Source organism: Pseudomonas sp. MNR3A, from assembly GCF_009650575.1.
In the GTDB taxonomy this organism is placed as follows: domain Bacteria; phylum Pseudomonadota; class Gammaproteobacteria; order Pseudomonadales; family Pseudomonadaceae; genus Aquipseudomonas; species Aquipseudomonas machongensis.
In genome coordinates this window covers 113586-168864 of record NZ_VZZS01000005.1, presented here as the reverse complement: position 1 = coordinate 168864, position 55279 = coordinate 113586, and the positions used below count along the sequence as shown (strand labels likewise).

Here is a 55279-nt window from a genome sequence, read left to right as displayed (position 1 = left end):
ACGTGTTACCGGTTTTCGTCGCGCCATGGCCGAGGCCGGGCTGGACGTGGCCGCGGATCGCGTGCTGCATAGCGACTTTACCAGCCCTGGTGGGCACGCAGCGGCTGCGCAGTTGCTCGAAGACAGGCCGCCGACGGCGATCTTTGCGGGCAACGACATGATCGGCTTCGGTGTGTTGCGTGCTGCGGCCGAGCGCAATATCGACGTCCCTGGCCAGCTATCGGTAATCGGTTTCGATGACATCGAGCTGAGCCGCTATGTGTATCCGCCGCTGACCACTGTCGGCCAGTCGATCCGCGAGCTGGGCGACAGCGCTGCGCAGTTGCTGCTGTCGCGCATCGCCACACCGCGCCGCGATACGGCGCAGCAACGTATCGTCGCGCCGCGTATCGTGCTGCGCGAATCCACCGGGCCGCGCCCGGACCTGTTCAATGATTACCGCTAAGGAAGACCCATGCATGCCAAGGTCGTAGTGGTCGGCAGCCTCAACATGGACCTGGTGGCCCGTGCCGAGCGTCTGCCGCGTGGCGGCGAAACCCTCGCCGGCGACAGTTTTTTCACCGTGCCCGGCGGCAAGGGTGCCAACCAGGCCGTCGCTGCCGCGCGCCTGGGGGCGAGCGTGGCCATGGTCGGCAATGTCGGCGATGACGCCTATGGCCAGCAGTTGCGCCAGGCCCTGGAGAGCGAAAATATCGATTGCCAGGCGGTGGGCGTCTGCGCGGGCGTGTCCAGTGGCGTGGCGTTGATCGTGGTGGATGCCGCCAGCCAGAACGCCATCGTCATCATCCCGGGCGGCAATGGCCTGTTGACCCCCGAGTCGGTGCAGCGCTTCGATGCGTTGCTGCAGAACGCCGAGGTGATCATCTGCCAGCTCGAGGTGCCACCTGCCACCGTGGCGTGGACTCTGGCTCGCGGTCGCGAGCTGGGCAAGACGGTCATTCTCAACCCGGCCCCAGCGACGGACCCGCTGCCCAGAGCGTGGTTCGCCCATATCGACTACCTCATCCCCAACGAGAGCGAGGCCGAGGCCTTGACCGGCCTGCCGGTGAACGATATCGACAGTGCTCGCTGTGCCGCCGAGCGCCTGCGCGAATGGGGCGCGGGCAAGGTGATCGTCACCCTGGGCGCTGAAGGTGCATTGTTCGTCAGCGAGCATGGCAGCCGTCATTTCCCGGCGACCAAGGTCAAGCCGCTGGACACCACGGCGGCAGGCGACACCTTCGTTGGTGGCTTCGCGGCGGGGCTTGCCTGTGGGCTGGAGGAGGGTGAGGCGATCGTGCGGGGGCAGCGTGCTGCAGCCATCTCGGTCACCCGTGCAGGGGCGCAGCCATCCATTCCCTTCCTCAAGGAGTTGGCGCCATGAAGAAGACCGCGCTGCTCAATATCGCCCTGTCGCGCACCATTGCCGGCTTGGGCCATGGCGACATCCTGGTGATCGGCGATGCCGGCCTGCCGGTGCCGCCAGGGGTGGAATTGATCGACCTGGCATTGACGCCGGGCATTCCGGATTTTGCCAGCGTGTTGCGCGTGGTGCTCAGCGAGATGCAGGTGGAGCGGCACGTGTTGGCCGACGAGATTTTCAGCGCCGCACCGCCCGGGCTGGTGGAGGTCGAGGAGCAGCATGCGCTGGGCTTGCTCGGTGAGCGTGAGCGCATGCCTCACGAGGCGTTCAAGGCCTTGAGCCAGCGGGCGCGGGCGGTGATCCGCACCGGGGAGTGCAAGCCCTACAGCAATATCGCGTTGATCGCGGGCGTCACGTTCTAGGTAGAGGGCGCCTTTACCGGCCCGCCCACCCGAAACAGACCAAACAACAAAAGCAAAGGAGTGAAGCGGGATGTTGATCAACAAAGCCAAACGTTTGCTACAAGGAGTCGTGCTCATGTCGACGATGGCCGCCGCCAGTGCATTCGCCGCCCCGCGGGACCTGATCATCGACACTGACCCCGGCGCCGACGATGTCGTGGCCTTGTTTCTGGCCATGGCCTCGCCCGAGGAGTTGAAGATCCGCGCCATCACCACCGTCGCCGGCAATGTGCGCCTCGACAAGACCTCCCGCAACGCACGCCTGGCACGCGAATGGGCCGGCCGTGAAGACATTCCAGTCTACGCCGGGGCAGGGCGCCCCCTGGTGCGCACGCCGATCTACGCCGCCGATGTCCATGGCGAGGAAGGCTTGACGGGTGTCGCGGTGCATGAGCCCAAGCAGCCTCTGGCCAAAGGCAATGCCGTGCAGTACCTGGTCGACACCCTCGATGCCGCCGAGCCCCACAGCATTACCATCGCCATGCTCGGCCCGCAGACCAACCTCGCTCTGGCGCTGATCCAGAAGCCGGAAATCGTCAAGGGCATCAAGGAAGTGGTGATCATGGGTGGCGCCCACTTCAATGGCGGCAACATCACCCCGGTGGCCGAGTTCAACCTCTACGCCGATCCGCATGCTGCCGAAGTGGTGTTGGCCAGTGGCGTCAAGCTGACTTACCTGCCGCTGGACGTGACCCACAAGATCATCACCAGCGACGCTCGCCTCAAGCAGCTCGCCGCTGTCGGCAACGACGCCAGCAAGAAGGTGGTGGACATTCTCAACGCCTACATCAAGTACGACATGGACAAGTACGGCATGAGCGGTGGCCCGGTGCACGACGCCACGGTCATCGCCTACCTGCTCAAGCCAGAGCTGTTCAGTGGCAAGCAGATCCACATGACGGTCGACAGCCGCGAAGGCCCGACCTTCGCCCAGACTGTCGCCGACTGGTACGGCGTGCTCAAGCAGCCGGCCAACGTGATGTGGATCGAGAACGGCGATGCCCAGGGCTTCTTCGACCTGCTCAGCGCTCGCCTGGCTCGATTGAAATAACGGCGTGCGGCGCGTAGCGCTCGAACACTTGTTCGATGAAGCTGCGCGCTGCTTCACTGCCCCGATCACGGACCAGCAGGTCGATGGCGATCAGCAGTAATTCTTCCGGAGTGCCCGGGCTGTAGGCGCTCTGGCCCTCGGCCCATTTGACCTTGATGTCGGCGTCTATGCTGTGGGTGTTCATGGGGGTACTCGCGACTGTGCCTGGTGCCTGGGGTCGAACACCGGCTCCTGGCGTTCGCGGGGGAGGCGAGACGCACTCCACGTCTGCCAAGTAAATCATGCCTTTGCCGCCGTTGCGCTGCGACTTAAGCATAAGCAGGCCGCCCGCCCTAACCAATCGCCACGATGCAAAATCCGGTCACGATTGCTTTTGGCCTGATCGGGCGAGATCAGGCAGACTTGAGCGGTTTTGCAACAAACTGTGAGCGGAGCGGTCGCATATGACAGTTCCCGAGATCGATTAGGAGGATTCATGTTTCGTACCCGCGCTTCCCTGGCGACCTTGCTGATGGCTGCCGTTCTGGCTGGTTGCAGCACCGGTGGCTCGTCTGATGGCGGCAGCGCCGCGCCGGCGGCCCCTGCTGGTGGCGATGGCCGTTGCAGCGCCGGTGGTGCCGATTTCGCTGTCGGCAAGCAGGGCACGCCCGAGCTGCTCGAGCAGGCCCGCAAGGCAACTGGCGCGCAGACCGCTCGCATCCTCAAGCCCCATGATGTCGTCACCCTGGAATACCGTTCCGATCGTTTGAACCTGAACGTCGACGAGCAGGGCAAGGTCATCCGCGCCAACTGCGGCTGATCGCCCGAGGGAGATGGTTGTCCGGATAAATCCGAATCCATAAAAAAACCCGCCGGTGAAGGCGGGTTTTTTTACTGCGGTATCCGAATTACTCCGGACGAACCTGAGCAGCCTGCATGCCCTTCTGGCCTTTTTCGGCAACGAAGGAAACAGTCTGGCCTTCTTTCAGGCTCTTGAAGCCGTCGGATTCGATGGCCTTGAAGTGTACGAACAGGTCGTCGCCGCCGCCTGCTGGGGTGATGAAGCCGTAGCCTTTCTCATCATTGAACCATTTGACGGTGCCTTGTTGGCGATTGGACATGAGGTGAATCTCCAGAACATTTAGTTTTTCAGTGGTGCAATGCGGCCGAGGCTACGGAGCACCGGCAACATCATAGTCTAATTCTGCTTATGTAGCGCTGTTTACCTTAGCCGGATACTGATCTGGCGCAAACAATGCGCGATCGGTGCGGCTCGGCGGGTCATCATTTAGGCTTGCAGGCGGCCTGTACCACGCTCTGGGCTTTCGCCATCAACTTGGCGTCGACGCCGTCCGTGCTGTCGAGGTCCTGGATCTCCTTATCGGTGAAATTCTTTTTGATGGCTTGGGCGCCGCAATCGCAGTGCTTCTTCGCCGTTGCCGCGTCCACGCCCTGGCCGGTCGCGACTTGCTGGCACTGGGTCATGTAGGCTGCCTCCTTGCCGGCGGGGAAGTTACCTGCGGTGGCGGCCAGTGGCAGCAGCAGGACGCTCGCGGCACACGCGGCCAGAAGAGACTGAACTCGCATAACCAGACACTCCTTGGGTTAGGTCTCATCAAGAGTAGGATGCTTCAGAGGGTCTGATAGGAATTTTTCCGTACAAGTTCACCGCTCCGGCGTAAATTCCAAATATTTCTGCGTCACGCGCAGGCCGCGTGCTAGCATGGTCGGCTTGCAGCTGTTCACGTCCAGCGCGCAAGTTTTCTTTCCAGTCACTCTGGTTCGCCCCTGACAGGCCGAAAGGCTTCTGCCGCTGTGAGGCAGGCTTTCCTCCGGGAAAGGCAGGTCGGATCTTGTACTGGCTCATCCCAACCCACGTGACCTTTGGTAGGGGTCACCACTAGGAGAGGAGGCGCCATGCCCACCATTACTCTTCCCGATGGCAGTCAACGTTCGTTCGACAAGGCCGTAACCGTAGCTGAAGTTGCCGCATCCATTGGTGCAGGCCTCGCCAAGGCCACCTTGGCCGGCAAGGTCGACGGCAAACTGGTCGATGCCTGCGACCTGATCGAACACGACGCTACCCTGCAGATCATCACCCCCAAAGATGAAGAGGGACTGGAGATCATCCGTCACTCGTGCGCCCACCTGATCGGCCACGCGGTGAAGCAGCTGTACCCGACCGCCAAGATGGTGATCGGCCCGGTGATCGACGAAGGCTTCTATTACGACATCGCCTACGAGCGTCCTTTCACCCCCGAGGACCTCGCTGCGATCGAACAGCGTATGCATCAGCTGATCGACAAGGACTACGACGTCGTCAAGAAGATGACCCCGCGCGCCGAAGTCATCGATGTGTTCAGCACCCGTGGCGAAGACTACAAGCTGCGTCTGGTCGAAGACATGCCGGACGAGCAGGCCATGGGCCTGTACTATCACGAAGAATACGTCGACATGTGCCGTGGCCCGCACGTGCCGAACACCCGTTTCCTCAAGGCGTTCAAGCTGACCAAGCTGTCCGGCGCCTACTGGCGCGGCGACGCCAAGAACGAGCAGTTGCAGCGCGTGTACGGTACCGCCTGGGCTGACAAGAAGCAGCTGGCGGCCTATATCCAGCGCATCGAAGAAGCCGAAAAGCGCGACCACCGCAAGATCGGCAAGCAGCTCGACCTCTTCCACCTTCAGGAAGAGGCCCCGGGCATGGTGTTCTGGCACGCCAACGGCTGGACCGTGTACCAGGTGCTCGAGCAGTACATGCGCCAGGTCCAGCGCGAGAACGGCTACCAGGAAATCAAGACCCCGCAGGTCGTCGACCGCATCCTCTGGGAGCGCTCCGGCCACTGGTCCAACTACGCCGAGAACATGTTCACCACTTCGTCGGAAAACCGCGACTACGCGGTAAAACCGATGAACTGCCCGTGCCACGTGCAGGTGTTCAACCAGGGCCTGAAGTCGTACCGCGATCTGCCGCTGCGCCTGGCCGAATTCGGTGCCTGCCACCGCAACGAACCGTCTGGTGCTTTGCACGGCATCATGCGCGTGCGTGGCTTCGTGCAGGACGACGCCCACATCTTCTGCACCGAAGAGCAGGTGAAGAAGGAAGCGGCCGACTTCATCAAGCTGACCCTGGACGTATACAAGGACTTCGGTTTCACCGACGTCGCCATGAAGCTGTCCACTCGTCCGGCCAAGCGTGTCGGTTCCGAAGAGCTGTGGGACCGCGCTGAAGGTGCGCTGGCCGACGCCTTGAACGAATCCGGTCTGGCCTGGGAATACCAGCCGGGCGAGGGCGCGTTCTATGGTCCGAAGATCGAGTTCACCCTGCGCGACTGCCTCGGTCGTAACTGGCAGTGCGGTACGCTGCAGTACGATCCGAATCTTCCGGAGCGTCTGGATGCCAGCTATATCGCCGAAGATAACGCCCGTAAGCGTCCTGTGATGCTGCACCGCGCCATCCTCGGCTCGTTCGAGCGTTTCATCGGTATGCTGATCGAGCACTACGCCGGTGTGTTCCCTGCGTGGCTGGCGCCGACCCAGGCAGTGATCATGAATATCACCGACAAGCAGGCCGATTTCGCCCTCGAGGTGGAAAAAACGCTGAATGGAAGCGGTTTCCGTGCCAAGTCCGACTTGAGAAATGAGAAGATCGGCTTTAAAATCCGCGAGCATACGTTGCTGAGGGTCCCGTACCTTTTGGTTATAGGGGACCGCGAAGTCGAAACGCAAACCGTCGCTGTGCGTACTCGCGAAGGCGCAGACCTGGGCTCCATGCCCGTCGCGCAGTTCGCTGAGCTTCTGTCGCATGCGGTTTCCCGGCGTGGTCGCCAAGAATCGGAGTAATGACTATTAAGCGTGAAATGAGAAACGATAAACGAACTGCACCTAAGGCACCGATCAACGAGAATATCTCGGCACGCGAGGTTCGGTTAATTGGCGCTGATGGCGAGCAGATTGGCATCGTCTCGATTGATGAAGCGCTTCGTATCGCTGATGAAGCGAAGCTGGATCTGGTGGAAATCTCCGCTGACGCTGTCCCGCCTGTTTGCAAGGTGATGGACTACGGCAAGCACCTCTTCGAGAAGAAGAAGCAGGCCAACGAAGCGAAGAAGAACCAGAAGCAGATCCAGATTAAAGAAATCAAGTTTCGTCCAGGGACGGAAGAAGGGGATTACCAGGTAAAACTACGCAACCTGGTACGTTTCCTTACCGATGGGGACAAGGCCAAGATCTCTCTGAGATTCCGCGGCCGTGAGATGGCCCACCAGGAGCTGGGTATGGAACTGTTGAAGCGGGTCGAAACCGACCTCGTCGAATACGGGACCGTCGAACAGCATCCTAAGATGGAAGGACGCCAGCTTATGATGGTCATCGCTCCCAAAAAGAAGAAGTAATCTCCCGGGCACGGCAGGCCTGATGATTATTGTGTAATTTTATCGAATGCGGAGTTCCAACATGCCAAAAATGAAAACCAAGAGCGGTGCTGCGAAGCGTTTCCTGAAAACAGCTTCCGGCTTCAAGCACAAGCACGCTTTCAAGAGCCACATCCTGACCAAAATGTCGACCAAGCGTAAGCGTCAACTGCGCGGTGCCAGCTTGCTGCACCCGTCTGACGTTGCAAAAGTCGAGCGCATGCTGCGCGTACGTTAATTTCGGTCAAAGATAGAGGAAGTTACTCATGGCTCGTGTAAAGCGTGGCGTCATCGCTCGTAAGCGTCACAAGAAAATTCTGAAACTGGCTAAAGGCTACTACGGTGCACGCTCGCGCGTATTCCGCGTTGCCAAGCAAGCGGTCATCAAGGCAGGCCAATACGCCTACCGCGACCGTCGCCAGAAGAAGCGTCAGTTCCGCGCTCTGTGGATCGCTCGTATCAACGCCGGTGCCCGCACCAACGGCCTGTCCTACAGCCGTCTGATTGCTGGCCTGAAAAAGGCGTCGATCGAAATCGACCGCAAGGTTCTGGCCGACCTGGCAGTGAACGAAAAAGCGGCGTTTGCTGCGATTGTCGAGAAAGCTAAAGCCGTCCTGGCTTAAGTACCCGCGACAATCATCCGCTGGCGCTCCGTGTCGGCGGGTGTAAAACGTCATCGATAGGGGAAGAGCCTTCAAAGCTCTTCCCCTATTTTCGTATCTGGAGTCTGTACATGGAAAACCTGGACGCGCTGGTCTCCCAAGCCCTCGAGGCCGTGGAGCGCGCTGAAGACATCAATACCCTGGAACAGATCCGGGTCCAATTTCTCGGCAAGAAGGGCGAGCTGACCCAGGTGATGAAGACCCTGGGCAACCTGCCAGCCGAAGAGCGCCCCAAGGTCGGTGCGCTGATCAACGACGCCAAGGAACGCGTCACTGACGTGCTCAACGCACGCAAGGCCGCCTTCGAAGAGGCTGAGCTGAACGCTCGCCTGGCTGCCGAATGCATTGATGTCACCCTGCCAGGCCGTGGCCAGGCCACCGGTGGCCTGCACCCGATCACCCGTACCCTCGAGCGCATCGAGCAGTTCTTCACCCACATCGGCTACGGCATCGCCGAAGGCCCTGAGGTCGAAGACGACTACCACAACTTCGAAGCGCTCAACATCCCCGGCCACCACCCGGCCCGGGCGATGCACGACACCTTCTACTTCAATGCCAACATGCTGCTGCGCACCCACACTTCGCCCGTTCAGGTGCGGACCATGGAAAGCACCCAGCCGCCGATCCGCATTGTCTGCCCGGGCCGCGTATACCGCTGCGACTCGGATATCACCCACTCGCCGATGTTCCACCAGATCGAAGGCCTGCTGGTCGACCGCGACATCAACTTCGCCGACCTCAAGGGCACCATCGAAGAGTTCCTGCGGGTGTTCTTCGAGAAAGAGCTGGCAGTGCGTTTCCGTCCGTCGTTCTTCCCTTTCACCGAGCCGTCCGCCGAAGTCGACATGGAGTGCGTGATGTGCTCCGGCAAAGGCTGCCGCGTGTGCAAGCAGACCGGCTGGCTGGAGGTGATGGGCTGCGGCATGGTCCACCCGAACGTGCTGCGCATGTCCGGCATCGACCCGGAAGAATTCTCCGGCTTCGCCTTCGGCATGGGTGTCGAGCGCTTGGCCATGCTGCGCTATGGCGTCAACGATTTGCGTCTGTTCTTCGACAACGACCTGCGGTTCCTGGCGCAATTCCGCTAGGCCACACCTCGACGCAATCTTCAGGAGAACAGCATGAAATTCAGTGAACAGTGGCTGCGCGGTTGGGTAAACCCGCAAGTCTCCCGTGACGAACTGGTCGCCCGCCTGTCCATGGCCGGCCTGGAAGTCGACAGCGTCACCCCGGCGGCTGGCCAGTTCAGCAGCATCGTGGTGGGTGAGATCCTCGCCACCGAGCAGCACCCGGACGCCGACAAACTGCGTGTCTGCCAGGTCAGCAACGGCCAGGAAACCTTCCAGGTGGTGTGCGGCGCCCCCAATGCGCGCCCCGGGATCAAGATCCCGTTCGCCATGATCGGCGCCGAGCTGCCTGGCGACTTCAAGATCAAGAAGGCCAAGCTGCGTGGCGTCGAATCCTTCGGCATGCTGTGCTCGGCCGCCGAGCTGCAGATCAGCGAAGAGAACGACGGCCTGCTGGAGCTGGCAGCCGACGCACCGGTGGGTGAAGACATCCGCCAGTACCTCAACCTGGACGACGCCAGCATCGAAATCGGCCTGACCCCCAACCGCGGCGACTGCCTGTCGGTGGCGGGCCTGGCGCGTGACGTCAGCGCCCTGTACGACGTCCCGGTTACCCGCCCGGTGGTCCCGGCCGTCGCACCTGCCCACGATGAAGTGCGCCCGGTGGACGTCAGCGCTCCCGCTGCCTGCCCACGCTACTTGGGACGCGTCATCCGCAACGTCGACCTGAGCAAGCCGACCCCGCTGTGGATGGTCGAGCGCCTGCGTCGCAGCGACGTACGCAGCATCGACGCAGCCGTCGATATCACCAACTATGTGATGCTCGAACTCGGCCAGCCGATGCATGCCTTCGACCTCGCCGAAATCAACGGCGGCATCCGTGTGCGCATGGCCGAGGAGGGTGAGAAGCTCGTCCTGCTCGACGGTCAGGAAGTTGCCCTGCGTAGCGACACCCTGGTCATCGCCGACCACACCCGCGCCCTGGCCATCGCCGGCGTCATGGGTGGCGAGCACAGTGGTGTCAACACCGAGAAGACCCGCGACCTGTTCCTGGAGAGCGCCTTCTTCGAGCCCGTTTCCGTTGCTGGCAAGGCCCGTTCCTACGGCCTGCACACCGATGCCTCGCACCGTTACGAGCGCGGTGTCGACTCGCAACTGGCCCGCGAAGCCATGGAGCGCGCTACCGCCCTGGTACTCGAGATCGTCGGCGGCGAAGCCGGCCCGATCGTCGAAGCCGTGAGCGAGCAGCACCTGCCCAAGGTTGCTCCGGTGACCCTACGCGCCGAACGCGTCAGCCAGATGCTCGGCATGGACATGGCCCCTGCCCAGATCGAACAATTGCTCAACGCCCTGGAGCTTAAAACCAGCGCCAATGGGGCAGGAGTGTGGACTGTCGAGATCCCGAGCCACCGCTTCGACATCAGCCTCGAAGTCGACCTGATCGAAGAGCTGGCGCGCCTGTACGGCTACAACAATCTGCCGGTTCGCTACCCGCAAGCCCGCCTGGCCCCCAAGGCTCGTTCGGAATCGCGCGGCGAACTGCCGATCCTGCGTCGCCTGCTGGTCGCCCGCGGCTACCAGGAAGCCATCACCTACAGCTTCATCGATCCCAAGCTGTTCGAGCTGTTCACCCCTGGCGTCGAGCCGCTGATGCTGGCCAACCCCATCTCCAGCGACATGGCCGCGATGCGCGCCTCGCTGTGGCCGGGCCTGGTCAAGGCGCTGCAGCACAACCTCAACCGCCAGCAAGACCGCGTGCGCCTGTTCGAAAGCGGCCTGCGCTTCGTCGGCCAGTTGGGCGACCTCAAGCAGCAACCGATGATCGCTGGCGTGATCACCGGCAGCCGCCTGCCGGAAGGCTGGGCCAACGGCCGTGACAGTGTCGATTTCTTCGACATGAAGGCCGACGTCGAAGCCCTGCTGGGCTACTCCGGCGCGCTCGCCGACTTCAGCTTCAGCGCAGGCAAGCACCCAGCCCTGCACCCTGGCCAGACCGCCCGCATCGAGCGCGACGGCAAGGAGGTGGGCTACCTGGGCGCCATCCACCCGGAACTGGCCAAGACCCTCGGCCTGGAGCGTCCGGTGTTCGTCTTCGAGCTGGTATTGGGTGATGTGGTCGAAGGCCGTCTGCCGAAATTCAGCGAACTGTCCAAGTTCCCTGAAACCCGTCGTGACCTGGCGTTGATCGCAGGACGTGATGTGGCGTCGAGCGCCGTGCTTGAAGTAATTCGTGACAATGCAGGGGAATGGCTCACAGACCTCAGGCTGTTTGATGTCTACCAGGGTAAAGGTATTGATCCTGATAGAAAAAGCCTCGCGGTCGGCTTGACCTGGCAGCATCCATCGCGCACTCTTAACGACGATGAGGTGAACACCACCCTGCAAAATATCCTCACCTCGCTCGAACAAAGGTTGAACACCACGTTAAGGAAATAACGGCATGGGTGCTCTGACGAAAGCTGAGATGGCCGAAAGGCTGTACGAGGAGCTGGGGCTTAACAAGCGCGAGGCCAAGGAGCTGGTCGAGTTGTTTTTCGAAGAAATTCGTCACGCGCTTGAGGAGAACGAGCAGGTCAAGTTGTCCGGATTCGGCAACTTTGACCTTCGCGACAAACGCCAGCGGCCGGGCCGCAACCCCAAGACAGGGGAAGAGATCCCGATCACCGCACGGCGCGTCGTCACCTTTCGTCCAGGGCAGAAACTGAAAGCCCGGGTTGAGGCCTATGCTGGAACCAAGCCATAACGACGAGCTGCCCCCTATTCCAGGCAAACGCTACTTCACCATCGGTGAGGTCAGTGAGCTCTGTGCGGTAAAACCGCACGTGCTGCGTTACTGGGAGCAGGAATTCCCGCAGCTCAACCCGGTCAAGCGCCGCGGAAACCGGCGGTATTATCAGCGCCAAGATGTGCTGATGATCCGCCAGATCCGCGCCTTGCTGTATGACCAGGGCTTCACCATCGGCGGTGCGCGCTTGCGCATGTCCAGTGATGAGGCCAAGGATGACACGACCCAGTACAAGCAGCTGATTCGGCAGATGATTGCCGAGTTGGAGGATGTGCTGGTGGTGTTGAAGAAGTGACCTGCTTGGCGATGAATGGTTTTTTTTGAAAAAAAGCTTCCATTAATCAAAAGGTTAGGGTACATTTCTTTTCGTTCTCAGCTGTATCGAGAACATGCTTCAAGCCCAGTCGGGGCGTAGCGCAGCCCGGTAGCGCACTTGCATGGGGTGCAAGGGGTCGAGTGTTCGAATCACTCCGTCCCGACCATTATTGAAACGAAAAAGCCCAGTCAGAGATGACTGGGCTTTTTCGTTATAGCGTCGAAGACGCTGGGCATCTATGCAAAAATTTATACCCGAAGAGAGGAGGTATGAAGGCCTATAGGGGTTCTATCTCTCTCAAATATTTTTCAGTAGATCGTTTCGTATTGCCCCGTCCATCCTGTAGTGAATTTCTCGGTGGCACGTAGGGCATACAGCAACAACGTAGCATGGATGGTCTAGCCCGCCGTCTGAGAGTCTATTTACATGATGCGGCTCCAAGTAGGGCGTGCCATCTTTTTTCACGAAGGGTGCTCGTTCTCCACAGCTCTCGCATTTACCTCTTGCGCGCATCATTACATAGTGCGCGACTTATGGCTGCGCTGGAAGAGCGTGCGCGGTGCAGATTTTTTCGGGTCCTCAATTGCGGGCTTGCATGCTGCTAGTGCGGCTAGTCGTGCCGTTGATAGTGAGTCTGCAAAATTAACAATACTCTCTTCATTATTCTCGCTTCGGGCAGGACCGACTGGCATCAACCGAAAAATTAGTGCTTTACGATCTTTGCCAGTGACGTCAGGTAAAGTTTTTTTAATTATGTCAGTACAGGAAAATTCACCCTCATATCTGTAGCCTCTACTTTTTCCGAGGGACTCAAAGAGATGCAAAGTACGGCCATCCAGTGCGTGCTCAGCAATAGCTTGATTGCCGCCTTTGAGTACCATATCGTCACGTGGTCCCTGGCCGGTATAAAAATATACGCCGCCATTCCAGCCATCGTCGTAACCGAACTGCTTACCACTTTCGCCAGAGAATATAAAAATCGTAGGGTGGGAGGCTGATACTGATATTCCGTTTTGCAGGCTGCCGCCGAATGGTCCGTTAATCTCGGTGGGGCGGTCGTAAACAGCACCTATCTTGAGCTGCAACGCAGGTGTGCGTCCCTCTGGCAACGATTCGATAATTGGCAAGCCTAGCTTCTGTAGAACCCTGTTAAGTGGATGACCGCCTCGAAGGTCGTTCACGGCAACGCCAGTCGCAAGAGAGATGATTTTCTTTACTGGATACAGTGTGCCGTTCACGTTGATGGCATAACGGTGAGTTGGGCCGTTTTGCCAGTTCATCCACTCGAGTGAGTTTTCCTTGAAGGAAGCGGCTTTTTCTTTGTGTGGCAAATATCAGGGTGAGCCAGGACGGCTGAACTGAATTTTCGGAAGCGTCCGACATACTCACGGGCACTGACTCCGTACGTTGCGAGCTTCACGCATCAGCGCGTTTGCGCAATCGGAACAGGATGTCCCATGAGCTCCCCAGATCTCAGTCAGCTAGGCGCCAAGCCTTCGAGCTACTTTTTACGGCAGCGCATTGAGAGTCTTGTCGATCTTCAGAAATTGTACGCCGCAATTGATCGTGATCCGGTGATTGTGGGCGCTGCTGTAGTGTATATCGACATTGACTACAATAGACTAACTCTACGTGAGTTCCTTCCACTCTGTAGGACGTCTCCTTTAAAGGTCGTGCTTCAAGAACAGAGTGCTCTCATCACCGCCGAAGCCTACGTCGAACAAACTTACGAGAGCGGGCGGCCATCGGAAGTGTTGACCGAAGCTCTGAACATGGGGTTAGCGTGTTCAACTGTAATCATCAGTGGGTTTGTTTTCATCTTGGGTGGTTCTCTGACCCCCTTCTCTGGCGGAACGTCAATGTTTCTCGCGTCCATTGGAGCCGCTGGGGTCATGGCTAGCGTAGGTCAGTGTGGTTTCGGTGTGGCTCGGACCTATTGGGAGGTAACGGAACCGTCGAAGAATGACACCCTTGATGATCAACTTTGGTTTACGCTGCTCGGGCAGTTGCTGGATGTTGTGTCGTTGCTATCCGTTGTGGGCTCGTCATTTAATACGATCAAGATCATTTTGGTCAGAAAGGCCGCTACGGGGGTGTCATGGTATCGGTTGCTTAGCCCACTCAGCAGGCAGCAGCGACGCTCGTTGACTATTGAGATTCTTAAGCTTCGGCATCCATCGTTATCAGCCAAGCAGCTAAAGCTTAAACAAAGAAACGGACAAGTTCGAAAGCGGTATACACCTCGTGAGCTCAATCAAGCCACTAAAGCCATGTTGCTTGAAACGTTGGGCGGTGTTTTGGGCATAGCAGGGAGCGGGTCGGTTCGGGCGCTCGCGGTCAGTGTAATCCAGGCGGGTGAGGACTAATGTTTCCAAAATGGCGATTGACTTATCCACGACGGTACTTGCCCTGCTTCTTGTGTGTGGCTGTCTTTGCGGAGATGGCATATGCGACGGCAGTGGTCCAGCTTGAGGTGCTGATATCTCGTGTGGCTACAGTAGATATCGGGGCTGTCGTGGCTGCGATTATGGTGGCTTCAGGCCTTTTGGGAGGCTTCATTGTGGGCCTTTCTTATGGACGCATTTCCGCGCTTCGTTATTTGGTCGGTGGCCTAATGATTTGTTTAGCTATCGCTTGTATAACCTTGATGACCAGTCAGCATAGGCTTCCGGATCTGATTGCCTCCTTTCCTGTCCTTATGTCCCTTTACCTAATTAACACTTATCGGTTTCAAGGGTTTTGTCGGAAAATGATGGTTTTTCGAATTCATCGTGCACACGAGACTCGTGTGCATTCTATATCGGCGAAGCGAGAGTCGCGGCGCATACGAAATAGCGAGCGACGGTAGTTTGAGGGCTTGAGGGGTAGTGGTATTTCGTTAGATTCGACTATTCCGGCAATTTTCTTTCAGCCTTGTTAGCGCGGTGACCGTGATCCGCATCATGCCGCCGCTCAAGTAGTGCCGCTCGCTTGACGACCACCCCGCACGCCTTTAATGTCCCGGCGCGCCTATCCGGACTAACCTCAAAAGGAGTTGTAATGAACACGATTACACTGTGCACCGGCGCCTTGCTCGGGCTTTCCATGGTCGGTTGCGCGGTGCAGGACAAGCTCGACACCAGTCGCCTGACCCGTTTCGATGAGTACCACGCCAACCTTGAGGCCAATGGTGCGCGCTATACCCTCGATGCCTACATCATTCCGTTCTACCAGCCGTTCTTCATCACCGTCGAACGTGACGATGGCAAGCCAATGGACCTCGCCGAAGCGGCTGCGGTCGCCCAGCCGTATATCGTACCGCGCGGCTGTACCCAGCCTGCCGTGCGGCGCCCTGATCTGGACCGCAGCAATGCGGCCAAGACCCAATGGATCGTTGGCATCGAATGCTAACGCCAGTGGCAGCGCCACTTCCGAAGCGGCGCACCAAATGGTCAAAGCCTTGCTGATACTAGAGTGCTCCAGGCTTTCATCCCGCGATCCAGACTTCGGGTAGCTATGTTTACGACTGTCCGCGTTGCTGTGCCTGAGGATGCGAGCCGCTTACTCTCAATCGAGCGTTCTGCCGTGCAAGCCTTCCGTGCATCTGAAGGGTTAAGCTGGCTCGCTGATTCTCCTCCTATGCCGGTTGAACGGCATCTTGAGCTCATCGAGCGCTCGACGTGCTGGGTGGCCATTGATGCTGAAAATCGCCCGCAAGGATTTCTCAGTGCCGATATCTACGGTAGAGACCTTCATATCCATGAACTTTCCGTTCGACACACCCTGCAAGGGCAGGGCATAGGGCGACAGCTCGTTCAAACGGCGCAGGCTTATGTTGAGCTCAATGAGCTGCATGCGCTGACTCTCACAACCTTCAAAGACGTACCGTGGAATGCTCCGTTCTACGCTCGTCTCGATTTTCAGATTGAATCCGACCAATACGTCAATGAAAGGCTGTCAACACTGTTGAATGAAGAGTATGAACACGGATTTCCCGTGGGAAGCAGGTGTGCGATGGTCTGGAGAGCGGGGGAACAATTTTGACGAGCGGCACTGGGAGCAGTGATGCCTCGAAGGCTCAGTCCACCCACCGCCACAACGGCTCATCCAGCAACCCGACCCCGCGCAACTGCGTCTGCCCCTGATCCTTCTCAAGCTCCAGCACATTGCACCCTTCACACGCCGTCAGCGCCTCGATCAACGGCCTGCTGTGCGACACCACCCACACCTGGCTACGCTGCGACGCGCGGATGATCAAGCGCGCCAGCGCCGGCAGCAGGTCGGTATGCAGGCTGGTTTCTGGTTCGTTGAGCACCATCAGTGACGGCGGGCGTGGCGTCAGCAGGGCGGCCATCAGCAACAGATAACGCAAGGTGCCGTCCGACAGTTCCGTCCCGCCCAGCGGCCGCAACACCCCGTGCTGGTAAAGCCTTACGCTGAACAGCCCGCCAGGTGGTGCATCGATCTCCAGGCGGCTGCCGGGAAATGCGTCATCCAGCGCGGCAACCAGGTCTTCGACGTCACCAATCTCGATGATGGTCTGCAGTGCCGAGGCGAGGGTGCGGCCGTCGTGGTGCAGCAGGGGTGAACGGATGCCCAATTGCGGTTGGCGGCAGGGGGCGTCACGGTCGATGCGGAAGTGAGGGGCGATTGTCACCGATGCTGGGTGGGGTTGCCAGCCGCCGGGTGCTCGGGGTTGGTTGGTGATGTGAGTCCGTCTGTATCGGTGATGGGGATGGCACCGGCTTTGCCGGTGATCGCGGGACGAGCCCGCTCCTACAGACATCGTGCATCTGAGGAAGCGGGCAACGCCTGTGCCATTCGTCTCAAGCGCCTGGTTCGTGCGCCAGACGTTTGAGCAACGCGTGCGCCGCCGCCTCGGACGACGCCGGATTCTGGCCGGTAATCAGGTTGCCATCCTCGACCACGTAGCTCGCCCAATCGGCTGCCTTGGAGTACTCACCGCCGTTGACCTTGAGCATGTCCTCCACCAGAAACGGCACCACATCGGTCAACCTGACAGCCTCTTCCTCGCTGTTTGTGAAACCGGTGACGCGCTTGCCTTTCACAACCGGCTGGCCATCGGCTGCCTTTACGTGCTTGAACACCCCCGGTGCATGGCAAACCGCACCAATGGGTTTGTTCGAGGCGTACAGGGATTCGAGCAGGGTGATCGAATCCTTGTCCTCGGCCAGGTCCCACAACGGCCCATGACCACCTGGATAGAACACGGCGTCGAAGTCGTAAGGGTCGATCTCTCCCAACGGAATCGTGTCGGCCAGGGCCGTCTGTGCTTTGGTGTCTTGCTGGAAGCGGCGGGTGGCGTCGGTCTGGGCGTCGGGCTCGTCGCTCTTCGGGTCCAGCGGTGGCTGGCCGCCCTTGGGGGAGGCGAGGGTGATCCGCGCGCCAGCGTCGATGAACACGTAGTAAGGGGCGGCAAATTCCTCTAGCCAGAAGCCGGTTTTCTTGCCGGTGTTACCGAGCTGGTCGTGGGATGTCAGCACCATCAGGATCTTTTTCATACAGGACAAGCCTCCGGATCTTCATGGGCAGCGCGCCTTTCGCCCTGCGTTAGTGTGGGAGGCCTAAGACCGACAGATGTTCCATCGGGTGATTTCACAACGTTTCACAGGCGCGATCCGCCCAATGATCACGGGCGTGCAGCTGCGAAAAGCGGCTGATCGCCAGCACGGCTGTCATCGTTCAGTCATCTCGCTGCTTTTCCCTGCACTCACACACTTCGGGCCCGCCAACCCGGCAGCCACCTTCAGGGAGAACGCGCATGTCAGCTCCGGTCACCAACGCCCCCGATATCAAGACGCTCACCAAAAAGGACGCCAGTGCCGAGTGGGGCGATGCGGTCGATCGTGCCAAGGCCAAGGACGCCGGCATCGAATGGCAGCGCCCGAAGGACGACAACCGTTCGGCCCAGGAAATCATCGACGATAGTCCGCTGTTGAAGAACCTCGGTAACCAGAGCGGTGTGAAGGACAAGCTGCGCGAGCGGGTCGGAGATTTCGAGCACGACGCCGATGCGGCCTACCGCGCCACCCAGGTACTGGACCACATCGAGCGCTTCGACGAGGGCGGCTCGCGGCTGGTCGGAGGTGATATCGACAACGGCAAGGTCGATGGTTTCACCAAGGGCGGTGATGCCAAGCACGGCACCGAGGCCGGGCGCCTGCAGGACTTTGGCAAGTACGGTTGGGAAAACCTCAAGGGTGAGCTCAAGCACATCGAGGCGGCCAACGACGACCCCGAGGCACGCAGCAAGGCCGAGGCGGCGGGTATCCGTTGGGAGCGCCCCGAAGGCGACGAGCGTTCGGCGCAGCAGGTCATCGACGACAGCCCACTGCTCAAGAACCTGGGTAACCAGAGCGGGGTCAAGGACATGCTCAAGGAGCAGGTCGGCGACTTCGAGCACGATGCCGATGCGGCCTACCGCGCGACCCAGGTGCTGGACCACGTGGTGCGCTACGACGAGAACGGCGAGCGCCTGGCCGGCAAGGATGTCGACAACACCAGCATCGACGGCTTCACCAAGGGCGGCGATGCCAGGCATGGCACCGAAGCCGGGCGCCTGCAGGATTTCGGCAAGTTCGGGTTCGAGAGCCTCAAGGGCGAGCTGCAGCATGTCGATGACGTGGGCAAGGATGACAAGCGTCGCGAGGCGGCGGAAAAGGCCGGCATCGTCTGGGAGCTGCCCAAGGACGACAAGCGTTCGGCGCAGGACATCATCGATGACAACCCGCTGCTCAAGAACCTTGGCAACCAGAGCGGGGTGAAGGATGCGCTGAAGGAGCAGGTCGGCGATTTCGACAAGGATCCCAACGCCGCCTTCCGTGCCAGCCAGGTGCTCGACCGGGTGGTGGGCTATGACGAGGACGGCAAGGCGCTCACCGGCAAGGATGTGGCCAACAGCAGTGTCGATGGCTTCACCAAGAGCGGCGAGGCGCGTCACGGCACCGAGGCCGGGCGCCTGCAGGACTTCGGCAAGTTCGGCTTCGAGTCGCTGGCCAAACCGCCGGCCAACGATGAGATCGGCAGCTACAAGGCGTTCCTCAAGACCAACCCGGACGCTGACGCGGGCTCCAGGCAGATCGCCCAATATGGCGCGATCTTCGATGCCAAGTACGACTCGATCCGCGGCAAGACTGGCGCCGACGGTGCGGTCACCGCAGACAACATCAAGGACTACCTCAAGCAGAATCCGCAACTGAGCAAGCAGGAGCAAGAAGCGCTGAACTTCTTCGCCCAGCCAGGTGCGTTCCGCAAGGTCGATACCGCCAGCAACAACATCGGCGACAAGCCTGACGGCAAGGTCAGTCGCGAGGACGTGCAGAACTGGCTGAAGAGCGGCTCACCCACCGATGCCCAAGGGCTGGCCAGCCTGATCACCGATGTCGCCGCCGGCAATGTCACCGGCAAGGTCGACACCCGCAAGCTGGGCGAGGATGTCTTCGCGCATCCGGAAAACTACAGCGCCGAGGAAAAGGCCGCCGTACTGCTGGATCTGCAGGAGGCGCAGAAACTGGTGGTCGATGGCGCCAATGCCGGGGTGTGGAACAGCGACTACGGCAAGGTCGCCATCGCCAACCGTTCCGGTGCGATCTGGGAGCCGCAAAAGCTGCTGGAAGACATCAACGACCACATGGCCATCCTGCATAACGACAAGGAAACCGCCGACTATCTCAAGAGCGCGGGCGATGAGGCGGTGAAGACGCTGTTCGAGGAAAACCCGGGGCTCAAGGACGCCGTCAGCAAGACCTACGAAGACGAGGTCAAGTCTGGCAAGGCGCTGGACGCTGCCTGGGACGCCAACACCAAGGATGGCAAGACCGACCAGCACACTGCGCTGGCCAGCTTCTATGCCACCGCCACCAGCCTGCAGTCGATCCTCGGTATCGACGACGCCAAGGCGATCCAGGGCGCGGTCGGCAAGTCGTCGCACAATGAAGATTTCAAGACCTTCTACAAGGATCAGCTGGCCACTGGCGGACGCATGCGCGAACTGCTCAAGGACAACTCGCCCGAGCAGGCCGCCTCGGAGTTCAGCCTTGAGGTGGCGCTCTACAACTCGGCACTCGACCCGCAGTTCACCGCCGAGTATGACAAGCAGCTCAACGACAACTTCTCGACCATCACCCAGGAGAATTTGTTCAAGGACGCCAGCTTCGACGACCTCAAGACTGCGTTCGGCAAGGACGGTGGCGAAGAGCTGGACGAGGACAAGGTGCGCAAGCTGATCGACCAGATGCGCGACGAAAGCCCCGAGCTGTTGCTCAACCAGGACGGCACCGTGGCCACCACCGACCAGGTGCTGGCGGGCTTCCGTGGCAATTGGGACCTGTTCCGCCAGGGCACCAAGGCTCTGGACAAGATGGGCAAGCTGTCGGACTTCGACCCCAACGGCAACGCCAAGGGTGCTTACGGCAGCGGCGTACTGCACGGGGTGAGCGGGCTGTTCCTGGCCGGCGTCACCATCGCCCGTGGCGCGCAGAGCGGCGGCAAGCTCACCGATCGCAACATCGTCGATATCACCACCGGGTCGGTGCAGACCACCACGGTCCTGATCGAGGGCGGTTCCAAGGGGTATCAGGAGCACCTGGGCGAGGCGATCAAGAAGGGTGAAAAGATCGATACCAGTGGCCTCACGCCTGAGCAGGTGGAAAAGATCCAGGACAACATCAAGGACGGCAAGCACGCCAAGACCGTGGCGAAGAACTTCGAGGAGGCGGCCAAGGGTATTGGTGGCCTGGCCAACATCGTTGCGGGCGCCTACGGGATCTTCGACGGCGTCAACGCTCTGCGCCGTGGCGATAAGCTTGCGGGTGGTTTCGGCATCACTGCCGGCTCGCTGGGCGTGCTGGCGGGCAGTGCCTCGGCGGTCGAGGGCGGCCTCGGCCTGCTCGGCGCCAACCTGCCACGCTTCCTTCCGGGCCTGGCGGCCACGGCCGGGGTGCTGGGTTTCCTCGGCGCGGGCGTGGCGGTGCTGGCGGCGATCATCCCGGGCCTGGTCAAGGAAGGGCAGGAGCAGGTCAAGTCGGACAAGTTCGGCTCGCTGCTGGGCGATTCGATCGAGCGCTACGGCATCGACGGGATCAAGGATGGCACCTTGGCCGATATCCCCACCGAAGACTGGCCGGGTGGTGAGGAGTGGACTTCCTGATGACGCGCCGTGGTCGGCACATGCCTGCGGGTTGCGACCGACCACGCGCCGTGGTCGGCACATGCCTGCGGGTTGCGACCGACCTAGGGGCTATTTCGCGAACCTTCCTAATACGTCGTAGGGCATTTCTGGGGATACCATTTCCCCGGGTTTTGCCGTTGTGTGGCGCCGTCCGTGCTTCTACTCTCCCGGGGCCGGTCGCACATCGTCACCGCGTTTTCAGCCGACGGGCAGAGACACACGCCAGGTTCGCGTGGGTCGGGCTGGAACACGGGCGAGGGTGTGCGACGGGCGCTTTTCAACCAACGCTGGGGGAGCCATGGACAACGACGACCAATCGAATGAGCGCGGGAGCCTGAAACTGGTCAGCGCACCCGCACGTATCCGCCGCGAGCCACGCATGGCCTGGGTCCAGGCGATACCCGGGCTGCCGCCGAAGGAAACGCTGATGGAAATTTCCACGCTGCTCGGCTGCGTGACCGAACTCACCCGACGAGCCATCGACAAGCCACAGGATGCCGAACCGCTCATGCGCGCCACCCATTACCTGTGCGGCATGAGCAAGGCGATGATCGACGGCCAACTGACCATCGTACGCGGTGAGGCGCCGGTCGAGGAGGGGTCCTAGCGATACCGCAAGCCCTTGATGCAGGACGCATCGGCAAGCAGACACCGGGATTCACGCGGGCAAGCGTGATAGATTCCCGGGCCTCGTAGTTGCAGACCATGGACAGGCCTCGAAATGAGCAGGACCTCGCAATCCGCTACACCCCGGGTGCGCCGCGTGCGCCCGACCTTCGCCCAGGTGTTTCGCAAGAACCTCAAGCGGGTGCTGACGCACTGGACGCCGTTCACCGTGACGCTGGTGTTCCTCGGGACCTTCCTCGGCAGCGTGAGCCTGTACATCTACACCCGGGCCATCGGTCGCGCCGACCTGTTCATGTCGGCGCTGGATTCCAAGTCGTCACTCGCCGCCTGGATGTTCGTGGTCGTCGCGGTGATGTTCTCGCACCTGATCATCCTGATGGGCTCGTCGTGGCTCTACGGCACGGCGGTATCGCTGTTCGGCAGGGTGCGCTGGCTCACCCGCCATGTAGCGCTGTGGCTGGTGATTCCGTTGGCAGTGGGCTACGCCGCCTTCATCGTCCTGGGCTTCTTCTACCACCGAATGCTCAGCCCCGGCGTTGCCATGCTGTTGATCTCGGCAGCCACCTTGCTGGCGTTTGCCGCGTTGTTCTTCTCCCGGTCGTTCAGGTCGTTGTTCGTTCTCGCGGCGCCGAAGAACAAGGGCAAGGCCGATCGCTGGTTTCTTGGGATATTCCTGTCGTTCACCCTGGTGTTCGCCGTCATCGCCAGCTCGTTGTCGATGCTGTTGATCATCGACACTTACGTCGGGCGGGATAACGAGGCGGCGGTATCGTTCGTGGCAGGCTTTTCACTGTTCACGCTGCTGATGAGCCTGCTGCCTTCGATGTTGTACTTCGTGTTCAAAGGCGATATCTACCGCAAAGTCGCCGCGGGCATCGGCGGCGCCTTGCTGTTCTTCGTGATCTTCCTCACCACCGCCAAGGGCGCGATGTCGAGCATCACCTATTCGGTGGCCGGCAGCCTGGAAGTGCGCCAGGGCTTCTCCCAGCGCTACGTGTTCGATCGCCAGGTGACACTGGCCGATATCGATCCGCTGCTCTGGCACAGCCGTCTGCGTCACGATGGCAAGGTGCAGGTCAGGGCCTACCAGTTGTTCGCGTTCGGCGACCTGCTGCTGTTGTGCCCACACAGCCTGCTCGGGGCCAAGCTCCACCAACTGCCTGACTACACCCGCCTGTGCATCTTCACCCGCAGCAGCCAGGTGGAGCGCTTGCCGCCGCTGCTGTTGCCAATCGTGCAGCGCGAGCCGCAACGGGCGCAATGGCAAGAGGCGGCGGACCGGCAAATGGGCTGGGAGCAAATACGTGGGCAAATGTTGCAGGACAAGCGCTAGGCATGCGGCCTTTATCGGCCTGTCGCCTGTTCACCCGTTGCCTCGCCAATGCCCTGAGTCATCACCTCCATCTGCGCAGGCGGTTTGGCGACGTTGCGGTTCGCCACCCCGAACGGCACATGCACCATCGGCAGGTTGCCCGCCGCCGAGCTCAGGTGGCTGCGCTGGTCATCGAAGAACATGTGTGGCTTGAGAATGGACAACACTCGGTCCTTCTCCATCCCACCCAGAAAGAACGATTCATCCGGCGAAACGCCCCAGTCTTTCAAGGTGGTCACCACGCGCTCATGGGATGGTGCGTTGCGCGCTGTGACGATGGCAATGCGCAGGATGCGCTTGTAGTCAGGGTCTTGCGCAAGCTTCTGGTCTTCGAGGGTGCGGATGTGCGAGAGCTTGCGGTACAGGTCCGCCAGCGGCCCCGGCTGATGCGGGATGGCTTTGCGCGCGAACTCGTGGGCCTGGAAGTCGTGGAGGTTGTTGTGCTGCTTGTAGACCGTCTCGGCTTCGTCGTCGGCGATCACGCCGTCGAAGTCGAAGGCCACGCGCAGCTCGGTGTCGATCTCGTCGTCGTAGATGCGTGTGGGCAGCACCAGGCCGGCGGGATAGTCGGCGTCGATGGCGCGCTGCACGTCTTCTTCGTTGGCGCTGAGGAACAGCGAAGCATTGAAGGCCGGGATGTATTCGTAGGGCGAGCGGCCAGACATGAAGGCCGCGCGGGTGATGTCCAGGCCGTAATGCGTGATGGAGCGAAACACCCGCAGCCCGGTTTCCGGCGAGTTGCGCGACAGCAGCACCACTTCAACCGGCAGTTGCCCGGGGAAGGCCTTGTTGATGCTCAGGAAGCGGCGGATGAACGGAAAGGCCACGCCCCTGGGGAACGGATTGTCGAGGTTCGCTTCATGATGCTGGCGATAGGCTTCGACGCCTTCACTTTGATAGATGTCGTCGGATTCAGCGAGGTCGAACAGCGCACTGGAGGCAACGCCGACGACAAGTTTCTGTTCGATGGGGTAGGGCATTGAGAAGTCCTGAACCGATAGGCATCACCGAGACTTGGCGCGGTGCGGCCATGATTGTACTGCCATAAAAGGATAGCTGTGATGTTCAAGGTGTTCGTCAGCGCAAAGCGCTGGAAATCCCCCGGCGCGCAGGCGCAAGTCCGCCACCCAAAGGTGCACGCGTGCATCAAAATGAGATATAAAGCCCACAAATTTTCACCGTGATCAGTAATTTGTGTGCGCATTGCACATTAATGGATATCGTTAAAGCCCAATTCCCAGTCTGAACATCGTCTACTCTGGATCCGGCCCACTTATTGCTCCGCCAGCGCCACCCCCCCAACACTGGAACACTATAAAAATGAGCTCACCCGGCGAATTCCCCCTGACCGAAGCCCCCCGGCACGCCCGCAAGGGCCTGCTGCCGATTGCCATGGTCCTGTTCAGCTTCACCTTTTTCACCGGCACCATGTTCGCTGGCGGCAAGCTGGGCATGGCCTTCAACTTCGTCGACATGCTGTGGATCGCCACCATTGGCAACACCTTGCTGGCGATCTATGCGGCAACGCTCGCGTTCATCGCCTCGCGCAGTGGCCTGAACACGGTGCTGATGGGGCGTTTCTGTTTTGGTGAGTCGGGCAGCCGGCTCTCCGATTTTCTGCTGGGTTTCGCTGAGCTGGGCTGGTACGCCTGGGGCACGGCGACAGTGGCGATCGTGCTGGTCAAGCTGCTGGGGCTGGCCGAGGGCCTGACCATTCCGCTGATGGTGTTGTTCGGATTGGGCTTCAGCATCACCGCGATCATTGGCTTCAAGGGGCTGGATTGGCTGTCGCGGCTGTCGGTGCCCCTGATGTTCGTGCTGCTGGTGATTTCGATGGTCATCGCCACCCGGCACGTGGGTGGTTTCGAAGGGCTGATGGCCGTGGTGCCGCACGAGGCGATGAGCTTCTCGGCAGCGGTGACCATGGTCTTCGGCACCTTCGCCAGCGGCGCGACCCAGGCCACCAACTGGACACGCCTGTCGCGCAGTGGCCGGGTGGCGGTCACGGCCAGCGTCGTGGCGTTCCTGGTGGGCAACGGCCTGATGGTGGTGGCCGGCGCCTGGTGCGCGATGGTCTACCAGCAAGCCGACATCGTCGAAGTGATGATGCTGCAGGGCCTGTCGTTCGCCGCCGTGGTGATGCTGTGCCTGAACCTCTGGACCATTCAGGGCCCGACCATCTACAACGTCGCGGCGGCAACCTGCCACCTGGTGCGCAGCGAGCGTCGTCGTACCGCGACGCTGGTGGCGGCCGGCGTGGGTATCGTGCTGGCGATCGGTGGCATGTATGAATGGCTGATTCCATTCCTGGTGCTGCTGGGTTCGATCATTCCGCCGGTCGGCGGAGTGATCATGGCCGACTTCTGGTACCGCCACCGTGGCAAGTATCCGACCCTGGCTTCGGTCAGCCTGCCGCGCTACAACCGCGCCGGCCTGTTCGCCTACGCAGTGGGGGCGGTGCTGGCCTACAGCTCGCCGTGGGTCGCCCCGTTGGTGGGTATCGGTGCTTCGGCGCTGTGCTACATCGTCCTGCTTGAAGTCGTTGCGCGCGTGCGCCCCGTGGCACAGGCCAAGCCGTGAGCCTGGCACTCGATGAGCTGCTGGGGCTGCACGGTCTTGAAGAAATGACCGTGCGGGCCGGTGCACGCAACCTGCAACGGCGGGTGCGCTGGCCTTACGTGGCGGAGAACGAAGGCATTGCCGAATGGGTGATGGGCGGCGAACTGGTGTTCGTCACCGGTATCAACCATCCGCGTGGCGAGGCCAACCTGCTGAGCCTGGTGGAGGATGGCGATGCTGTCGGTATTGCCGGCATGGTGATCCTCACCGGCGGCACCTTCATCCAGCACATCCCGGCGGCGGTGGTCGAGCGTGCCGAACAGTTGGGGCTGCCGCTGATCGAGCAGCCCTACGCCTTGAAGATGGTGGTGGTCACCCACCTGATCGGCACGGCGCTGGTGCAGATGGGCCAGGTGCGGCGCTCGCGTGACGACATTCTCGGCCAGCTGTTGACCGGCGACTACCCAAGCCTGGCCATTGCCCGCCAGCGCGCTGCACACCTGCAGTTGGCGCTGGACGAGCCCCGCCGTGTGGTCGCGCTGCGGCTGTCGGCGGTCGATGGCCTGTTCGAGCGGCATCGACCGGAGCAGGCCGAACGCCTGTGGCAGAACACCCGCCAGGCGCTCGAAGAGCAACTGGAGACCTGGTGCCGCACGGTTGCGGGGGCGGTCATGGCGCAATTGCCGGGTGACCTCTTCGTGCTGCTGCTGCCCGACGCACCGGACTTGCGCCCAGCGCTCGCAGCCTTGTATCGGCAACTGGCCGAGGTGACCGGCGAGATGGCGTTGTTCATGGGCCTGTCGTGCCTGGCCGAAGACTGCGCCCACTACCGTCAGGCCCTGTGCGAGGCGCGCCAGGCTCTCGAAGTGGCACAGAACATGCGCCCGGCTACTGGCCTGTGCGATTTCAGCGAGCTGGGTGTGTTGCGCCTGCTGCAGGGGATTGCCGACCGTTCGCTGATCGACAACTTCGTCGCCCAGACCCTCGGCCCGCTGATCGAGGCCGGGCGCAAGCATCCCTACGCCCTGGTGCACACCCTCGATGTACTGCTCAAGGAAAACGGCAACGGCGCCCAGGCGGCGCAACGCCTGGGCGTACACCGCAACACCATCATCCAGCGTATTCAACGCATCGAGCAGTTGAGCGGACAGTCGCTCGATGACTCGCTTTTCCGCATGAACGCTTCCGTCGCGCTGCTGATCTGGCGCATGAGCGAAAGCCAAGGCAAGGAGTAACCCCATGAATATCATCAACGCCCGCCTGCGCGGCAAGACCGGCCTGTTCCGGATCGAGCTCGATGGCGATCGCATTGCCGCCATCGAACCCCAGGACGCGGCGGTTGCACTGAGCAACGCTGCGGACATCGACGCTGCGCAGAACCTGGTGATCCCGCCCTTCATCGAGCCGCACATCCACCTCGACGCCACCCTGACCGCCGGCGAGCCGCGCTGGAACATGAGCGGCACGCTGTTCGAGGGCATCGAGTGCTGGGCCGAGCGCAAGGCCATCACCACCCACGAAGACATCAAGGCCCGTGCCAAGAAGACCATCGGCGCATTGGTCGACCACGGCATCCAGCACGTGCGCACCCACGTCGATGTCACCGACCCGACCCTGGTCGCCCTCAAGGCGATGGTCGAGGTGCGCGAAGAGGTCCGCCACCTGGTCGACCTGCAGATCGTCGCCTTCCCCCAGGAGGGGATCGAGTCGTACGCCAACGGTCGCGAACTGATGACCGAAGCGGTCGCCCTGGGCGCCGATGTGGTCGGCGGCATTCCGCACTTCGAAAACACCCGTGACCAGGGCGTTTCGTCGGTGAAGTTCCTGATGGACCTGGCCGAGCGCACCGGTTGCCTGGTGGATGTGCACTGCGACGAAACCGATGACCCGCAGTCGCGCTTTCTCGAAGTACTCGCCGAAGAGGCGCGGGTGCGCAACATGGGCGAGCGCGTCACTGCCAGCCATACCGTGGCCATGGGTTCCTACGACAATGCCTACTGCTACAAGCTGTTCCGCCTGCTGAAGATGTCTGGCATCAACTTCGTATCCTGCCCGACCGAGAGCATTCACCTGCAAGGGCGTTTCGACAACTTCCCGAAACGCCGCGGCGTGACTCGGGTGGCTGAGCTCGACCGCGCCGGCATGAACGTGTGCTTCGGTCAGGATTCGATCGTCGATCCGTGGTACCCGCTGGGTAACGGCAACATCCTGCGCATCCTCGAAGCGGGCCTGCATATCTGCCACATGCTCGGCTATGAAGACCTGCAGCGCGCGCTGGACCTGATCACCGACAACAGTGCGCGCACCCTGAACCTGGGCGAGCGCTACGGCATTGAAGTGGGGCGCCCGGCGAACCTGCTGGTGCTGTCGGCGCCGGATGACTACGAGATGATCCGTAGCCAGGGATATGCGCTGGTCTCGGTGCGTGGCGGCAAGGTGCTGATGCGCCGTACCCCGGCGCAGATCGAGCGCTTCGCCTGAGGCGCTGTGTGGGGGCAACTGCTTGCCCCCAACACATCACTGTTCACCCACCGCTTGCGGCAGGTGCCCGAGCGGCAATCCTGTCTGTTCCTTCACCGTGGTGATCGCAAAATTGCTACGGATGTCCGTCACCCCCGGCACCTTGAGCAGCGCCTCCATCAGGAACCGCTCATAGGCCCGCAGGTCCGGCACCACCACCTGCAGCAGAAAATCCGACTCGCCCGACACCAGGTGGCATGAGACCACTTCGCTCAACGCCGAGACCGCCTGGCGAAAGGCGGCGGACGATGCCTCGGTGTGCCGCTCCACCTTAATCCCAACGAATACCGTCAACCCCAGCCCCACGCCATCGCGGTCGATCTGTGCCTGATAGCCACGGATGATTCCGGCCTCTTCCAGCAGGCGTACGCGGCGCAGACAAGGGGAGGGTGACAGGCCAACTTCCTCGGCCAGTTGCACATTGGTCAGGCGTGCGTCGCGCTGCAAGGCGGCAAGAATCCGGCGGTCAAGGTTGTCGAGTTTCATTTTTGGCATTTATCCGTTTCTTTGAAATCGTGATTGGCACGATATGCCAATAATCCTCTCGCGTGTAGTGAACTACGCAACGCACGCCGGCGCGCTGCTCGTTAAGCTTTCAAGCCAATGATCCCTTGCAGGCAGGAGAGGCGAAGATGGCGAATCTGGAGCTGTTCATTGGCGCGCTGGTCGCGGTGTGCCTGGTCCCGGGGGCGGACATGGTGCTGGTGCTGCACACCTCGAGTACCCAGGGCCGCGCTTATGCAGTAGCAACCGCAGTAGGCCTTGCGATTGCGCGAGCGGTACACGTGACCCTGGCTGCATTGGGGCTGGCGGTACTGCTCAAGACGGTCGGTTGGGCCTTCGAGCTGGTACGCGTGGTGGGCGTGGTGTACCTGATCTGGCTGGGGCTGCGCATCGCTCGTGCGCCCAGCCTGGTGCCTGATCTCAACGATGCACACATGCCAGTGGCCCGACGCGCCTACGGCACGGCGGTGTGGCGTGGGCTGCTGACCAATATCAGCAATCCCAAGGCGTTGTTGTTCTGTTCGGTCCTGCTACCGCAGTTCATCGATGCCAGTGTCGGCGAGGTCGGTGGGCAGTTCTTGCTGCTGGGTGTGGTGCTGGTGATCGTCGGGCTGTTGTTCGATCTGTTCTACGCCATGATCGGCGCTGCGCTGGGCTACTGGATGGCGCGCAATCCGAAGGTCGAGGTGGTGCAGCGTTGGACCTTCGCCAGCCTGTTGATCGGCTTTGGCCTGCGCCTGGCGTTGATCGGCCGCCCGCAGTGAGTGCAGCTTGGTCTAGAATGCCGCTTTCCTTCGCTCTACGGACTGGCCATGGACCCGCTCTACCTCATCGCTCTGGGCGCTTGTGTCGCCGGTTTCGTCCAGGGGCTTTCCGGTTTTGCCTTCGGCATGGTCGCCATGTCGTTCTGGGCTTGGGGCCTGGAGCCACGCCTGGCGGCGTCGCTCACGGTGTTCGGCAGCCTCACCGGGCAGTTGATTGCGGTGTTCACCGTTCGTCGCGGTTTCAGTTGGCGGTTGCTCTGGCCCTTCGTGTTGGGTGGGCTTGCGGGCATCCCGCTGGGTGTGTGGGTACTGCCCTACCTGGACATGCTCTGGTTCAAGGCAGTGTTCGGCACCCTGCTGGTGCTGTGGTGCCCACTGATGCTGCTGGCGCCGCGCCTGCCCAGGGTGCCGGGCAATCGCCTGGCGGACGGTGCGGTGGGTATGGTTGGCGGTGTGCTCGGTGGCATCGGTGGTTTCACCGGCACCGTACCGACCTTGTGGTGCACGGTGCGCGGCTTTGACCGCGACACCCAGCGCGCGGTCATTCAGAACTTCAACCTGTCGATGCTGGCGGTGACCATGCTCACTTACCTGGGCACCGGTGTGGTGACTTCGGCGATGCTGCCCTGGTTCGGCGTGGTGGCCCTGGCCATGCTGATCCCTACGGTACTGGGCACACGGGTCTACCTGGGCATCAGCGAAGCGGCGTTTCGCCGGCTGGTGCTCGGGCTGCTGACCTTGTCGGGGATAGCCATGCTGGTGGCGTCGGTGCCGGTGTTGCTGGGGCGCTGAACGCTTGCCTATGGGCGGTTTACTTGGCACGCTTGGCCCCGGTCTGCAAACGCACATGCCGCGATACAAGGAACCGCCAAGGTGAGCTGGGAAAAAGTCGGGAAAGCCCTCGCGGGCCTGCTGGTCATCGTCGTCGCCGGCGCCGCGCTTTATGCGTCGCTCAAGGACGATCGTGGCCTGAAGGCCTATGTCGCCTACGAGGCCCTGACCTACCCCAGCCAGTTCAACGAGCGCATCGGCCAGGCCCGCGAGCAACTCAAGTACGAGCGGCTGTTCGCAGGTGTCGAGGCGCTGGCCAAGGGTGCATTGAGCCGCGATCAGGTCGAGGCCCTGGTGGCCCAGGCGCAGACGCCCTACATGCAACTATTCGCCAAGCCCTTCGAGGCGGGGCTGGTGGACCATCGCACCGGGTTGTTCATCACCTTGCGCAATACGCGTGACGAACCACTCAAACAAGTGCACATCCGCCTGCCAGCCAAGGGCCTGGTGCAGGTGCGCGATGACGCCGGGGACGACAGCATTCCCGAGAACGCCACCAACATCATCGAGATCCCATCCATCGAGGCCGGCGGGGTGTGTCGGGTGTGGGTGTACTTCGATGCCGACATCTCGCAGATCACCCAGGGTGGTATCAGCATCGTGCATGCCGAGGGGCCGGCAGATATCCAGGTGATACGCCAGGTCAGCGGTTTCCAGGCGCTGATGGCCCGTTATGGCCAGGTGCTGATCGGCCTGGTGGTGGCGCTGGGCTCTCTGGTGCTGGGGCTGACCTGGGTCATGCTGCGTCAGCGCCATCGCTTGCGGCAGCTGCGCAACTGCTGACGACGGGGCAACCTTCATTTGCCCCTGGTGGGGCTGGCCATGGCTGATGTCTCAATCGGGGAGTGCCTCGTCTACCAGTTCGATCCAGTGCCGCACCGGTGTTCGCCCGGCACTGGCCAAGTGGTTCTGGCAACCGATGTTGGCGGTGACGATCACCTCGGGATTGCCGCTTTCCAGGGCGCTCAGGCGGTTATCGCGCAGTTGCTGCGCCAGTACAGGTTGGGTCAGTGAATAGGTGCCCGCCGAGCCGCAGCACAGATGGCCGTCGGGCACGGGTGTCAGGTTGAAGCCCAGGCGCTCGAGCACAGCCTCCACGACACCCCCCAGCTTCTGTGCATGCTGCAACGTGCAGGGGCAATGGAAGGCCAGACGCTGGTCGGCTCGAATACCCAGGCGCTCCAGCGGCGCATCGCGCAATACCTCCACCAGGTCCCGGGCCAGTGCGCTGACCCGCGCGGCCTTGGCGGCGTAGGCCAGGTCCGCCGCCAGCAGGTGCCCGTAGTCGCGCACGAAGGCGCCGCAGCCACTGGCGGTCTGCACGATGGCTTCGGCACCGGCTTCGATGGCTGGCCACCAGGCGTCGATGTTGCGTCGAGCGCGATCGAGGCCGGCGGCCTGCGCGTCGAGATGATAGTCCACAGCGCCGCAACAACCGGCCTCACGGGCCGCTATCACCGAGATTCCCAAGCGATCCAGCACCCGCGCTGCCGCCGCGTTGGTGTTGGGCGACAGCGCCGGTTGCACGCATCCTTCGAGCATCAGCACCCGACGCGCGTGCTGGACCTTGGGACGCGGCTTGAGTGCAGGCTCATGGCGCGGCAGCTTGGCCTGCACCGGCTTCGGCAGCAGTGGCCGAAAGGCCCTGGCTGTGCGGGTCAGGGCCTTGAACAACGCAGGCCTGGGGACAAACAGGCGCAATCCGTGGCGTAGCAGGCGCTCGCCCAGCTGCCGCGGCACCTGCGCGTCGACCACGGCACGACCGATGTCCAGCAGGTTGTGATACTCCACCCCGGACGGGCAGGTGGTCTCGCAGTTGCGACAGTTCAGGCAGCGGTCCAGGTGAGTCTGGATGCTGGCGGTGGCCGGTTGCCCTTCGAGTAGCAGCTTGATCAGGTAGATGCGCCCACGCGGCCCATCCAGCTCATCGCCCAGCAGTTGATAGGTCGGACAGGTGGCGGTGCAGAAGCCACAGTGCACGCAACTGCGCAGGATACGCTCGGCCTCGTCGGCCCGTGGCAGGCGCTTGGCCTGTTCGCTCAGGTTGGTCTGCATGGCTGGCCCTCATATGTCGGCATACAGGCGGCCGGGGTTGAAGATGCCGCGAGGATCGAGTTGTCGCTTGAGGTTGCGCTGGTAACGCAGCAATGGCTCGGGCAGCGGATGGAGCCCGGCGCTGTGGCAGGCATGCAGCGTGGCATGGCCGCCAAGACCTGCGACCGCTTCGCGGATGACGCTGGGCGAGGCGGCGGATTTCAGCCAGCGTTGGGCGCCACCCCAGTCGAGTAACTGGCGGCCGGGCAGGCTGAGCGGCGGGCTGTTATGCGGCAGTGACAGGCGCCACAGGGGCTCGTCAGCGGCGAAGAAGGCCAGGCGTTGTTCACGCAGGTCATGCCAATAGCGGTTGTCCAGCACCGCGCCGCCCAGGCGCTCGGCGGCAGAGGCCACCGAGCCTTCCCCGCCTTCCAGGCGCAGGTACAGGGCGTCGCCGTCATGGCAGGCGGCTGTGATCGGCAGCGCTTGCTGACCCCAGGCTGCCAGCTCGCCCAGGGCTTGCCGAAGATCCATCGACAGGCGCAGGCTCTGGCAAATGCGCGGTCGCGGCAGCACCTTCAGCGATACCTCGGTCAATACCCCCAGGCAGCCGAAACTGCCGGCCAACAGGCGCGACAGGTCGTAGCCCGCGACGTTCTTCATCACCTCGCCACCGAAGCGCAACAGCTTGCCGTGCCCGGTGATGACTCGGGTGCCGAGCACATGGTCGCGTACCGAGCCTGCCCAGGGCCGACGTGGCCCTGCCAGCCCGGCCGCGACCATCCCGCCCAGCGTGGCGCCGTCGCCTAGGTGTGGTGGTTCGAACGGCAGCATCTGCCCGGCCTCGTACAGCACAGCCTCGATCTCGCGCAGCGGCGTCCCGGCGCGTGCCGTGAGCACCAGCTCGGTGGGGTCGTAGCTGACGATGCCGCGATGGCTGCGGGTGTCGAGGGGCTGGCCGTCGACCGGACGACCGAGCATGGCTTTGCTGTCGCTGCCCTGGATACGCAATGGCGTACGCTGCTCGAGGGCCTGGCGCACCTGCTCCAGCAGGTCGGCGCTGGCATCGTGATCCTGATCCATCAGAAACGCTCCAGGTCGGGGAAGGGTAACTGGCCGTGGTGCACGTGCATCGCGCCGAATTCGGCGCAGCGCTGCAGGGTCGGGATGTTCTTGCCAGGGTTGAGCAAGCCCAGCGGGTCGAAGGCGTGCTTGAGCGCATGGAACAGCGTCAGCTCGTCGGCGTTGAATTGCGCGCACATCTGGTTGATCTTCTCGCGTCCCACGCCGTGCTCGCCGGTGATGCTGCCGCCCACCGCCACGCACAGTTCCAGGATCTTGCCGCCGAGGGCCTCGGCACGCTCCAGCTCGCCGGGCTGGTTGGCGTCGAACAGGATCAAGGGGTGCATGTTGCCGTCGCCGGCATGGAACACGTTGGCCACGCGCAGGCCATGCTCGCGCGACAGCTCACCGATGCCGTGCAGCACCCCCGGCAGTGCCCGGCGCGGGATGGTGCCGTCCATGCAGTAGTAGTCGGGGGAAATGCGCCCTACCGCCGGAAAAGCGTTCTTGCGGCCTGCCCAGAAGCGCACGCGCTCAGCCTCGTCACGCGCCAGGCGTACCTCGCTGGCGCCGGCTGTCTTGAGCACGGCCTCGACGCGCAGGCAGTCGTCCTGCACGTCAGCCTCCACGCCGTCGAGCTCGCACAGCAGGATGGCGGCGGCCTCGACCGGATAGCCTGCGTGGATGAAGTCTTCGGCGGCCCGCAGCGACAGGTTGTCCATCATCTCAAGGCCTGCGGGAATGATGCCTGCGCCAATGATGTCGGCCACTGCACGAGCGGCCTTTTCCACACCGTCGAAACTGGCCAGCAACACCCGCGCCACCTGTGGCTTGGGCAACAGCTTGACGGTGACTTCGGTGACGATGCCCAGCAAGCCTTCGGAGCCGGTGAACAGCGCCAGCAGGTCGAAGCCCGGAGCATCCAGGGCATCGCTGCCCAGCGTCAGGCATTCGCCCTCGATGGTGAGGACTTCGACCTTGAGCAGGTTGTGCACGGTCAGGCCGTACTTCAGGCAATGCACGCCCCCGGCGTTTTCCGCGACATTGCCGCCGATCGAGCAGGCGATCTGTGACGAGGGATCGGGCGCGTAGTAAAGACCGTGTGGCGCCGCTGCCTGGGAGATCGCGAGGTTGCGCACACCCGGTTGGACACGGGCGAAGCGACCTGCTGGATTGATTTCAAGGATGCGATTGAAGCGCGCCATCACCAGCAGAATCCCCTGCGCCAGCGGCAGAGCTCCGCCCGACAGGCCGGTACCGGCTCCCCGGGCCACCACCGGCACCTGGTGCGCGTGGCAGATCTTCAGCAGCGCCTGAACCTGTTCCAGGCGTTGTGGCAGCACCACCAGCAATGGCACCACGCGGTAGGCGCTGAGGCCGTCGCATTCGTAGGGGCGCAAGTCTTGCTCGGTGTGCAGGATGTCGAGGTCGGGCAGGGCGCTGCGCAGGGTGTCCAGCAGCGCGGCCTTGTCGACCGTGGGCAGTGCGCCGTCCAGGCGCTCGTCGTACAGGATGTTCATGGGGCGGACTACCAGGCACTTGTCGTTGTTGTGCGGGGAAGGATAGCTACCCCTCGGCCTGGTGCACCCTTCAGTGGGCGTTCTGGGTGAGGCGAATGATCTGCCGGGCCAGATACGCACCGGTCAGGATCACCCCGAACAGGCGCAGCGTCTGCATTGCCAGGACCATGCCGACATCGGCGTGGGTTTCCACTGCGATGATCGCCATCGCATCCAGGCCGCCGGGGCTGGTAGCCAGGTACATGGACAGGAAGTCGGTGCCGGCGAGCCGTGCCAGCAGCCAGGCACAGCCCGCGCAGAGCAGGATCAGCACCACGGCGCCGGCGATCATGGTCGGCAGGCGCTTCCACACATAGCGCACGGTCTGGCGGTCGAAGCGCAGGCCGATGTAGCAGCCGATGGCGCCGTAGGCGATGGCCAGCACTTCGCTGGGCAGACTGACGTGCAACACCCCTGTGAGTTGCAGCACTGCGCCAAGCATCAACGGCATCAGCAGGGCGCCGGCGGGCATCTTCGAACCGGCGGCAACGCCCACCAGCACCACGCCAAGACCAAGCAGCAGGTTGCCCAGTTGCATGCTGTCGGCGACCACCGCGGCCTGGGCCGCGTCGCCAGCAACGCTGGTGGCGCCCAGTAGGTGACTGACCAGCGAGCCGATCATCACCACACACACCACACGCACATACTGCATGGTGGCCACCACGCGTCCGTCGGCGCCGTTGTCTTCGGCCATCGACACCATCGCCGAGGCTGCGCCCGGCGCAGTACCCCAGGCAGCGGTGCTGCCGGGAATGCCGCCGAAGCGCACGGTACCGAGGCCGACCAGGGCGCTGAGCACCACCGTGACGAAGGTGGCGAACAGCATCAGCGGCCAGGCGTCGGCCAGCGAGGCGAGCACCGACCAGGTCACCGAGTGCGCCACCAGCAGCCCGACACAGCCCTGGCCGAAGCGGAACACTTGGCGATGCAGGCGCAGTTGCGCGCCGGATACACCGAAGACGATGGCCATCAGCATAGGGCCGAGAAACAGCCCGGCCGGCACGGCGAGGGCGTGGAGGATCTGCCCGGCGGCGCCAGCACAGAAGATCAGCGCGAGCCATCGCAAAATCAGGGTGGGGGACGCGTTCTTTGCTGCTTGGGGGGGTAGGGCGGTGGGCAAGTCGATCTCCCTGTACGGCGAGAGCCAGAGGTGGCTGACAGAGAAAATTATCGACCTGTGGATTGATCAAGTCTATTTTCTACTTTCTATGAATCCATAACTGAAATTCATCGATCATGGACCTACGTGACCTGACTTACTTCGCCACCATTGCCGAACTCGGCCACCTGGGGCGCGCCGCACAGCAACTCAACCGCAGCCAACCGGCGCTGAGCAAAAGCATCCAGCGCCTGGAAGAGTCGTTGGGCGCGCGGCTGTTCCAGCGTGATGGCCGGCGTATCAAATTGACCGATGCTGGCGCGTTGTTGCTGGCGCGCGGCAAGCAGTTGCAGGTGAGCATCGCCGAGACCGAGCGTGAAGTGCGCGACTTTGCCAGCGGTTTGGTGGGCAACATCCGTTTGGGATGTGCCGCGAGCATGGCCGAGCACCTGCTGCCGCAACTGACCGCTTCGCTGCTGGAGCGGGCGCCGCAACTGACCTTGAAACTGTCGATCGGCCAGGACGACATGCTCAAGGACTCGCTGCGCTCAGGGCGGCTGGACGCGATCATCTGCGGCTTGATCGTCGATGACCCGCAGTTTAGCTCCTATCCGATCCTGCAGGACGAAGCGGTGGTGGTGGCCAGCGCCGATCACCCGGTGTTCTCGGGTGATGTGCAGTTGAAGGACCTGTGCAACTACCGTTGGGTGCTGGCAGCTCCCACGGTGACGGCGCGACGCTGGATCGACAATGTGTTCAGCAGCCACCAGTTGCCGCTGCCCGAGGTGCAGATCGAGACCAACTCGATCTCGCTGCTGCCCCGGTTGATCGCCAAGACCCGTCTGCTGAGCTTTGCCGCACGCGAGACGCTGGAGCATGGCCTGGGCATGTCGTGGCTGCGCGAAGTGCCGCTGGAGGCCACTACCATGCGCCGCACGGTCGGGGTGACGGTACGCGCCGAAGGCTACCTGCCGCCAGCGGCGGGGGCGATGGTGGAGTTGTTGAGAAATGCCGGGGATGGGTTCTTTCGCGGGGATTGATGGCGCCGCAGCTTGAGGCTTGTGACGGCTTGCGCAGGAACGGGCTCGATGGGCCGCGCGGCGGCCCTGGCGATCTCAGCCTTGAACTTGCTGCTCCAGTCCCTCAAGCAAGGATTCGACCAGCGCTTTGCAGGCATCGAGCCCGTGATCGTTGTTCAGCAGCAGGTCCCGACAGGTGCCGGTGGCCAGTTCCATGGCGGTCTGGTTTGCTGCTGAAGCGCCCTTGAGCAGAGTGGACAAGTGCACCAGCGCGTCTTCGGCGGCGATACCGGCACAGACGGCAAACAGTGCACGATGACTACCGTCGCAGCTACCGAAATGCGCGGGTGCGGTGGTGGGGGTTGGAGGGTCGGGCAGGCCTTTCGTCATTGTGTCGCTCCTTGATTCAATGGAGTCGCCACCGTTCGCTACCAAACGAAAGGGTGGCGGCTGTACGCAGGTTGGTAGACCGGGAATCAAGGAAACCGGCGCGCACGAAGGCGCCCTGCGCACAGCCGCCGTCGAACGCAACAGCAGGTACAAAAACCAACTGAAGCGTAGAGCGGGCGCTTGTGCGCCTTGATTGATCGCGGGCTACCAAACCCGACTGCTGGACTTACAGCAGCGCGCAGAGGTTACCGGTCCGAGGGAAGCGTTTCAAGGCGGCGCCACCTCCAGATACATTTCAGGGCGCTCACTCACATGGGCAGCAACCGATCCTGGATCACTTCCTTCATCACCAATGTCGAGCTCAGCCGTTTCACATTGGGAATGCTCGTCAGGATTTCGTCATACAGCTTCTGGAACGCCGGCAGGTCCTTGGCCACCACATGCAGCAGGTAATCCGGGTCGCCGAACAAGCGCTGCGCCTCGACGATCTGCGGCACCTCGGTCACCGCCGCTTCGAAGTCGGCCACTGGCTGGCGGGTCACCTCGCGCAGGGTGACGAACACCAGCGCCGCAAAGTTCAGGCCCACCGCCGAAGGCGCCAGGCGTGCGTGGTAACCGAGGATCGCCCCGGACGCTTCCAGCGCCTTGAGCCGACGATGGCAGGGCGAGAGGCTCAGGCCAACGCGGTCGGCCAACTCGGTGACCGACAGGCGACCGTCCTTTTGCAGTTCGGCAAGGATTTTTCGATCAGTGCGATCCATGGGGGAGAATCTTCCAAGGTGTTCAAGGTTGTCGGCAATATACGAAAGATAATCCCCGCGCGGAATCCGTAATCTTCCTTTCAACCAGACCTCTGAAAGGAACACCCGAAATGACCCTCAGTGTATTGGCCGCGTTCTGGGCCGTGTCGTTGCTGTTCGTCATTACCCCCGGCGCCGACTGGGCTTACGCGATCTCGGCCGGGATGCGCGGCCGTTGGGTGATGCCGGCAGTGGCCGGGATGTTGTCTGGGCATTTCATGGCCACCCTGGTGGTGGCGGCCGGGGTCGGTAGCCTGATCGCAGGGCACCCGCTGGCACTGACGCTGCTGACCCTTGCCGGTTGTCTTTACCTGCTGTGGCTGGGGGGCAACCTGTTGCTCAAGCCGGCGGCGCCGCAGGCGGGAGTGGTTCAGGCGGGGGAGACCGGTTCGCGCTGGGCGCTGCGCGGATTTTGTATCAGCGGGCTCAACCCGAAGGTGTTCCTGCTGTTCCTGGCCTTGTTGCCGCAATTCACCGACCCCACCTCCAACTGGCCGCTGCCGCTGCAGATCCTGCTGCTGGGGCTGGTGCACCTGTGCAGTTCGCTGGTGATCTACCTGATGGTCGGCTACGGCGCCAAGGCCGTGCTGCGCACCCGGCCACAGGCGGCGCAGATCGTCGGGCGGGTGTCGGGCGCGGTGATGATCACGATCGCGCTGGGGCTGATAGTCGGGCAGTTCGGTTGAATGCCCGGATTTGCAGGGGCAGCCGTTCCACGATGGCCTCGACACCGGATACACTTCGCGCTCCCCTCGCACGCCAAGGATGCGCCCGATGCCTGAGTTCTCCCACCTGCTGGCTTTTGCCCTGATCGCACTGGGCATGGTCCTGACCCCCGGCCCGAACATGGTCTACCTGATCTCCCGATCGATCTGCCAGGGGCGGGTTGCCGGGTTGATCTCGCTGGGCGGCGTGGCCATGGGCTTCGTCTTCTACATGCTCTGCGCCGCGCTGGGCATCACCGCACTGGTGATGGCCGTGCCCTACGCCTATGACGCACTGCGCATCGGTGGCGCGCTGTACCTGCTGTACCTGGCCTGGCAGGCGCTCAAGCCAGGCGGGCGTTCGCCGTTCCAGGTCCGCGACCTGCCGGCCGACAGCCCGCGGCGGCTGTTCATGATGGGTTTTCTGACCAACCTGCTGAACCCCAAGATCGCGGTGATGTACCTGTCGCTGATGCCGCAGTTCATCGAGCCGGGCCATGGCAGCGTACTGCTGCAATCGCTGGTGCTGGGCTCCACGCAGATCGTCATCAGCGTCACGGTCAATGCGATCATCGCCCTGATGGCCGGCTCCATTGCCGTTTTTCTCGCGGGGCGGCCACTGTGGCAGCAGGCTCAGCGCTGGTTGATGGGGACGGTATTGGCCGCGCTGGCGGTGCGCATGCTGGCTGAAGGGCGTCGCTGAACGCGCTGATGCGAAGACGGATGGAACGTCTGCGCTGTGCTGATTTCATATCCTCAGATACTCAATACAGTGCCCGGAAACACTGATGGTCTGCATGACATGAAATCACTACAGGACGGTGATACCGAACACGCCCGGCCCCTGGCGCCCGCCTTTCTGATCAACGGCGGCACGGTCGGCTCGCTGTTGCAGAGCCTGGAATGGACCGAGTCGCCGCTTGGCGCTCCAGGCACATGGTCATTCAGCCTGCAGACGCTCATGGCGACTATCCTCCCGGCCAAGGCCCAGATCGTGCTGTTCTGGGGGCCGGAGTACGTGGCGCTCTACAACGATGCCTACGCCCCGACCATCGGTGCCAAGCATCCGCGTGCGCTCGGGCGGCCTGCCCGCGAGCACTGGAGCGAGTTGTGGGACGATCTCGAACCGTTGCTACGCAATGTGCGTGACACCGGCGAGACCTTCTCGGCGCGCGACCGTCCGTTCTATATCGAGCGCCGGGGCCTGGGCGAGACAGCCTATTTCGATGTTTCCTATTCGGCGGTACGCGAGGCCGATGGCAGCGTGGGTGGGGTGCTGTGCATCGTCACCGAAACCACCGAGCGCGTTCAGTTCGAGCGGCGCCAGGCGTTCCTGCTGGCGTTGGGCCGGGCGCTTCCGGAGATGGACGAACCCGAGGCGATCGAGACCTTTGCCACGCGCCTGCTCGGTGAGGAGCTGGGCGCCTCCCGGGTGTGCTTTGCCGAGGATCTGGGCGATGACGAGCGCTATGTCGTCGCCCGTGACTGGGTCGATGGGGTGGCGTCGCAAACAGGGGAGCACTTGTGGCGCGGACATGACGGGTTGTTGCGCGAGCAACTTCAGGCGGGGCATGGGGTTCATGACGACTATCCGGCTGGCGCCTCCAGAGACCTGTGCGCCAGCCTGAAGGTGCCGCTGCTGCGCAGCGGTGTGCTCGATGCCATGCTGTGTGTCTACTTCAATCGCCCTCATGCGTTCGTCGACGATGAATGTCAGCTGGTGGAAGAGACGGCCAAGCTGGCCTGGTCTGCGATCATCCATGCCCGCTCGGAGCGAGCGTTGCGCGCCAGCTCCGCGCACCTGGAGGCAACGCTGGCCGAGCTGATGACGCTCAACGCCACGCTGGAGGAGCGGGTTGCCAGCATGCTGGCCGAGCGTGAGTCCGACCTCATGCAGTTGCATGAGGCACGCAAGATGGAGGCCGTCGGCCAACTGACCGGCGGCATTGCCCATGACTTCAACAATATGCTCACCCCGATCATTGCCTCACTGGAGCTGATCGCCCGGCGGCCGGACGACGCGGCGCGTTCGACGCGTCTGATCGAAGGCGCCCTGCAGGCGGCGGAGCGGGCACGCAGCCTGGTCGGCCGTCTGCTCAGCTTTGCCCGGCGCCAGACCCTCAAGCCTGAGCCCGTCTGCCTGGCTGCACGGATCGGTGACATGCACGAATTGATCATGCGCTCGCTGGGGCCGACCATCGAGGTACAGGTCGATGTCGACCCGGCGCTGCCGGCAGCAGTGGTGGACCCGCATCAACTGGAGCTTGCGCTGATCAACCTGGTACTCAACGCGCGCGATGCTATGCCAGGCGGTGGCAGGTTGAGGATTCGTGCGGGGCTGGACGCCGCACGGGCGGATCGGCCTGCAGGGCCTGGGCAAGGGGCGATGGTATGGCTGGAGGTGGCCGATAGCGGCTGCGGTATGAGCGATGAGGTGCTGGCGCGCTGCTGCGAGCCATTCTATTCCACCAAGGGTGCGGGCAAGGGCACCGGGCTTGGCCTGCCGATGGTGCAGGGGCTTGCACTGCAGTCTGGCGGCGGGTTTGCCATTCGTTCGCAGCCGGGGCAGGGGTCGACAGCGACATTGTGGCTGCCGACCACTGACGCCGAAACCCTGTGTCGCGATGACCCGGTGGACGAAGTGTCCAGGCCGACGCGTCCGGTCAGGGTATTACTGGTGGATGACGAAGCCATCGTGCTCCATGCCACGGCAATGCAGCTGCGTGACTTGGGGTATGAAGTGAAAGCGGTCTTGAGTGCGGCCGAAGCCGAGCAGGTGCTGGAGCAGGGATTCGCCGTGGAAGTGCTGGTGACCGACCAGATGATGCCCGAGCGGACCGGCGCCGAGTTCGCCCAGGCGCTGCGGCGGCGTATGCCGGCGCTGCCGGTGTTGATCATTACCGGCTATGCCAACCTCACGCCGCGTGAGCTCTGTGGCTTCGAGGTATTGCGCAAGCCGTTCCGCCGTGCGGAGTTGGCGCAGAGCCTGGCGCGCTTGCTGCCGCTGGTTTACGCGCAATCCGAGGGCTGACGTCGTTTTTTGTGGGGGCGGACCCTGCAGACTCCAGTTGCAAAGACCCTGCGCCCACCGATCCCATCGCACAAATAATGTGCAAGGCCGTTGCAGCTATTGCGTGAGCACCTGGTCCAGCAACTGGCATACCTGCTCGGCCGAATACGGCTTGGCCAGGAAGGCGAAGCCCTGGTGCCCCCCTTCGGCAATGGCATCGCTGTAGCCGGAGGTGAGGATCACCGGCAGTTGCGGCCTGGTGCGGCGCAGTTCCCGGGCCAGAGCCAGGCCGCCCATACCGGGCATTACCACGTCGGAGAACACCACATCGAAGCCCTGCGGTGTCATGTGCAACTGCGCCAGTGCATCCTCGGCACTGGTCGCCCAGCTGATCTGGTAGCCATGATCCTTGAGTATCTGCGCGGTAAAGCTGCCGACGTCGCGGTTATCCTCCACCACCAGGATGCGCCGCGGCCGGCTGTCGACCGGGGCATTTGCAGCGCTGGCGAGGCTCTGTTCGGTTTCCGGGGGCGAGACCTGAGGCAGGTACAGGGTGAAGGTAGTGCCCTGGCCCGGCACGCTGGTGACCTGCACGTCGCCGCCGGACTGCTTGACGAAGCCGAACACCTGCGACAGGCCCAGGCCGGTGCCGTGGCCCGAGGCCTTGGTGGTGAAGAACGGGTCGAAGATGCGCTCCAGCAATTCATGGGCAATCCCGACGCCACTGTCGATCACCGAGATCGCGGCGAACACTCCAGGCTGCCCCGCTTGTCCACGTTGCGCCGGCATCAGCTGATCTGGCTGCAGGTGCAGGCGCAGCGTGCCTTCGCCATTCATGGCGTCGCGGCCGTTGATCATCAGATTGATCACCGCCGTTTCCAGCTGGCCCAGGTCGGCGCGGATATGGCAGGGCGTCTCGGGCAGATCCAGTTTGACCTGGATCCGTGCGCCGGTAGCGGTGTCGAGCATGTCGGCCATGGCTTCCAGTCGCGGGCCCACTTCGAACACTTGGGGGCTCAGGGCCTGGCGGCGGGCGAAAGCGAGCAGTTGGCCGGTGAGCTTGGCGCCGCGATCGACGGTGTCTGACACGGTCTTGAGGTAGCGCTGGCGGCGACTGTCATCCAGTTCCGGGCGCTGCAGGAAATGCAGCGACGAGCGGATGATGGTCAGCAGGTTGTTGAAGTCGTGGGCGACACCACCGGTGAGCTGGCCGATGGCTTCGAGCTTCTGGGTCTGGCGCAGTACGGCCTCGGTGTGCAGCAACTGTGCGGTACGTTCTTCGACACGCTGCTCAAGGGTGGCGTTGAGCGATTCGAGCGCCTGCATCGCTTCGCGTACTTCGGCATGTGCCTGAACCCGCTGGATGTGCGCCCAGCTACGCTCGGTGACTTCGCTGATCAGCGCCCGCTCGTAGCCGGTCCAGGCACGCGGCTGCTTGTCATGGATGGCCATCAGCGCCGTCAGGCGCCCATCCTTGATCAGCGGCATGCAGATGGTCGCAGTGATGCCGATGGCCTGGAAGGTCGCGGCCTCCTGCGGTTCGAGCTCGCTGAGGTTGTCGTTGATCACCAGCGCCCTGCCTGCGCGCAGGCGCTGTACGGCCAGGCGGCCGAAGGCGGCGAGACGATATTGGCCGAGCAGGCGCGGCGAGCCGGGCGTGACCCAGTCTCCGCAGATGGTGAAACCGTCCTGATCGGGCTCCATCACTGCGTAGGCGCAGCTCGACAGGCGCAGGTGCTCGCCCAGCTTTCGGGTGGTGATGGCCAGGATCCGGTCCGGCTCGGTGGCGTTGGCCACGGCGCGGCCGAGGTCGTCGAGGAAGTTGAGGCGGCGGTTGGCGACCACGCTGGCGGTGGTTTCGGTGACAGTGTCGAGCATACCGACGATCTGGCCGTCCTGGTCGCGGATCGGGCTGTAGCAGAAGGTGAAATAGGCACGTTCCGGCCCGTTGTGGCGGTCGATGATCAGCGGGAAGTCTTCGATGTACACCGCCTCGCCGTCCAGGGCGCGGCGGGTCATGGCACCGATATCGTTCCAGGCTTCATGCCAGACGTGGCTGAAGGGGCGACCCAGGGCCGGAGGCTTGTCGCCGAGGATTTCGCTGAAGGCGTCGTTGTGCAGGGTGATCAGGTCATCGCCCCACAGCACCGCCTGCGGGAAGCGCGAGGCCAGGCACAAGGCCACGGTGGTCTTGAGCACGTCGGGCCAGGCATCAATTGCGCCCAGGGGCGTTTTCGCCCAGTCGTGATTGCGGATGCGTTCGGCCATTAGCCCGCCGCCATCCAGCCATTTCGCCATGAGGTTTGCCGTTTCGTTTGCGTGGAGGGGATAGGGTGCACCGAGAATGTCGGGCTGGCGAGCGATTTGTGAGACAGGGTCGGCCGTGTTGAGGGACGGGCGCTATTCAGCGCATGAAATGCACCTTGCCGGTGTCGTCATTGCCCATGTAGATGCCATACACCCCGGCCTGGCGTTCGAGGATGTAGCGCTCGAGGATCTGGCGGATCGCTGGGTAGTAGATCGCGTCCCAGGGAATGTCCTCGGGCGCGAAGAAGCGGTAGTCGAGAGTCTCGGGGCCGAACTGGCCGGTCTCCTGGGTGGCGATGGCGCGGAAGATGATGTACACCTCGCTGATCTTCGGCACGCTGAAGATCGAATACGGCGAGACGATGTCAGCGCGCACGCCGGTTTCTTCCCAGACCTCGCGCAGCGCCGCCTGCTCGGTGGTTTCGCCGGCCTCCATGAAGCCTGCGGGCAGGGTCCAGGTACCGGGACGTGGCGGGATGGCGCGCTGGCACAGCAGGTACTTGCCGTCGCGTTCGATGATGCAGCCGGCGATGATCTTCGGGTTGATGTAGTGGATGTAGCCGCAGGCGGGGCAGTGCAGGCGCTCGTGGGTGTCGCCGGTGGGAACGCCCCGGTCCAGTGCCGTGGTGCATTGCGGGCAGTAGCGCGGGGCGTTGGGCATGATCGGTGGCCTGTGGGGGGTTAAATGCGTGGATCCTTCAGCGCCAGGGGCTCGACCATGTCGCGGACCTTGGCATTGTCGTCCTGCTTCTGGCGCAGGTAGTCCAGTGCCACCTTGGCGGCGGCGCGTACATGGTCGACCGAGGCCTGGTGAGCGGCCAGCGGGTCGCCGCTCTTGATCGCCTCGACCATCTTCTCCATTTCACGGTTGCTGGCGCCGCGGCGGTTTTCCTGCGAGACCGAGGTGGCGCGCAGGTAGCTGATACGTGCCTGCAACTGGCGCAGCTGGGTAGCGGCGACATGGTTGCCGGAGCCTTCGAGCAGCACGTCGTAGAAGCCCTGTACCGAATCGAGCACCTGCTGCAGCTCGCCTTCCTCCAGCGCCTCGCGGTTCACGTCCAGGGCGCGCTCCAGGGCGCGGATGTCCTTGGCTTTGGCGTTGAGGGTGAACAGTTGGACGATCAGGCCTTCGAGCACGCAGCGCAGCTCGTAGATGTCGCGGGCGTCTTCCAGGGTGATGATGGCCACGCGCGGGCCCTTGGCATCGGCGAACTCCACCAGGCCCTCGGACTCGAGGTGGCGCAGGGCTTCACGCACCGAGGTACGGCTGACGCCGAGACGATCGCACAGGTCGCGCTCGACCAGACGGTCGCCCGGCAGCAGGTGGAAGTTCATGATCGCCCCGCGCAGCTTGTCGAGCACGATTTCGCGGAGCGTGACGGGGTTGCGGTTGACCTTGAAGCTGTCGTCGAGTGGCTGGCGTTTCATCAGGTGCGCTCTTTATGAGGCTGTTGCGCCAACGTCGGAGTGCCCCGAACCCAGGCGCTCCTTGCAGTGGTTCGAACAGCCCGCTGTTAACGGGTTGGCTCCGCATCGGCTTCGGCGAACGCTTCGCGGGCCAGGCGGAAGCTGTCCACCGCCGCGGGCACGCCGCAATAAATGCCGACCTGGAGCAGGATTTCGCGAATCTGTTCACGGCTCAGGCCGTTGCGCAAGGCGCCGCGGATATGCAGCTTGAGCTCGTGGGGCCGGTTGAGGGCGGAAATCATCGCCAAGTTTATCATGCTGCGCTCTTTGAGCGATAAGCCGTCGCGGCCCCAGACATGACCCCAGCAATACTCGGTGACCAGCTCCTGGAGCGGCTTGGTAAAGTCGTCGGCGTTCTGGATGGAGCGGTTGACGTAGTCCTCGCCCAGCACCTGGGTGCGGATCTGCAGGCCCTTCTCGTACTTTTCATTGCTCATTGCAGTGCTCCGAATGAAAACAGGGGCCGCAACCGAGGGTGAGACGATCAGCGCGGCCCCCAAAAAACAGGGGCATCGGCGTGGGCTTTTTCGCGGGTGAACCCGCTCCCACAGGGATCGCACAGATACAGAAGCCTGTGGAGTACCTGTGGGAGCGGGTTCACCCGCGAAGAAGCCAACACCGATCATGGGTTGTATCAGCCCAAGGGGGGCAGGGCGCCAAGCTTGCCCTTGTGATAGACCATCGGTGTCACCGGCTCGGCCGGCAGCACCAGGTTTTTCACCGCACCGACGATGATCGCGTGATCGCCGCCGTGGTACTCGCGCCATAACTCGCACTCGATGATCGCCGTGGCATTGGCCAGCAGCGGGTTGCCCAGCTCGCTCAGGTGCCAGTCGATGCCTTTGGCCTTGTCCTTGCCTTTACCCGCAAAGGCATAGGCCTCGGCGGTCTGGTCGGCCGACAGCAGGTGAATGGCGAACTGCTTGCTGTCGCGCAGGATCGGGTAGGTGTCGGAGGCGTAGTTGGGGCAGAACAGCACCAGCGCCGGCTCGATCGACAGCGCGCTGAAGGCGCTGGCGGTAATGCCGACGATACCGCCATCGCCATCGAGCGTGGTGACCACGGTCACGCCGGACGGGAAGGAGCCCATCACGTCTTTATAGATGCCAGGTTCGATCATCTCGTGCTCCTTCTCAACGCATCACAAACGGATCGGGCATTGGCGCGGTGGACAGGTTGATCCACACGGTCTTCAGCTCGGTATAGGCCAGCACCGAATCGATGCCGCTCTCGCGGCCGTAGCCGCTGTTCTTGAAGCCGCCGATCGGCGCCATGGCCGAGACTGCGCGGTAAGTGTTGACCCAGATGATTCCCGAGCGCACGTCGCGCGCCAGGCGATGGGCGCGGCCCAGGTCGCGAGTCCAGATGCCGGCGGCAAGGCCGAACTGCGAGTCGTTGGCCATGGCCAGCGCCTCTTCCTCGGTCTTGAAGCGGATCACTGCGGCGACCGGGCCGAACACCTCTTCCTGCATGATGGTCATCGTGTTGCTGTCGCACTCGAACAGGGTCGGCTCGTAGAACCAGCCGTCGCCCTCGACTTCGGCGCGCTTGCCACCCAGGCGCAGCTTGGCGCCCTCGGCCTTGGCCGCAGCGACCAGACCTTCGACCACGGCCAGTTGCTGGGCGGTGGCCATCGGGCCCATTTCGCTGGCGTCGTCCTGCGGGTTACCGATGCGGATGCGCTTGGCCCGCTCGATCAGGCGCTCGACGAATTCGTCGAAGATCTCGTCCTGCACCAGCAGGCGCGAACCGGCCACGCAGCTTTGCCCGGAGGCGGCGTAGATACCGGCCACCGCACCGTTGATGGCGCTGTCCAGGTCGGCGTCGGCGAAGATGATGTTCGGCGACTTGCCGCCCAGCTCCAGCGACAGCTTGGCGAAGTTCTCGGCGCTGCTGCGCACCACATGGCGGGCAGTGGCGGCGCCGCCGGTGAAGGCGATCTTGCGCACCAGTGGATGACGGGTGAGCGCCGCGCCGGTGCTTGGGCCGTAACCGGTGACGACGTTGACCACGCCGGCCGGGAAACCGGCTTCCAGCGCCAGGCGGGCCAGCTCCAGGATAGTGGCCGACGCATGCTCCGAGGGTTTGAGCACGATGGTGTTGCCAGCGGCCAGGGCCGGGGCGAGCTTGATCGCGGTCAGGTACAGCGGGCTGTTCCACGGAATGATGCCAGCCACCACACCGATGGGCTCGTGCACGGTGTAGGCGAACAGGTCGGGCTTGTCCAGCGGCAGGGTGCCGCCTTCGAGCTTGTCGGCAAGGCCTGCGGTGTAGTGGAAGAATTCCGGCAGGTAGCCGACCTGGCCGCGGGTCTCGCGGATCAGCTTGCCGTTGTCGCGGCTTTCGAGCTGGGCCAGGTGCTCCTTGTTCTCGGCGATCAGGTCACCCAGGCGGCGCAGCAGCTTGCCCCGTGCGGTGGCGGTGAGCCCGCGCCAGGCCTTGCTGTCGAAGGCGCGCTGGGCGGCCTGTACCGCCAGCTCGACGTCCTGCTCGTCGGCATCGGGCAGTTGCGCCCAGGCCTGGGCGGTGGCCGGGTCGAGGCTGTCGAAGGTCTTGCCGCTCTGGGCATCGCGCCATTGGCCGTCGATGCACATCTGGAAACGAACGAGGGTCATGCAACTATCCCCTTGGCGGATTCGGTGAGGGTGCGGGCTTGGCTCAGGAAGTCCAGCAGCATGCGGTTGACTTCGCGTGGAGCCTCAACGGGCATCATATGCCGTTGTTCGGGCAGGACCACGCTGCGGGCGCCGGGAATGCGCGCGGCGAGCTGGCGGGTCATGGCCGGGGTGGAGCCGGAGTCGAGCTCGCCGGTGGCGATCAGTGTTGGCACCTGGATGCTGCCCAAGTCCGCTTCGCGGTACATGTCCTGGGTGGCGAACAGCGAATAGGTGGTGTGGTAACCCTGGGGGTCGTTGCTGGCCAGCACCTGGCGGATGGCCGCGACCTGGGCCGGGTTGGCCGCTTTGTACTCGCGGCTGAACCAGCGGTCCAGCGCCGCGTCGACGTTGGCGTCCGGGCCAAGCTCGGCAGCCTGCGCGGCGCGGGCGATGACACCGGCGCTCTGCTCGGGGCTGCGGTTGAACACGCTGTTGAGCACGACCAGGGCCGACAGCCGCTGCGGGTAGTGCAGGGCGAAGGCGCGGGCGACCAGGCCGCCCATGGAGAAGCCGATGACGGTGGCCTGGGGGATCTGCAGGTGGTCGAGCAGTTCGGCGAGCTGGGTGGCGTAGCCTTGCAGGTCGGTGTCCGGCGCGGGCAGCGCGCTCTGGCCATGGCCGAGCATGTCGTAGGCGATGACCCGGTAGTCGGTGGACAGGCCGACGAACTGGCCACCCCACATTTCCTTGTTCAGGCCCACGCCGTGGATCAGCACCACGGGTTGGCCCTGGCCGAGGCTCAGGTAGCTGGTCCCGGCAGGTGTACGTTCAGCGACAGGCTGAATCATGGATGGCGCTCCTTGAAAGGCCGGTGCCGTGACGCTTGGCTCCGGCCCGTCTGCTTATTGTTATTGAGCGTTGGCTTTCTCGGCAGCCAGTTCTTCCAGGTCGATGTAGCGGTTGCCGATACGCGGGTGCAGGCGGCCGCCGTCGGAGGCGCCCAGGACCACGACGATCTCGTCGGCGCGCGGGGCGTCTTCGATCTGCATTTCCAGGGTGATGTAGTGCGAGCGCAGGCCTTCGTCGTCCTTCTGCATCATCGGGATCTGGATCGAGGTGCCCGGGCCGCCGCGCTTGTTGGTGAAGCTCAGGTAGCTCTTGGCCTGGACCGCTTCACGGTAGTGGTTGCCAAAGCGCAGGGTGTGGATCACCGCCGACGCGTGCTCGATCTCACCCTCGGCACCGACCACCGCTGCCTTGCCGTATGCCTCGATCTTGTCGGCACCGCCGATGGCGGCGGTCAGGCGCTCGACCATCAGCGCACCCAGTTCGGAGCAGTTGGCGCGGATTTCCGGCTTGAGATCTTCGACAAAACCACGGCCAGCCCATGGGTTCTTGATCACCACGGCCAGGCCGACCATGGTCACTGGTTTGTCGGTGGCCTTGCCGCCTTCGATGCGGGTTTCTTCGGAGTAGGTGACGATCTTGCGGATTTCGAAACTCATGGAGGGCTCCTGGTGAGGGTTATCAGTTCTTGTTGTCTGATGGTATACCATAATATTTGATGTGCAAGAGGGGACGGGAAATTTCTCCTGCGGGGGGACGAAAGGTGCGCTGTACCGGGGTTTTCTCGGGTGTCTGTATTGATTTTCTGGTGGGTAGGCGCAGGCAAACTGCAGCCAAAAAAATGCCCGCTCTCACAGGTCATGAAAGCGGGCAGGTGCAGCGGGCTACCGATCAGGCAAACGCTGGCACCACTTCCTTGATGAACAGTTCCAGCGATTTGCGTTTTTCTGCGTGCGGCAGGCTGTTGTCACACCAGAAGCTGAATTCGTCGACGCCAAGTTCCTGGTAGTACTTGATGCGCGCAATGATTTCTTCGGGGGTGCCGATCATGGTGTTCTTGCGGATGTTTTCCAGCGCGAAGGCCGGTACCTCGGCGAACTTGGACTCGGGGCTGGGCTCCAGGAAGCCATTGACCGGGGTGGTCTTGTTGCCGAACCAGGCATCGAAGGTGCGATAGAAGCGCGAGATCGCCTGGGCGCCGATCTTCCAGCCATCGGGCTCGGCCGGGCTGTGCACGTGGGTGTGGCGCAACACCATCAGTTGCGGGCGCGGCACTTCAGGGTTGTTGTCCAACGCGGCCTGGAACTTGTTCTTCAGGTCCAGCACCTCTTCGTCACCCTTCATCAGTGGGGTGACCATGACATTGCAGCCATGCTTGACCGCAAAGTTGTGCGAGTCCGGGTCGCGGGCGGCGATCCACATCGGTGGCATACCGTGCTGCACAGGCTTGGGTACGCTGGTGGAGGTGGGGAAGTTGTACACCTCGCCTTCGTGGGCGTAGTCGCCCTGCCACAGGGCGCGGACCGCCGGGACCATCTCGCGCAGGGCCTTGCCGCCGTCGGTGGCGGGCATGCCACCGGCCATGCGGTCGAACTCGAACTGGTAGGCGCCGCGGGCCAGGCCCACTTCCATGCGGCCGTTGCTGATCACATCGAGCAGGGCGCATTCGCCAGCTACGCGGATCGGATTCCAGAACGGCGCGATGATAGTGCCGGCGCCCAGGCGGATGGTCTCGGTACGGGCAGCCAGGTAGGCCAGCAGCGGCATGGGGCTAGGCGAGATGGTGTATTCCATGGCGTGGTGTTCGCCGATCCATACGGTGCTGAAACCGCCGTGCTCGGCCATCAGGGTCAGTTCGGTCAGGTCTTCGAACAGCTGGCGGTGGCTGACCTGGTCATCCCAACGTTCCATGTGTACGAACAGCGAAAACTTCATGGGGCTTTCCTCGGAGCTTGTTGTGGTCGATGTGGGGACGGCGCGGCACAGGGAAACAAGCCGCGTCCTGAATGACATCGGCAGGGCCGGTGATCACGGGACGAGCCCGCTCCCACAGAGTCTTGCGTCGAACTGCAGGTATCAGGCGAAGGCGGGCAGGCTGGCCATTTTGCCGCGGCAGTAGACCATCGGTCGTGGGGCGTCCTCAGGCACGATCAGGTTGTGTACCTTGCCGACCATGATGGCGTGATCGCCACCTTCGTACTCGCGCCACAGCTCGCACTCGATGATCGCGGTGGCACCGGCCAGCAGCGGGTTGCCCAGCTCGCTCAGAGTCCACTCGATACCGCTGGCCTTGTCCTTGCCCTTTTTGGCGAATGCATAGGCTTCGGCCTGCTGCTCGCCGGACAGCAAGTGGATGGCGAAGCGCTTTTGCTTGATCAGTACAGGATAGGAGTCGGAGCTGTAGTTGGGGCAGAACAGCACCAGCGGCGGGTCCATGGACAGGGAAGAAAAGGCGCTGGCAGTGAGGCCGACGACCGAGCCGTCGTCGTCCAGGGTGGTGATGACCGTGACGCCGGACGGGAAGGAGCCCAGGACGTGCTTGTAGACGGTTGCGTCGATCATGGCGTGTACCTCTAAGGGGCGTGCGGTGGTCCGCGTTTTTTATCGTTGATGTGTCTGATGGTATACCGTAATACCTATATTGCAAGCAGAATTTTCCGCGCACCGGAACACACGATGAACGGTAAAAGCCCCGTATTCATTGGTCTTGATTACTAGAGCCCTGCGCCATAGTGGCGCACACGGCAGATCAGATGCGCTGAAAAAGCACAGCGCAGTGTTGTCAAAAGTTTGGAATACCATAATATGGTCTTCAGCTGAGAGGCCGCCCCGAGCGGTTTCCATACAAAGATAAAAATGATCCTTTCGAGCTGAAATCCTATGTCCCAACCGTCGTCGCAACACCAGTTTGTCGAGAATCACACGGTCGATCATGTTCCCCCCTCCGAGCGCCACGGGAAGGCGCGCGACCTCTTCACCCTCTGGTTCAGTACCAATATCGCGCCACTGCCGATCGTCACCGGCGCGATGGTGGTCCAGGTGTTCCACCTGAACCTGCTGTGGGGCCTGGTCGCCATCGTGATGGGGCATCTGCTGGGCGGGATCGTCATCGCCCTGGCCTCTGCGCAGGGACCGCAGCTGGGCATTCCGCAGATGGTGCAGAGCCGCGGCCAGTTCGGGCGCTACGGCGCATTGCTGATCGTGTTCTTCACCGCGCTGATCTATGTCGGCTTCTTCATTTCCAACATCGTCCTGGCGGGCAAGTCGATCCACGGCATCGCTCCGAGCGTGCCGATGCCCACGGCCATCGTCATCGGTGCCCTGAGCGCCACGGCCATTGGCGTGATCGGCTATCGCTTCATCCATAGCCTGAACCGCATCGGTACCTGGGTGATGGGCTCGGCGCTGCTGGCCGGCTTCATCATGATGTTCGCCCAGGAGCTGCCAGCCGACTTCTTCAGTCGCGGGGCCTTCAACCTGTCGGGCTTCATCGCCACGGTGTCGCTGGGCACCATCTGGCAGATCAGCTTCTCGCCCTACACCTCGGATTATTCGCGCTACCTGCCGCGCGAGATCGGTATCGCCAAGCCGTTCTGGGCGACTTATTTCGGCGCGACCCTGGGCACCATCCTGTGCTTCAGCTTCGGGGCGGTGGCGGTGTTGTGCGTGCCGGAAGGCACCGATGCGATGGATGCGGTCAAGCAGGCCACCGGCTGGTTGGGACCGATCCTGATGGTGCTGTTCCTGCTCAACATCATCAGCCACAACGCGCTGAATCTGTATGGCGCGGTGCTGTCGATCGTTACCGCGATCCAGACGTTCGTCGCCCACTGGACGCCGAGCGTGCGGGTGCGGGTAGTGCTGGCGTCGGTGATCCTGTTCGGGTGCGGGCTGGTGGCGCTGAATGCCTCGGCGGGGTTCATCGGCCAGTTCATCGGCCTGATCCTGGCACTGCTGCTGGTGCTGGTGCCCTGGGCGTCGATCAACCTGGTCGACTTCTACCTGATCAAGAAGGGCGAATACGACATCGCCTCGTTCTTCCGCGCCGATGGCGGCATCTACGGTCGCTTCAACCACCACGCCATCGTTGCCTATGTATGCGGGATCCTGGTGCAACTGCCGTTCGCCAATACGGCGCTGTATGTGGGGCCGTATTCGAACATCGTCGAAGGCGCCGACCTGTCGTGGCTGTTCGGGTTGCTGGTGACGGTGCCGCTCTATTATTGCCTGGCCACTCGCGGCAAGGCGCTGAAGGCGGGGCGTGCGCTAGGTGTGAGCGACTAGTTGATGTGCAAGAGGGCCGCAAAGCGGCCCTCGGTGTTTCAGTTCACACCTTGAACTGCGCCACCATCCCGTTCAATTCCACCGCCAGGCGCGAGAGATCCTGCGCCGCGGCGCTGGTCTGGTTGGCTCCCGCAGAGGTCTGCATCGCCAGGTCACGGATGTTCACCAGGTTGCGGTCTACCTCACGCGCCACCTGGGCCTGCTCTTCGGACGCGCTGGCGATCACCAGGTTGCGCTGGTTGATCGCGGCGATCGCCTCGGCAATCAGCTCCAGTGCCTGACCTGCGGCCTCGGCGATCTCCAGGGTGCCGCTGGCACGGCCCTGGCTGCTGTGCATCGAACCCACGGCGCGCTCGGTGCCGGTCTGGATACCCCCGATCATCTGCTCGATCTCGGCCGTGGACTGCTGGGTCCGATGGGCCAGCGCCCGCACTTCATCGGCGACCACGGCAAAGCCACGTCCGGCTTCACCGGCCCGCGCCGCTTCGATGGCGGCGTTGAGCGCCAGCAGGTTGGTTTGCCCGGCGATCGAGCCGATCACATCGAGCACTCGGCTGATTTCGTTGGCGCTGGTGGCCAGTTGTTCGATCTCGCTGGAGGTGCCGGTGACGTCCTCGACCAGTTGCTGGATCGAGCTCAGCGCCTGGTTGACCTGGTCGCGGCCATCGCGGGTGGTCTGGTCGGCGCCCCTGGAGGCGTCGGCGGTGCTGACCGCGTTGTTGGCCACTTCCTCCACCGCAGCGGTCATCTGGTTGACCGCAGTGGCGGCCTGGTCGATCTCCGCGCTCTGCTGGTGCAGGCCGCGGCTGGTGTCTTCGGTGACGGTGTGCAGCTCTTCGGACGCCGAGGCCAACTGGTCGGACGAGGCCGCGATCTTGCGGATGGTGTCGCGCAGGCTTTCCTGCATGCGGCTCAAGGCCCGCAGCAGCAGCGCCGGCTCGTCACGACCGACGATGCGGATTTCCTGGGTCAGGTCGCCGGTGGCCACGCGCTCGGCAACGCTCACGGCTGCGGCCAGCGGTACGACGATGCTGCGGGTCAGCAGCACGGCGATGGCCACCAGCGCGAGGATGATCACCACCAGCGACAGCACGATCAGTGTAAAGGCTTCTTCATAGGCGTCACTGCTGCGCTGCGAGGCTTTGTCGGCACCGTCGGAGTTGTACTGGATCAGGGTGCCGAGCGCTTTCATCATCGAGTCGGCGTACTCGGCCAGCGGGCCGTTGACCAGGCGCCTGGCCTCGGCAATGTCGCCATTGGCCGCGGCATCGCGGATCGACTTCTGCAAACCGTGGTAGCGCTGGGTGAGAGAGATGAAGTTATCGAACAGGGCGCGGTCGTCCTTTTCGATGATGGTCGATTCGTAGGTTTTGATGCCTGCTTCGAGCGAAGTATTGATCTCGCCGATGCGGCCGAGGGTGGTCTGGCGGACGGCGGGATCTTCCTCGATCACGCTGCGCAGGGTCATGGCGCGGGCGCGGCCGAGGTAGGTGCTGACGTCGTTCAGGGCGATGATCGCCGGCATCCAGGTGACGCGGATTTCATCGGTGGCGCTATCCATGCGCCGGGTTTCGTACAGCGATATCAGACCCATGACCAGCACCAGGACGCCCAGCAGCGTAAATACGCTGGCTGCCCGGATACCAATCTTCATATTCCTTAAGTGCATGGAGCTACTCCTTG

The 55279-nt window shown here is 62.7% G+C and carries 55 protein-coding genes, 1 tRNA gene and 1 pseudogene (1 of these 57 running past the window's edge); 31 read left to right on the top strand and 26 right to left on the bottom strand.

The features are described from left to right. From F6X62_RS04250 to F6X62_RS04235, 4 genes are all read left to right on the top strand, one after another. A protein-coding gene (locus tag F6X62_RS04250; RefSeq protein ID WP_063545313.1) for a LacI family DNA-binding transcriptional regulator crosses the window boundary here: on the top strand, window positions 1–445 show its final stretch. Its footprint begins 578 nt before the window's first position; only the last 445 of its 1023 coding nucleotides appear in the window; its start codon lies beyond the left edge, outside the window; the stop codon is at window positions 443–445. 9 nt (window positions 446–454) lie between these two features. Then, the gene (gene rbsK / locus F6X62_RS04245) at window positions 455–1363 is read left to right on the top strand and encodes a ribokinase (RefSeq protein WP_153772780.1); all 909 of its coding nucleotides are present in this window, start codon (window positions 455–457) and stop codon (window positions 1361–1363) included. Continuing rightward, window positions 1360–1764 carry a D-ribose pyranase gene (gene rbsD / locus F6X62_RS04240; protein WP_054892055.1) on the top strand — a complete coding sequence of 135 codons (405 nt, stop codon included), beginning with the start codon at window positions 1360–1362 and terminating at the stop codon, window positions 1762–1764. The genes rbsK and rbsD overlap by 4 nt, the downstream gene beginning before the upstream one ends. Window positions 1765–1888: 124 nt before the next feature. Continuing rightward, window positions 1889–2854: a nucleoside hydrolase gene (locus F6X62_RS04235; protein WP_153772788.1), complete on the top strand. Its 966-nt coding sequence runs from the start codon at window positions 1889–1891 to the stop codon at window positions 2852–2854. Here F6X62_RS04235 and F6X62_RS04230 read toward each other — a convergent pair. Then, window positions 2826–3038 (bottom strand): hypothetical protein, encoded by a 213-nt coding sequence (locus F6X62_RS04230; RefSeq protein ID WP_054892054.1) that lies wholly within the window; start codon window positions 3036–3038, stop codon window positions 2826–2828. The genes F6X62_RS04235 and F6X62_RS04230 overlap by 29 nt on opposite strands. A 291-nt stretch (window positions 3039–3329) precedes the next feature. On the opposite strand from F6X62_RS04230, the gene F6X62_RS04225 reads away from it, so the two are divergent. Beyond that, window positions 3330–3653 carry an I78 family peptidase inhibitor gene (locus F6X62_RS04225; RefSeq protein WP_153772779.1) on the top strand — a complete coding sequence of 108 codons (324 nt, stop codon included), beginning with the start codon at window positions 3330–3332 and terminating at the stop codon, window positions 3651–3653. Window positions 3654–3741: 88 nt separating this feature from the next. Here F6X62_RS04225 and F6X62_RS04220 read toward each other — a convergent pair whose 3' ends face one another. Together F6X62_RS04220 and F6X62_RS04215 are read right to left on the bottom strand one after the other, a co-directional pair. After that, window positions 3742–3954 (bottom strand): cold-shock protein, encoded by a 213-nt coding sequence (locus tag F6X62_RS04220; protein WP_012313861.1) that lies wholly within the window; start codon window positions 3952–3954, stop codon window positions 3742–3744. A 163-nt stretch (window positions 3955–4117) separates the two neighbouring features. Continuing rightward, on the bottom strand, window positions 4118–4420 hold the full coding sequence (locus F6X62_RS04215; RefSeq protein WP_054892052.1) for a hypothetical protein: 303 nt from the start codon (window positions 4418–4420) through the stop codon (window positions 4118–4120). Window positions 4421–4750: 330 nt separating this feature from the next. Between F6X62_RS04215 and thrS the strand changes: the two genes are divergently transcribed. The 9 genes from thrS (at window position 4751) to F6X62_RS04170 (ending at window position 12238) form a co-directional block, all read left to right on the top strand. Further along, the gene (gene thrS / locus F6X62_RS04210; RefSeq protein ID WP_054892051.1) at window positions 4751–6673 is read left to right on the top strand and encodes a threonine--tRNA ligase; all 1923 of its coding nucleotides are present in this window, start codon (window positions 4751–4753) and stop codon (window positions 6671–6673) included. Beyond that, on the top strand, window positions 6673–7224 hold the full coding sequence (gene infC, locus F6X62_RS04205; protein WP_172964767.1) for a translation initiation factor IF-3: 552 nt from the start codon (window positions 6673–6675) through the stop codon (window positions 7222–7224). Before thrS ends, infC begins: the two co-directional genes overlap by 1 nt. A 61-nt stretch (window positions 7225–7285) precedes the next feature. Continuing rightward, entirely contained in the window at window positions 7286–7480 is a 195-nt protein-coding gene (gene rpmI / locus F6X62_RS04200) for a 50S ribosomal protein L35 (RefSeq protein ID WP_003250667.1), read from the top strand. A gap of 28 nt (window positions 7481–7508) precedes the next feature. Next, window positions 7509–7865, top strand: coding sequence for a 50S ribosomal protein L20 (gene rplT / locus F6X62_RS04195; protein ID WP_003250671.1), 357 nt, complete (start codon window positions 7509–7511; stop codon window positions 7863–7865). A gap of 110 nt (window positions 7866–7975) precedes the next feature. Continuing rightward, a complete protein-coding gene (gene pheS, locus F6X62_RS04190; RefSeq protein WP_054892050.1) occupies window positions 7976–8992 on the top strand; it encodes a phenylalanine--tRNA ligase subunit alpha in 1017 nt (338 codons plus the stop codon). Window positions 8993–9025: 33 nt separating this feature from the next. Further along, window positions 9026–11407, top strand: coding sequence for a phenylalanine--tRNA ligase subunit beta (gene pheT / locus F6X62_RS04185; protein WP_153772778.1), 2382 nt, complete (start codon window positions 9026–9028; stop codon window positions 11405–11407). A 4-nt stretch (window positions 11408–11411) separates the two neighbouring features. After that, window positions 11412–11714, top strand: coding sequence for an integration host factor subunit alpha (gene ihfA, locus F6X62_RS04180; protein WP_003250679.1), 303 nt, complete (start codon window positions 11412–11414; stop codon window positions 11712–11714). Then, the gene (locus F6X62_RS04175) at window positions 11695–12051 is read left to right on the top strand and encodes a MerR family transcriptional regulator (RefSeq protein WP_054892048.1); all 357 of its coding nucleotides are present in this window, start codon (window positions 11695–11697) and stop codon (window positions 12049–12051) included. Before ihfA ends, F6X62_RS04175 begins: the two co-directional genes overlap by 20 nt. Before the next feature lie 110 nt (window positions 12052–12161). After that, a tRNA-Pro gene (locus tag F6X62_RS04170) sits at window positions 12162–12238 on the top strand. A gap of 131 nt (window positions 12239–12369) precedes the next feature. Here F6X62_RS04170 and F6X62_RS25335 read toward each other — a convergent pair. After that, complete coding sequence (locus F6X62_RS25335) at window positions 12370–12585, bottom strand: HNH endonuclease signature motif containing protein (protein WP_256673894.1); 216 nt, start codon at window positions 12583–12585, stop codon at window positions 12370–12372. 2 nt (window positions 12586–12587) lie between these two features. Beyond that, complete coding sequence (locus tag F6X62_RS04165) at window positions 12588–13403, bottom strand: hypothetical protein (RefSeq protein WP_256673892.1); 816 nt, start codon at window positions 13401–13403, stop codon at window positions 12588–12590. 126 nt (window positions 13404–13529) lie between these two features. Here F6X62_RS04165 and F6X62_RS04160 point away from each other — a divergent pair, with 126 nt between their 5' ends. The 3 genes from F6X62_RS04160 (at window position 13530) to F6X62_RS04150 (ending at window position 16095) form a co-directional block, all read left to right on the top strand. Beyond that, window positions 13530–14438, top strand: coding sequence for an NAD synthetase (locus tag F6X62_RS04160; protein WP_153772777.1), 909 nt, complete (start codon window positions 13530–13532; stop codon window positions 14436–14438). A 673-nt stretch (window positions 14439–15111) separates the two neighbouring features. Further along, window positions 15112–15462, top strand: a complete 351-nt coding sequence (locus tag F6X62_RS04155) for a hypothetical protein (RefSeq protein ID WP_153772776.1) — start codon at window positions 15112–15114, stop codon at window positions 15460–15462. 174 nt (window positions 15463–15636) lie between these two features. After that, window positions 15637–16095 (top strand): GNAT family N-acetyltransferase, encoded by a 459-nt coding sequence (locus F6X62_RS04150; protein ID WP_306109876.1) that lies wholly within the window; start codon window positions 15637–15639, stop codon window positions 16093–16095. 34 nt (window positions 16096–16129) lie between these two features. Here the strand turns inward: F6X62_RS04150 and F6X62_RS04145 are convergent. Beyond that, a pseudogene (locus F6X62_RS04145) lies at window positions 16130–16693 on the bottom strand (AAA family ATPase); the annotation flags it as partial. Between the two features lie 184 nt (window positions 16694–16877). After that, window positions 16878–17573 (bottom strand): type 1 glutamine amidotransferase domain-containing protein, encoded by a 696-nt coding sequence (locus F6X62_RS04140; RefSeq protein WP_153772774.1) that lies wholly within the window; start codon window positions 17571–17573, stop codon window positions 16878–16880. A 260-nt stretch (window positions 17574–17833) separates the two neighbouring features. Here F6X62_RS04140 and F6X62_RS04135 point away from each other — a divergent pair, with 260 nt between their 5' ends. From F6X62_RS04135 to F6X62_RS04125, 3 genes are all read left to right on the top strand, one after another. After that, window positions 17834–21220, top strand: a complete 3387-nt coding sequence (locus tag F6X62_RS04135; RefSeq protein ID WP_153772773.1) for a type III effector HrpK domain-containing protein — start codon at window positions 17834–17836, stop codon at window positions 21218–21220. A gap of 319 nt (window positions 21221–21539) precedes the next feature. Then, on the top strand, window positions 21540–21848 hold the full coding sequence (locus tag F6X62_RS04130; RefSeq protein WP_153772772.1) for a DUF3077 domain-containing protein: 309 nt from the start codon (window positions 21540–21542) through the stop codon (window positions 21846–21848). 114 nt (window positions 21849–21962) lie between these two features. Next, window positions 21963–23201 (top strand): hypothetical protein, encoded by a 1239-nt coding sequence (locus F6X62_RS04125; protein WP_153772771.1) that lies wholly within the window; start codon window positions 21963–21965, stop codon window positions 23199–23201. Window positions 23202–23212: 11 nt separating this feature from the next. On the opposite strand, the gene F6X62_RS04120 is transcribed toward F6X62_RS04125, so the two are convergent. Then, a complete protein-coding gene (locus tag F6X62_RS04120; protein WP_153772770.1) occupies window positions 23213–24220 on the bottom strand; it encodes a 5'-nucleotidase in 1008 nt (335 codons plus the stop codon). Window positions 24221–24560: 340 nt separating this feature from the next. Here F6X62_RS04120 and codB point away from each other — a divergent pair, with 340 nt between their 5' ends. The 3 genes from codB to codA are packed head-to-tail and all read left to right on the top strand — an operon-like array spanning window position 24561 to window position 28280. Beyond that, window positions 24561–25820 carry a cytosine permease gene (gene codB, locus F6X62_RS04115; RefSeq protein WP_153772769.1) on the top strand — a complete coding sequence of 420 codons (1260 nt, stop codon included), beginning with the start codon at window positions 24561–24563 and terminating at the stop codon, window positions 25818–25820. Continuing rightward, window positions 25817–27034, top strand: coding sequence for a PucR family transcriptional regulator (locus F6X62_RS04110; protein WP_153772768.1), 1218 nt, complete (start codon window positions 25817–25819; stop codon window positions 27032–27034). Before codB ends, F6X62_RS04110 begins: the two co-directional genes overlap by 4 nt. A gap of 4 nt (window positions 27035–27038) precedes the next feature. Next, complete coding sequence (codA, locus tag F6X62_RS04105; protein ID WP_153772767.1) at window positions 27039–28280, top strand: cytosine deaminase; 1242 nt, start codon at window positions 27039–27041, stop codon at window positions 28278–28280. 36 nt (window positions 28281–28316) lie between these two features. On the opposite strand, the gene F6X62_RS04100 is transcribed toward codA, so the two are convergent. After that, window positions 28317–28805, bottom strand: coding sequence for an Lrp/AsnC family transcriptional regulator (locus F6X62_RS04100; protein ID WP_153772787.1), 489 nt, complete (start codon window positions 28803–28805; stop codon window positions 28317–28319). A 146-nt stretch (window positions 28806–28951) separates the two neighbouring features. Between F6X62_RS04100 and F6X62_RS04095 the strand changes: the two genes are divergently transcribed. The 3 genes from F6X62_RS04095 to F6X62_RS04085 all read left to right on the top strand — a co-directional run bounded on the left by F6X62_RS04095 (window position 28952) and on the right by F6X62_RS04085 (window position 31201). Next, a complete protein-coding gene (locus F6X62_RS04095; RefSeq protein WP_153772766.1) occupies window positions 28952–29587 on the top strand; it encodes a LysE family translocator in 636 nt (211 codons plus the stop codon). Window positions 29588–29635: 48 nt separating this feature from the next. Then, on the top strand, window positions 29636–30379 hold the full coding sequence (locus F6X62_RS04090; protein WP_054892033.1) for a sulfite exporter TauE/SafE family protein: 744 nt from the start codon (window positions 29636–29638) through the stop codon (window positions 30377–30379). A gap of 81 nt (window positions 30380–30460) precedes the next feature. Then, on the top strand, window positions 30461–31201 hold the full coding sequence (locus F6X62_RS04085; RefSeq protein ID WP_153772765.1) for a hypothetical protein: 741 nt from the start codon (window positions 30461–30463) through the stop codon (window positions 31199–31201). Window positions 31202–31252: 51 nt separating this feature from the next. Here F6X62_RS04085 and glcF read toward each other — a convergent pair whose 3' ends face one another. The 4 genes from glcF to F6X62_RS04065 form a co-directional block, all read right to left on the bottom strand. After that, complete coding sequence (gene glcF, locus F6X62_RS04080) at window positions 31253–32473, bottom strand: glycolate oxidase subunit GlcF (protein WP_153772764.1); 1221 nt, start codon at window positions 32471–32473, stop codon at window positions 31253–31255. Window positions 32474–32482: 9 nt separating this feature from the next. Further along, entirely contained in the window at window positions 32483–33535 is a 1053-nt protein-coding gene (gene glcE / locus F6X62_RS04075) for a glycolate oxidase subunit GlcE (protein ID WP_153772763.1), read from the bottom strand. Next, on the bottom strand, window positions 33535–35034 hold the full coding sequence (gene glcD, locus F6X62_RS04070) for a glycolate oxidase subunit GlcD (RefSeq protein ID WP_153772762.1): 1500 nt from the start codon (window positions 35032–35034) through the stop codon (window positions 33535–33537). Before glcD ends, glcE begins: the two co-directional genes overlap by 1 nt. Window positions 35035–35104: 70 nt before the next feature. Next, entirely contained in the window at window positions 35105–36193 is a 1089-nt protein-coding gene (locus tag F6X62_RS04065; RefSeq protein WP_178117519.1) for an AbrB family transcriptional regulator, read from the bottom strand. A gap of 116 nt (window positions 36194–36309) precedes the next feature. On the opposite strand from F6X62_RS04065, the gene F6X62_RS04060 reads away from it, so the two are divergent. After that, the gene (locus F6X62_RS04060; protein ID WP_153772761.1) at window positions 36310–37212 is read left to right on the top strand and encodes a LysR family transcriptional regulator; all 903 of its coding nucleotides are present in this window, start codon (window positions 36310–36312) and stop codon (window positions 37210–37212) included. Window positions 37213–37287: 75 nt separating this feature from the next. Here the strand turns inward: F6X62_RS04060 and F6X62_RS04055 are convergent, their stop codons facing one another. Together F6X62_RS04055 and F6X62_RS04050 are read right to left on the bottom strand one after the other, a co-directional pair. Further along, the gene (locus F6X62_RS04055) at window positions 37288–37581 is read right to left on the bottom strand and encodes a hypothetical protein (RefSeq protein ID WP_256673890.1); all 294 of its coding nucleotides are present in this window, start codon (window positions 37579–37581) and stop codon (window positions 37288–37290) included. Between the two features lie 308 nt (window positions 37582–37889). Beyond that, entirely contained in the window at window positions 37890–38342 is a 453-nt protein-coding gene (locus F6X62_RS04050; protein ID WP_054892027.1) for an Lrp/AsnC family transcriptional regulator, read from the bottom strand. A gap of 110 nt (window positions 38343–38452) precedes the next feature. On the opposite strand from F6X62_RS04050, the gene F6X62_RS04045 reads away from it, so the two are divergent. The 3 genes from F6X62_RS04045 (at window position 38453) to F6X62_RS04035 (ending at window position 42116) form a co-directional block, all read left to right on the top strand. Beyond that, window positions 38453–39067: a LysE family translocator gene (locus F6X62_RS04045; RefSeq protein WP_153772760.1), complete on the top strand. Its 615-nt coding sequence runs from the start codon at window positions 38453–38455 to the stop codon at window positions 39065–39067. Between the two features lie 88 nt (window positions 39068–39155). Beyond that, on the top strand, window positions 39156–39788 hold the full coding sequence (locus tag F6X62_RS04040) for a LysE family translocator (protein ID WP_153772759.1): 633 nt from the start codon (window positions 39156–39158) through the stop codon (window positions 39786–39788). 99 nt (window positions 39789–39887) lie between these two features. Then, entirely contained in the window at window positions 39888–42116 is a 2229-nt protein-coding gene (locus tag F6X62_RS04035; protein WP_153772758.1) for an ATP-binding protein, read from the top strand. Between the two features lie 96 nt (window positions 42117–42212). On the opposite strand, the gene F6X62_RS04030 is transcribed toward F6X62_RS04035, so the two are convergent. The 10 genes from F6X62_RS04030 to F6X62_RS03985 form a co-directional block, all read right to left on the bottom strand. Next, window positions 42213–44393 carry an ATP-binding protein gene (locus F6X62_RS04030; RefSeq protein ID WP_153772757.1) on the bottom strand — a complete coding sequence of 727 codons (2181 nt, stop codon included), beginning with the start codon at window positions 44391–44393 and terminating at the stop codon, window positions 42213–42215. A 106-nt stretch (window positions 44394–44499) separates the two neighbouring features. Continuing rightward, window positions 44500–45063 carry an NUDIX hydrolase gene (locus tag F6X62_RS04025; RefSeq protein WP_054892022.1) on the bottom strand — a complete coding sequence of 188 codons (564 nt, stop codon included), beginning with the start codon at window positions 45061–45063 and terminating at the stop codon, window positions 44500–44502. Between the two features lie 20 nt (window positions 45064–45083). Continuing rightward, entirely contained in the window at window positions 45084–45830 is a 747-nt protein-coding gene (locus tag F6X62_RS04020) for a GntR family transcriptional regulator (RefSeq protein WP_054892021.1), read from the bottom strand. Window positions 45831–45916: 86 nt separating this feature from the next. Next, entirely contained in the window at window positions 45917–46306 is a 390-nt protein-coding gene (locus F6X62_RS04015; protein WP_054892020.1) for a carboxymuconolactone decarboxylase family protein, read from the bottom strand. Window positions 46307–46503: 197 nt separating this feature from the next. Next, a complete protein-coding gene (locus tag F6X62_RS04010) occupies window positions 46504–46989 on the bottom strand; it encodes a flavin reductase family protein (RefSeq protein WP_153772756.1) in 486 nt (161 codons plus the stop codon). 13 nt (window positions 46990–47002) lie between these two features. After that, window positions 47003–48484, bottom strand: coding sequence for an aldehyde dehydrogenase (locus tag F6X62_RS04005; RefSeq protein ID WP_153772755.1), 1482 nt, complete (start codon window positions 48482–48484; stop codon window positions 47003–47005). Beyond that, window positions 48481–49314, bottom strand: a complete 834-nt coding sequence (locus tag F6X62_RS04000; protein ID WP_153772754.1) for an alpha/beta fold hydrolase — start codon at window positions 49312–49314, stop codon at window positions 48481–48483. Before F6X62_RS04000 ends, F6X62_RS04005 begins: the two co-directional genes overlap by 4 nt. Window positions 49315–49374: 60 nt before the next feature. Next, on the bottom strand, window positions 49375–49971 hold the full coding sequence (locus F6X62_RS03995; protein WP_054892016.1) for an amino acid synthesis family protein: 597 nt from the start codon (window positions 49969–49971) through the stop codon (window positions 49375–49377). A gap of 232 nt (window positions 49972–50203) precedes the next feature. Beyond that, window positions 50204–51247, bottom strand: a complete 1044-nt coding sequence (locus F6X62_RS03990) for an LLM class flavin-dependent oxidoreductase (RefSeq protein ID WP_153772753.1) — start codon at window positions 51245–51247, stop codon at window positions 50204–50206. Between the two features lie 141 nt (window positions 51248–51388). Continuing rightward, window positions 51389–51874 (bottom strand): flavin reductase family protein, encoded by a 486-nt coding sequence (locus tag F6X62_RS03985; protein ID WP_063545279.1) that lies wholly within the window; start codon window positions 51872–51874, stop codon window positions 51389–51391. Between the two features lie 318 nt (window positions 51875–52192). Here F6X62_RS03985 and F6X62_RS03980 point away from each other — a divergent pair, with 318 nt between their 5' ends. Further along, window positions 52193–53596 (top strand): cytosine permease, encoded by a 1404-nt coding sequence (locus tag F6X62_RS03980; RefSeq protein WP_151924953.1) that lies wholly within the window; start codon window positions 52193–52195, stop codon window positions 53594–53596. Window positions 53597–53639: 43 nt separating this feature from the next. Here F6X62_RS03980 and F6X62_RS03975 read toward each other — a convergent pair whose 3' ends face one another. After that, window positions 53640–55250 (bottom strand): methyl-accepting chemotaxis protein, encoded by a 1611-nt coding sequence (locus F6X62_RS03975; protein ID WP_371926207.1) that lies wholly within the window; start codon window positions 55248–55250, stop codon window positions 53640–53642. Window positions 55251–55279: the final 29 nt, after the last annotated feature.

What these genes read in the sequence shown, in the direction of transcription:
- rplT (WP_003250671.1), top strand. Translation starts at nt 7,509, where the DNA reads ATGGCTCGTGTAAAGCGTGGCGTCATCGCTCGTAAGCGTCACAAGAAA.
- F6X62_RS04090 (WP_054892033.1), top strand. Translation starts at nt 29,636, where the DNA reads ATGGACCCGCTCTACCTCATCGCTCTGGGCGCTTGTGTCGCCGGTTTC.
- F6X62_RS04010 (WP_153772756.1), bottom strand. Translation starts at nt 46,989, where the DNA reads ATGATCGAACCTGGCATCTATAAAGACGTGATGGGCTCCTTCCCGTCC.
- F6X62_RS04120 (WP_153772770.1), bottom strand. Translation starts at nt 24,220, where the DNA reads ATGCCCTACCCCATCGAACAGAAACTTGTCGTCGGCGTTGCCTCCAGT.
- F6X62_RS03990 (WP_153772753.1), bottom strand. Translation starts at nt 51,247, where the DNA reads ATGAAGTTTTCGCTGTTCGTACACATGGAACGTTGGGATGACCAGGTC.
- glcF (WP_153772764.1), bottom strand. Translation starts at nt 32,473, where the DNA reads ATGCAGACCAACCTGAGCGAACAGGCCAAGCGCCTGCCACGGGCCGAC.
- F6X62_RS04235 (WP_153772788.1), top strand. Translation starts at nt 1,889, where the DNA reads ATGGCCGCCGCCAGTGCATTCGCCGCCCCGCGGGACCTGATCATCGAC.
- F6X62_RS04160 (WP_153772777.1), top strand. Translation starts at nt 13,530, where the DNA reads ATGAGCTCCCCAGATCTCAGTCAGCTAGGCGCCAAGCCTTCGAGCTAC.
- F6X62_RS04135 (WP_153772773.1), top strand. Translation starts at nt 17,834, where the DNA reads ATGTCAGCTCCGGTCACCAACGCCCCCGATATCAAGACGCTCACCAAA.
- F6X62_RS04100 (WP_153772787.1), bottom strand. Translation starts at nt 28,805, where the DNA reads ATGAAACTCGACAACCTTGACCGCCGGATTCTTGCCGCCTTGCAGCGC.
- F6X62_RS03985 (WP_063545279.1), bottom strand. Translation starts at nt 51,874, where the DNA reads ATGATCGACGCAACCGTCTACAAGCACGTCCTGGGCTCCTTCCCGTCC.
- F6X62_RS04215 (WP_054892052.1), bottom strand. Translation starts at nt 4,420, where the DNA reads ATGCGAGTTCAGTCTCTTCTGGCCGCGTGTGCCGCGAGCGTCCTGCTG.
- thrS (WP_054892051.1), top strand. Translation starts at nt 4,751, where the DNA reads ATGCCCACCATTACTCTTCCCGATGGCAGTCAACGTTCGTTCGACAAG.
- F6X62_RS04130 (WP_153772772.1), top strand. Translation starts at nt 21,540, where the DNA reads ATGGACAACGACGACCAATCGAATGAGCGCGGGAGCCTGAAACTGGTC.
- F6X62_RS25335 (WP_256673894.1), bottom strand. Translation starts at nt 12,585, where the DNA reads ATGCGCGCAAGAGGTAAATGCGAGAGCTGTGGAGAACGAGCACCCTTC.
- F6X62_RS04060 (WP_153772761.1), top strand. Translation starts at nt 36,310, where the DNA reads ATGGACCTACGTGACCTGACTTACTTCGCCACCATTGCCGAACTCGGC.
- infC (WP_172964767.1), top strand. Translation starts at nt 6,673, where the DNA reads ATGACTATTAAGCGTGAAATGAGAAACGATAAACGAACTGCACCTAAG.
- F6X62_RS03975 (WP_371926207.1), bottom strand. Translation starts at nt 55,250, where the DNA reads ATGAAGATTGGTATCCGGGCAGCCAGCGTATTTACGCTGCTGGGCGTC.
- F6X62_RS04125 (WP_153772771.1), top strand. Translation starts at nt 21,963, where the DNA reads ATGAGCAGGACCTCGCAATCCGCTACACCCCGGGTGCGCCGCGTGCGC.
- F6X62_RS04050 (WP_054892027.1), bottom strand. Translation starts at nt 38,342, where the DNA reads ATGGATCGCACTGATCGAAAAATCCTTGCCGAACTGCAAAAGGACGGT.
- rpmI (WP_003250667.1), top strand. Translation starts at nt 7,286, where the DNA reads ATGCCAAAAATGAAAACCAAGAGCGGTGCTGCGAAGCGTTTCCTGAAA.
- F6X62_RS04030 (WP_153772757.1), bottom strand. Translation starts at nt 44,393, where the DNA reads ATGGCGAAATGGCTGGATGGCGGCGGGCTAATGGCCGAACGCATCCGC.
- rbsD (WP_054892055.1), top strand. Translation starts at nt 1,360, where the DNA reads ATGAAGAAGACCGCGCTGCTCAATATCGCCCTGTCGCGCACCATTGCC.
- F6X62_RS04095 (WP_153772766.1), top strand. Translation starts at nt 28,952, where the DNA reads ATGGCGAATCTGGAGCTGTTCATTGGCGCGCTGGTCGCGGTGTGCCTG.
- F6X62_RS04040 (WP_153772759.1), top strand. Translation starts at nt 39,156, where the DNA reads ATGCCTGAGTTCTCCCACCTGCTGGCTTTTGCCCTGATCGCACTGGGC.
- ihfA (WP_003250679.1), top strand. Translation starts at nt 11,412, where the DNA reads ATGGGTGCTCTGACGAAAGCTGAGATGGCCGAAAGGCTGTACGAGGAG.
- F6X62_RS04230 (WP_054892054.1), bottom strand. Translation starts at nt 3,038, where the DNA reads ATGAACACCCACAGCATAGACGCCGACATCAAGGTCAAATGGGCCGAG.
- F6X62_RS03980 (WP_151924953.1), top strand. Translation starts at nt 52,193, where the DNA reads ATGTCCCAACCGTCGTCGCAACACCAGTTTGTCGAGAATCACACGGTC.
- F6X62_RS04045 (WP_153772760.1), top strand. Translation starts at nt 38,453, where the DNA reads ATGACCCTCAGTGTATTGGCCGCGTTCTGGGCCGTGTCGTTGCTGTTC.
- rbsK (WP_153772780.1), top strand. Translation starts at nt 455, where the DNA reads ATGCATGCCAAGGTCGTAGTGGTCGGCAGCCTCAACATGGACCTGGTG.
- codA (WP_153772767.1), top strand. Translation starts at nt 27,039, where the DNA reads ATGAATATCATCAACGCCCGCCTGCGCGGCAAGACCGGCCTGTTCCGG.
- F6X62_RS03995 (WP_054892016.1), bottom strand. Translation starts at nt 49,971, where the DNA reads ATGAGTTTCGAAATCCGCAAGATCGTCACCTACTCCGAAGAAACCCGC.
- glcE (WP_153772763.1), bottom strand. Translation starts at nt 33,535, where the DNA reads ATGGATCAGGATCACGATGCCAGCGCCGACCTGCTGGAGCAGGTGCGC.
- codB (WP_153772769.1), top strand. Translation starts at nt 24,561, where the DNA reads ATGAGCTCACCCGGCGAATTCCCCCTGACCGAAGCCCCCCGGCACGCC.
- F6X62_RS04225 (WP_153772779.1), top strand. Translation starts at nt 3,330, where the DNA reads ATGTTTCGTACCCGCGCTTCCCTGGCGACCTTGCTGATGGCTGCCGTT.
- F6X62_RS04000 (WP_153772754.1), bottom strand. Translation starts at nt 49,314, where the DNA reads ATGATTCAGCCTGTCGCTGAACGTACACCTGCCGGGACCAGCTACCTG.
- F6X62_RS04140 (WP_153772774.1), bottom strand. Translation starts at nt 17,573, where the DNA reads ATGAAAAAGATCCTGATGGTGCTGACATCCCACGACCAGCTCGGTAAC.
- F6X62_RS04020 (WP_054892021.1), bottom strand. Translation starts at nt 45,830, where the DNA reads ATGAAACGCCAGCCACTCGACGACAGCTTCAAGGTCAACCGCAACCCC.
- pheT (WP_153772778.1), top strand. Translation starts at nt 9,026, where the DNA reads ATGAAATTCAGTGAACAGTGGCTGCGCGGTTGGGTAAACCCGCAAGTC.
- glcD (WP_153772762.1), bottom strand. Translation starts at nt 35,034, where the DNA reads ATGAACATCCTGTACGACGAGCGCCTGGACGGCGCACTGCCCACGGTC.
- F6X62_RS04025 (WP_054892022.1), bottom strand. Translation starts at nt 45,063, where the DNA reads ATGCCCAACGCCCCGCGCTACTGCCCGCAATGCACCACGGCACTGGAC.
- F6X62_RS04005 (WP_153772755.1), bottom strand. Translation starts at nt 48,484, where the DNA reads ATGACCCTCGTTCGTTTCCAGATGTGCATCGACGGCCAATGGCGCGAT.
- F6X62_RS04155 (WP_153772776.1), top strand. Translation starts at nt 15,112, where the DNA reads ATGAACACGATTACACTGTGCACCGGCGCCTTGCTCGGGCTTTCCATG.
- F6X62_RS04220 (WP_012313861.1), bottom strand. Translation starts at nt 3,954, where the DNA reads ATGTCCAATCGCCAACAAGGCACCGTCAAATGGTTCAATGATGAGAAA.
- F6X62_RS04035 (WP_153772758.1), top strand. Translation starts at nt 39,888, where the DNA reads ATGAAATCACTACAGGACGGTGATACCGAACACGCCCGGCCCCTGGCG.
- pheS (WP_054892050.1), top strand. Translation starts at nt 7,976, where the DNA reads ATGGAAAACCTGGACGCGCTGGTCTCCCAAGCCCTCGAGGCCGTGGAG.
- F6X62_RS04055 (WP_256673890.1), bottom strand. Translation starts at nt 37,581, where the DNA reads ATGACGAAAGGCCTGCCCGACCCTCCAACCCCCACCACCGCACCCGCG.
- F6X62_RS04175 (WP_054892048.1), top strand. Translation starts at nt 11,695, where the DNA reads ATGCTGGAACCAAGCCATAACGACGAGCTGCCCCCTATTCCAGGCAAA.
- F6X62_RS04015 (WP_054892020.1), bottom strand. Translation starts at nt 46,306, where the DNA reads ATGAGCAATGAAAAGTACGAGAAGGGCCTGCAGATCCGCACCCAGGTG.